Raw genomic sequence first — 55,381 nt, forward strand, 5'->3', positions numbered from 1 at the left:
CCCGCAGCGGCTCCGCCGGCTCGGCCGACTCCCGCGCCTGCGCCCACGGCAACACCGCCTGCTCCGACAGCCGCGCCCCCGGCCCGCCCCGGCGCGCCTGCGCCGGCAGTCACGCCGGCTCCAACGGCGACCCCGGCACCGACGACGCCACCTGCGCCAACCGCAACGCCGGCTCCCGGCAGCACGCCCGGCGCAGCGCCGGCTGGTCGCCCCGGCGCACCTCCGCCCGGCGTACGTCCTGGCGCGCCGCCGCCCCCGGCGGGATCACCCGCACCCGGCGCCACGCCCGCTCCAACGGCAACGCCCGCGCCCGGCAGCACGCCGCCACCCCCGCCGCCCGGACGTCCGGGGTCGGCAACGCCCGCGCCCGGCGCAACCCCGGCCCCGACAGCGACGCCAGCCCCGGGGCAGCAGGGTGGAACGCCTCCTGCCGGCGCGCCCGCCGCCGGGACTCCGGCTGCGCCGCCGCAGGCTGGTGCGCCCGCCCGGCCGCCGGCACCTCCGGCCGGCGCCGCGGCTCCGACCGTGGTGCCCGGCACGCCGGCCGCAGCGCCGCCGCCCGACCGGGCACAATACAGACCGCCGACGGTCGCGCCGGCTTTCCGCGCCGCGCCGACAGTCGCCGCGCCCCTGCCGCCGCCGCCGCGTCCGCAGCAGCGTGACCTGACGCCGCTCGCGATCGGCGCGGGCGTGGTGGCCGGCGCCGTGATCGGCGCCACCATCGCCGATATCCATAACCAGCGGCGCGAGGTCGTCGAAGGCGGCCGCACCGTCTACACCGAGCCGGACCGCATCATCATCCGCGATCCGGGCGGGCAGGCTTACGTCCGCGGCAACGATCTCTATCGCTTCCGCTATGGCGCCCGCGACATCCGCACCGACACCGTCGGCGGCGAAACCCGCACCGTCGTGATCCGTCCCGACGGCAGCGAGGTGATCACCGTGGTCGGGCCGGACGGCTCGCTGCTGCGTCGTATCCGCCGGGACCCGCGCGGACGCGAGATCGTGATCATCGACAACACCTACCGCGATCCGCGGGCGGTCGGCGGCTTCTACGTCGACGTGCCGCCGCCGGTGGTCAACATTCCCTACGATCGCTACATCGTCGACGCCCAGGAGGCGCCGCCGCAGGTGATCTACGAAACGATGCGGGCTCCGCCGGTGCAGCGGATCGACCGGCGCTACTCGCTCGACGAGATCCGCTACAGCCCGAATGTTCGCATGCAGATGCCGAGCATCGACGTCAACACGATCAACTTCGAGACCGGATCGTGGACCATTCCGCCGGATCAGGCGGCGCGGCTGCAAGTGATCGCCGACGGCATCAACCAGGCGCTCCAGGCCAACCCGCAGGAGGTGTTCCTGATCGAGGGCCACACCGATGCGGTCGGCAACGAGGTTGACAATCTGTCGCTGTCGGATCGCCGCGCGCAGGCCGCAGCCGAATTGCTGACGCAGCAATTCAGTGTGCCCGCGGAGAACCTGACGTCGCAGGGCTATGGCGAGCAGTATCTGAAGGAGCAGACGCAAGGCGCGAGCCTGATCAACCGGCGCGTCACCGTCCGTCGCATCACGCCGTTGCTCAACGGCGACCAGGCCAACGCGGCGCCTCCGCCGCGCCAGTAAGACCTTCGCAAGAAGACAATGGCCGGGAGCGATCCCGGCCATTTTTCTTGTCACGCCGTCATTGCTTCCGACGGCAGGCATGCCTCGCAAACGGCGGCAACATGCCGGTGATCGGTGCCGCAACAGCCGCCGAGAATGCGCATGCCGGGGAATGCGCGCCTGAGCAAATGGTAGCGGCGGCCGAGATCTTGGGGATCACCACTGTCCAGCGCCTCCGATTCGTCGAGCTCGGCATGGCTCTTGACCGATGCATTGGCTCTGATGCCGTGGATGCGCTGCACCCACGCCTCGCCTGCGGCGAGTGCACTCTCGAAGTGAGTTGGGTGCGCGCAATTGATCAGGAAGTATTCGCAGGCACGTTCAGTTGCGTCGTCGACCGCCTCGATCGCCTCGCGCAGCGACTCTCCCCGGACGAGGCGGCCATCGGTTTCGACCGTGAAAGAGATGGCGACCGGAATGTCCTGCCTCTTGGCTGCACGGACCACGCCCACCGCTTCGTTGATGCTGTTCAGCGTGAATGCAGTCACCATGTCGGCGCCCGCCTCGGCGAAGGCCGCGATCTGGCCTGAGTGGTAGGCTTCCGCCTCCGCCGCGTCCATGTTGCCGGCCTTGTAGCCGTCGCCTCGCGGACCGATCGCGCCGTTGATGACGCAAGGCATGCCGGGCAACTCCCAAGCGCCGCGCAATTCGTCGAGGAAGCGGATGGCGCGCATGTTGATGGCCGCGAGCCTGGCCGCATCATAGCCGAGCTTGGCGCCCCAATCAGGGTTGGCGCGCCAGGTCGGACTGTCGAGGACAAAGCCGAGCCCATGCTGCCGCGCGATACGCAGGTAGGCTTCGTAGTACTGCCTCAAATGCGCGCGGCCATCCGCGCTGTCGAGCAGCACGAATGCCGCAAAGTGGGGCAGCTCCAGCCCGTGCTGAAAGATGAGAGTTGTTTCCATGCCGCCATCGGTCAGGAAAATGCCGCCGCCGCGCTGCGGCAGACCATGTCTGTATCTGGCCATTGATCGCTCCATCATTTGGACGTGCCGCTCTCTTCACTCGGTCGCGCTACGCCCGCGTTCGGTCGCGGCATTTGGTGCCGCATAATGTCGCGTCGCTCTAGAAGCCCCGTGGTGCGGCTGAACTTCCACCCGCAAGCGGAGACAAATCAATGATTTGCACGAGTCACGCGGAGTGGGCCTTGGCCCCGAGGGTCAATTTCCGCACCGTCGGTACAGTTCTGGAGACATCAATGGGAAAGGGCGAAGCGACGCGCGAGCGCATTCTCGAGATCGCGGAAGCGGCGGTGCTCGCAAAGGGCTTCGGCGCCACCTCGATCGAGGAGGTCATTGCCGAGGCCGGACTGACCAAGAGCGGGTTCTTCTATCACTTCAGGGACAAGAACGCGCTCGCACGGGAGATGCTGCGTCGCTACGTGGATACGAATGACCGCCTGTTCGACGAGATCTTCAGGCGCGGACGCGAGCTCTCCGACGACCCGCTGCAGTCGTTCCTGATCTCGCTGAAACTACTCGCCGAAGTCATGGCCGATCTGCCGAACGGCCATCCCGGCTGCCTGATCGCAAGCATCTGCTATCAGGAGCGCCTGTTCGACCGCGATGTTCGCGATCTAACCGCGCAATCGGTCCGGAGCTGGAATGCGCACTTCCGCGAGATTCTCGACGGCATCGCCGCCATCTATCCGCCCCGCGAGCCGATCGATCTCGACGATCTCGCGGAGATGATCTCGTGCGTGGTCGACGGCGCAATCATCATGTCGAAGACGCTCAACGACCCGAAGCGGCTGGAGCGACAGATCCTGCTCTTCCGCAGCTGCGTGAAGCTGGTCTTCACGCCGCCTCACTCGTCGTGAATTGATGGAACGTGAGCGGACCAGGGCGGCCCGGCCTGCCGCGCTCGCCTGCGGCAGGAATGTGATTGGGCCCAGGTTGGCAGTCGCCCCATCATTCTCGCGCAGCCAATCCCAGCGCATCGGCCATGACACGGAACACTTCGGTATTGTCCATCGAGCCGTGCACGCGCTCGCTCCCCGGGCCCGCCGCCGTGACAATGACGTCCTCGCCCGAATGCACGCTGGCGCCGACCAGCGACGACAGATTGCCGGGGCGCAGCACCGCGCCCGGGACCTCCTTGTATTTGTCGTTGGCCTTGAAGGTGCCGTCGTCGCCGGCCTTGACGGTCGGCTCGTTGGGATTGTCGAGCTTCGGACGGAACGTCTCGTAATGATCGGGCAGGCTCGCCGAGAAGATGGCAAGCCGGCGGCTCACGTCGATGCGTGACGGGTAGCCTTCCGCGTCTGGGGCCGGATAGTTCGGAAATCCGGCCTTGTCGTAAACCCCGACGCGCTCGCGTAAGGGAACGTTGGGCACGGTGGCCATGTCGTCATTCACTGTGCCGACCAGGCTGTTGGGGTGATTGTGATCGGCCAGCACCAGGATGAGGGTGTCGTCGCCGCGTGCGCGCGCCCATTCGCGCGTCTGACGCACCGCGTTGTCGAGCATGATCGTGTCGTAGACCGCGCGCTCCATGTCGAGCAAATGCGCGTATTTGTCGATCATTCCGGATTCGACCATCAGGAAGAAGCCGGCTTCGTTCTTCGAGAGGATTTTCAACGCTGCCTGCACCTGTTCGGTCAGATCAGGCTGCTCGGGGAATTTCTTGACGCCGCCGCCCTTGAGGAATTTGCGGTCGAGCGCGCCGTCCATGTTGCCGGTGGCGAACAGGCCGAGCAGCTTGCTCGTCTCCTGCTTGGCGGCAGAGGCGCTGAGCTCGCCCGCGGTGGTCGCCACCTGATAGCCGGCATCGCGAAACTTCGCGATGTAGTCGGTCTCGTCCTTGCGCTTGGAGCCGGCAGCCGACTTCGGCAGAAAATTTGCGCTGCCGCCGCCCAGCATCACATCCGGCTTTGCCGCGAAGAACTGCTCGACGATGTCGTCATAGGCGGCGCGCCGGCGGGTGTGCGCGACCATCGCCGCCGGCGTCGCGTCTTCGATCTCGGTATTGGTGACGACACCGATCGCCATACCGAGCCGCCTTTTGGCAAGGCTGGTGATGGTTTCGACCTTGGGATCGTCGAGCGGGCTTGCGCTGCGGTCAGCGTAGACGCCGAGGGCATTGACGGCGCTCTTGTGCCCGGTCGCATAGGCGCTCGCCGAGTTCGCGGAATCCGTGATGATCGAGTCCGAGCCGGCGGTTGCCACCAGGGCCATATGGGGCATGTCGTCGATGGCGAGCTTGCCGCGGCTCTTGCCTTCCGAAATGCCCTTGGACAGGATTCGCGCGGCGACCCGATGCGCCGGCGACATGCCATCGCCGATGAACAGGATGACGTTCTTCGCCTTGCGCGGGCCGGTGTCGTAGACCGTCCAGGTGACGCTGCGCTGGCGCGTGCCGTCGCTCACCTCCACGGCGACGCTACCCGGCTTGGTCAGCGTGACGTCGCGCAGGACCAGGGCCGACTGCTCCTTGCCGTCCTCGCGCTCGACGAAGGTTCCGGAGCGGCCGAACGCGGCCGCGTAATCCGCGCCGTTCACCGTCACCTTCAACTTGGCGGGATCGACCAGCCCCGGGAGCTCGACCTTGAAGTCGAACTTGGCTCCCGCCAGGATCTCGGCGCGGTCGATCGGATAGATCGTCTGCGCCGACGATGATGATGCCCAACAGAGAACAATGAGAGAGGCGAGTGCCGATCCCCTGACCATGTGCGATGCTCCGCAATCCCGTTTCCAACAGTGGAAGCGTAGCGGTCGAGAATGACAGCGTCATTAAGCTCGGAGCGCGGATGGAGCGAAGCGCAATCCGGGCTCCGGAAAGCCTCAGCCCTTATCGCTCTCGAGCCGGAAGATCTGCGAGCCTTCGCTGCCCGACAACAGGCCGGTCTTCGAATAGAGACCGAGCTTGGTGCGGGTGTCGGCGATGTCGAGGTTGCGCATGGTGAGCTGGCCGATGCGGTCGGCCGGCGTGAAGGCAGCGTCCTCCACCTTCTCCATGCTCAGCCGCTCCGGCGCATAGGTAAGGTTGGGGCTCTCGGTGTTGAGGATCGAATAATCGTTGCCGCGGCGCAGCTCGAGCGTGACTTCGCCGGTGACGGCGCGGGCGACCCAGCGCTGTGCGGTCTCGCGGAGCATCAACGCCTGCGAATCGAACCAGCGGCCCTGATAGAGCAGGCGTCCCAAGCGCATGCCGCTGATCCGGTACTGTTCGATCGTGTCCTCGTTGTGGATGCCGGTGACGAGGCGCTCATAGGCGATGTGCAGCAGCGCCATGCCGGGCGCCTCATAGATGCCCCGGCTCTTGGCCTCGATGATGCGGTTCTCGATCTGGTCGCTCATGCCGAGGCCATGACGGCCGCCGATCGCGTTGGCCTCGAGGAACAGCGAGACCGGATCGGAGAAGGTCTGGCCGTTCAGCGCGGTCGGCTGCCCTTCCTCGAAACGCACCACGACCTTCTCGGCCTTGACGGCGCAGTCGTCGCGCCAGAACGGCACGCCCATGATCGGGGTGACGATCTTGATGCCGCTGTCGAGGCTCTCGAGATCCTTTGCCTCATGGGTGGCGCCGAGCAGATTGCTGTCGGTCGAATACGCCTTCTCCGCGCTCATCTTGTAGGCGAAGCCTTGCGCGGTCATGAATGCCGACATCTCGGCGCGGCCGCCGAGCTCGTCGATGAACTGCTGGTCGAGCCAGGGCTTGTAGATCTTCAAGCCGGGATTGGTGAGCAGGCCGTAGCGGTAGAAGCGCTCGATGTCGTTGCCCTTGAAGGTCGAGCCGTCGCCCCAGATGTTGACACCGTCTTCCTTCATCGCTGCGACCAGCATCGTGCCGGTGACGGCGCGCCCGAGCGGCGTGGTGTTGAAATAGGTGATGCCGCCGGTCGAGATATGGAAGGCGCCCGACTGGATCGCGGCGATGCCCTCGTGGACCAGCTGCGTGCGGCAATCGACGAGGCGCGCGTTCTCGGCGCCGAACTCCATCGCCTTGCGCGGGATCTCATTGTAGTCGGCTTCATCCGGCTGGCCGAGATTGGCGGTGTAGGCGTAGCAGCGCGCCCCCTTCTGCTTCATCCAGAGCAGCGCCGCAGAGGTGTCGAGGCCGCCCGAAAAAGCGATGCCGACTTTCTCACCCTTGGGCAGGCTTTTCAGGATCGTGGTCATGGGGCTTCCAATCGGGTCTAAGCTGATGTGATGGGTGCGTTCGACCGCGCGAATATCAAATTTCGCGGGGCTCGGCACCCCTTTAATGGCTCAAACCGAGGGCTCGGGGCCGGTCTTGCGGCCGAACAGGCGCTGGCGGAGCCGGTAGGCGGGCATGTTCAACCGGGTCAGGGCGGCATCCACCGCTTCGTCCGAGAACCGCGTCCGCGGCCAGCGGTAAATCAGCGCGTAGGCGAACCAGATCACGACGAAGGTGACGAGGCCGGCGATCGACACGTCCGTGAAAAAGTGCCCGCCGAAGGCCATGCGCAGGGCGCTGGTCAAGGCGCCGAACACCACGGCGGCGGCATAGGCGAGCGGCCGCCACGCCGGCGGCGCCAGCGCGGCCGGCGCCAGCGTCCAGAACGCCGTCGCGCCTTCGCCGGAGAAGAACGAGCAATTGCGCCCGCAAGTGCCGCGCGGATCCCACCACGGCACGAATTGCTGATCGCCGGCAAACTCGGTCACCACCACCGGACGCGGACGGCCCCAATAATTCTTGAACGTCAGGTTGGTCAAAATACCGGCCGACATGGTCATCGTCACCAGCAGGAAGATGACCGTACGCCCCGGCACCATCAGCGGCCGGTCGGGCCGGATCATCTTGACCACGAGCGCGACGATCGAGGGAAGGGCGAAGGCCCAGGCGATCCACATCGCCGCATCGCGCGCAAAGCCGGCCCACCCGTTCAGCTTGAGCGGAAACGTCTTGGTCTCCGCGTCGAAGAACAGCGATGCGAGCTTGAGGTCGAGCTCGGGATAGAGGCCGAAGACGACGCCGATCACGAGCCACAGCGCCAGGGCAATGAAGAGTCCGGTACGGTTCATGGCGCGCGGTTTAGCGGAGTGGGATGGAGATGGAAACCCCAGGGGAGGGTAGGAAACTCACCGCGGGCCCGGCCTTGAATTCGCCGGCAATGGCGGCGGTGGTTTCCGCGGGGACGGCGGTTCGCGCCAGACGCCGGCGTTGCGGCCGGCGATCAGCCAGTAGACGAAGCCGGCAACGATGCCCGCGCCGGTCATGATCTCCAGGTGACGCCGGACGATGCCCTCGAACTGCAACGTGTCGGAATGGAACGGGACGAGGCCGAGATAGCAGGCGAGCCCGACAAGGCCGCCGCCGACGGCATAGGCGATCGCACTGCGGATGTAGAGCGCTTCGGTGATCGCGACGATCACCGCCGCCGGCACCAGCGCAAAGCCGGACACGAAGATGAAGCCGAAGCCGAGCAGGATGTCGATCGTGCCCTGGTCGACCGGACCGGCGCCGAGATCGGCGAATTCCGGAAACAGCAGCGCGACGACGACGATCATGCCGCCGACAAAGCAGGCGGCGAGGAAGCCGATGAAGATGACGACGAGGCGGCCGATCAGGGACATGACGTCAAAATCACCTCGCCGTCATTGCAAGGAGCTCGCGACAAAATTGCGCAGCAATTTTGCGCTGATGCGACGAAGCAATCCAGACTGAGGCCGCGGAGATATTCTGGATTGCTTCGCTGCGCTCGCAATGACGAGGAGGCGAGAGCACGGGCATGACACACTAATCCGTCATCGCCATGGCGCGCAGCGCCTGGCGCTCGCGCGCTGAGAGCTTTTCCGTCTCCGACTTGAGCTGGCCGCAGGCGGCGAGGATGTCGCGGCCGCGCGGGGTGCGCACCGGCGAGGAATAGCCGGCGTTGAAGATGTATTCGGAGAACTTTTCGATCTGGTCCCAGTCCGAGCATTCATAAGCGGTGCCGGGCCAGGGATTGAACGGGATCAGGTTGATCTTGGCCGGAATGCCCTTGAGCATCTTTACCAGCAGCTTGGCGTCGTCGAGCGAATCGTTGACGCCCTTGAGCATCACATATTCGAAGGTGATGCGGCGCGCGTTGGAGGCACCGGGATAGTCGCGGCAGGCCTGCAGCAGCTCCTTGATCGGATATTTGCGGTTGAGCGGCACCAGCTCGTTGCGCAGCTCGTCGCGCACCGCGTGCAGCGAAATCGCGAGCATGACGCCGATCTCCTCGCCGGCGCGCACGATGTTCGGCACCACGCCCGAGGTCGACAACGTGATACGGCGGCGGGAGATGCCGATGCCTTCGTTGTCGCCGACGATCAGAAGCGCATCGCGCACCGCGTCGAAATTGTAGAGCGGCTCGCCCATGCCCATCATCACGATGTTGGTGACGCGGCGCGTGCCGTCCTCGCGATCGGCCCAGTCGTTGAGACGGTCGCGCGCGACCATCACCTGGCCGACGATCTCGCCGGCGGTGAGGTTGCGCACTAGGCGCTGGGTGCCGGTGTGGCAGAAGGCGCAATTGAGCGTGCAGCCGACCTGCGAGGAAACGCAGAGCGTGCCGCGGTCGGTCTCGGGGATGTAGACGCATTCGACTTCATGCGCCTTCTGAACATTGTCGCCGCTCGGCAGGCGCAACAGCCATTTGCGAGTGCCGTCGTTGGAGATCTGCTCGGCCACGACTTCCGGCCGGTCCACGGTGAAATGCTGCGCGAGCTCGGCGCGGATGCCCTTCGAGATCGAGCTCATCTCGTCAAAACTCTGGGCGCCGCGGAAATAGAGCCAGTGCCACAGCTGCTGCACCCGCATCTTGCGCTGCGCCGGTGCGACGCCGATCTCGCCGAGCCGATCGGCAAGCTCGGTGCGCGACAGGCCGATCAGCGACGGCTTGGCCGGCGGCACATAGGTTTCGAGCGGGGTCTTCTCCACCAGGAGGCCGTTGTGCGGCTCGGTCGTCGGTTGCATTGAATGGACCTAATGGCTTGGTCGTTCCGGGATGGTCCGAAGAGATCGCGAAGCGACCCTGAGGACCAGACCCGGAACCTCGGAGATTCCGGGTTCGTGCTGTGCGCGCCCCGGAATGACGAAGAAATCTGGAACGGCCCCTATATAACAACCGGAACCGCCGATTGCGACCTTATCGCCCGCAGTCTTAACGCCGGCAATCCTGCGCGATCTTGTCGAGCGCCTGGGCGAGGCCCTTCAGCGAGAAGGTGTCGGTCGTCTCGGTCCCCTTGGCCGAGACGCCTTTGACGACGAGATCGGCGGATTTGCGCATGGCTTCGACCATCCGCTCCTCCTCGGCCGCGTTCTTGATCCAGAGCCCGTCCCCCTGCGTGTACATGGCGAAGGAGGCGCCGCCGACCTCGGCGGTCGATTCCGAGCCCGGCTTCAGCGCATAGCCGATCATGACCGAGACTTCGTTGTTGACCTTCTCGGCCGGCCGGGTCGAGACGAAGGCATAGGCGGGATCGCGCGGCCGGTTCGGCGGATTGGTCTTCGACGATGACGGCTTGGCCAGCGCGAAGCAGACCTTCTTGCCGTTCGGCGTCGCCGAATAGGCACCCCAGGTGCCGAACTGCCCGATCAGGGTCGGCTCCGCGCCCCCCGCAACGGCCGCAGCCGGGGCCGCCGGCTTGCTCTCGGGCTTCGGGGCCGCCTTTGCGTTGGTGTTGGCCGGCGGCGCCGCCGGCTTCGGTGCCGCCTCTTTTGGAGCTGGACTGGACTTGGGCGTCGGTTGCGCCGTCTGCGCCCGCGCAGACACGGCGATTCCCCCGGCCGCCACGCCAGTCATCAAAGCTAAAATCAGCACCCGCCACATGCCGCGTTGGTTCCCTCAATATTGTGACTGGAAGATGGCCCGAGCGCGCTTTGTCCCCGGGCAGGGATAGCCGGGAAAGTTCAATTTGGGAAGGCAGTTAGCGGTATCTTCGGCGGCTAGGCCCTGGATCGGGCGGCGCGTTGCGCGGCCCATTGCGCCTCGGTCCAGCCGAGCAAATCCTCGGCGCCGGAACTGCGCAGATGCGCGCCACCGTCGATCACCACCATCTCGCCATTGATGTAGGCGGCATGATCCGAGACCAGGAAGCTGGCGAGATCGGCGAGCTCGCCGTGCTCGCCGGTGCGGCCGAGCGGATTGCGCGAGGTCCAGCCTTCGTCGCGGCCTTCGGGACGGAGCTGCCCGGTGGCCCCTGCGGTCGGAAACGGGCCCGGCGCGATCGCCACGGTCCGGATGCCCTTCGGGCCCCATTCCACCGCAAGACTCCTGGTCATCGCCAGCAGTGCGGATTTCGCCATCGCCGAGGGAACGGTGAAGGCGCGGCCGGTAATGGTGGAGGTCGAGAGGATCGACAGCACGACGCCGCGATGGTTAGCCTCGATCCAGCGCCTGCCGGCGGCGAGCGTGCAATACATCGCGCCATGCAGTGTCGGCGCCAAGATCGCGTCCGCGGCGCGGAAGGAGAGATGCTCGCTCTGTGCGATGAAGGTGGCAGCGGCATTGTTGACGAGGATGTCGAGCGGCGCCTCGCGCCAGATCGCATCCATCATGCCGTCGACCGCCGCACCGTCGCGGATATCGCAGGCGATGGTGATGACCGTGCCGCCGGTCTCGTCGCGCATCTCGCGCGCCGTCGCCTCGAGCCGCTCGAGCTTGCGGCCGCAGATCACGAGCTCGGCGCCGAGCGCGAGGAAGCGACGCCCCATCGCAGCGCCGAGACCCGAACCACCCCCGGTAATGAGGGTGCGCTTGTTCTTCAGCAGGCTTGTTTCAAACATCGTTTGATCCTTTCTCCGCGGATTTCGTCATTGCGAGCCACCGGGTCCGCGCGAAGCGCGGCCCGATGACGGGCTTCGCGAAGCAATTCAGACTATTCCGCAGGACGGACTCTGGATTGCTTCGCTGCGCTCGCAACGACGGAGGATAGGCCGTCGCTGACCCCAGACAAAGAATCCGGATTGTCGCCACTGCCTAAATCCGGCAGAAACGGCCAAACTATAATTCCACCCGAAACGCCCTCAAGGTGCCGCCATGAAAGCCATCCTCTGCTCGCAATATTGCCAGCCCGACGACCTCGTCCTGACTGAGGTGCCCGATCCGGTGGCGGGGCCCGGCGAAGCCGTGATCGCGATCAAGGCGGCGGCGCTGAATTTCTTCGACATCCTGATGATCCAGGGCAAGTACCAGATCAAGCCGCCGTTCCCGTTCTCGCCGGCCGCGGAAGTTGCGGGCGTGATCGAGAGCATCGGCGCTGGTGTCACTGATCTCAAGGTCGGCGATCGCGTGGTCGCCTCCTGCGGCCACAACGGCGCACGCGAGAAGATCGCGCTGCCGGCGGCATCGATCGTGAAGATCCCCGACAATCTCGACTACGACCGCGCGGCCGGCATCATCATCATCTACGGCACCGCGCTGCATGCGCTGGAAGATCGCGCCAGCCCCAAGCCGGGCGAGACGCTCGCTGTGCTGGGCGCGGCCGGCGGCACCGGCCTTGCGGCCTGCGAGCTCGGCAAGCTGATGGGCTTGAAGGTCATCGCCTGCGCCTCGTCGGACGAGAAGCTCGAATTCGCCAAGGCGCACGGCGCCGAGCTGACGCTGAACTATGCCAAGGAAGATCTGAAGGAAGGCCTGCGCAAGCTCACCGGCGGCAAGGGCGTCGACATCATCTTCGATCCCGTTGGTGGTGCTTACGCCGAACAGGCGCTGCGCTCGATCGCATGGGAAGGCCGCTTCCTCGTCATCGGCTTTGCCGCCGGCGACATTCCCAAGATGCCGCTGAACCTCGCGCTCCTGAAGGGCTGCGACATCCGCGGCGTGTTCTGGGGCGCCTGGACCCGGCTCAACCCGGCCAAGAACCGCGCCAATCTGGAGAAGCTGGTGAAGTGGACCGCGGAAGGCAAGATCTCATCGCATGTCGACCGCACCTTCCCGCTGGCGCAGACGGCCGATGCGTTGAAGGTGTTGGCGGGACGTCAGGCCATGGGCAAGGTGATCTTGCATCCGTGAGGATGCGAGACGGAAACGCGTTTGTCGCGACCTGCACACCACACACTCACTGTCATCGCCCGCGAAGGCGGGCGATCCATTACTCCGTGACGTCAGCGATTGAACCGGGAGGCCGCGGCGTACTGGATTCCCCGCCTTCGCGGGGAATGACAGCGGAAGGCGTGGCGAAACTGTTACGCTGCCTCGACGTCCGCCTCCTCCACCCCACGCTTCAGCGCGGCGCGGGCGGCCTCGCGATGCTCGTTCGTGATGTGGCCGGCAACCATGCGGATGGCAGTGGCGAGCACGGCGGCGTCATCGGCGAAGCCGAGCATGGGCATCACGTCCGCGACGAAATCGAACGGCAGGACGAAATAGGCGATTGCACCGAGCAGCGAAGCCTGGACGTGACGCGGCGTCTGCCGGTCGAACGCGCAGTAATAGGCGGCAAGTAGATCCTCCGCGAACGGCAGATGCGCAGCGACCCGCTTCAGCTTGCGCCAGAAGCGGCGGCGCACGCTCTCGCGATCTTCCGCGAGCCGATCGGCCGGCTCGAAGCCAACGCTGTGCTCGGCAGCCATGCTCAAATGCTCCCCGTTCTGCGGGAGGCGGAGGACCGCCCGATCCCGGCTGATCACAAGATGGGGATGCAGCCGGTCCCTGCAAGACGTCTGCTTCAAGACGTCTGCTTGGTGTCAGCCTGCGATGGCGTTCATCGCCTTGGCTAGCGCCATGTCGCGCGCGGTGACGCCGCCGGCATCGTGGGTCGACAGCACCACCTCCACCGTCTTGTAGACGTTGCGCCATTCGGGGTGGTGATCCATCTTCTCGGCGACCAGCGCGGCGCGGGTCATGAAGCCGAACGCCTCGTTGAAATCCTTGAAGACAAAGGTCTTCCCGATGGCGTCGCGGCCTTGGACGTCAGTCCAGCCGGATAGTCCGCCCAGCGCTTGCCTGCGCGCCTCCGCCGAGAGCCGTTCTGCCATGGTCGTCTCCGTCCTCTAGGGGGAACTTTACTCTAACACCGCCCCGGCGCCCCGGTTCATACGGGATTTCCTGCATCCGCTAACCATGACGGAGATGTAACCCCGCCGGACAAGAAATTTGCTACAATTGCGGGCGTAAATCGCCGGCCAAGATGAAACTGAGCCTGAAGCGCCTGTTTGGGAGACCGATGACCGGGGGATTGGACCTGGCCGAAACGCCCCCTCCGCCTTCGCCGCGATCCGCGGCGCGGAAGACGGCGCTCGTGTCTCTGGCGTTCCTGCTTGCGATCGTTGGCGTGGTCGCAGGCGGCTATTACTTCGCGATGCGTCCCGTGACGCTCAGAATCGCGGTCGGCCCCGCCAACAGCGACGACGTCAAGGTCGTGCAGGCGCTGACGCAAGGCTTCGCGCAGCACAAGAGCTATGTGCGGCTGCGCCCGATCCAGACCGACGGCGCAACCGCCAGCGCCAATGCGCTCGCCGAAGGCAAGGTCGATCTCGCCATCGTGCGTGGCGATCTCGACGTGCCGAAGAACGCACAGGCGGTCGCGACCCTGCGCAAGAACGTCGTGGTGCTGTGGTCCGTGCCCGCCAAAGGAAAGAAGAAGGGCGCGAAGATCACCAAGATCGCGCAGCTCGCCGGCCATCGCGTCGGGGTCGTCGGCCGCACCCAGGCCAACGTCAATCTGCTCAAGGTGATCCTGCACCAATACGGCGTCGACCCGGCCAAGGTCGAGATCGTGCAATTTCCCGTCAATGAAGTTGCCGAGGCGATCAAGGCGCAGAAGGCCGACGTCTACCTCGCGGCAGGCCCGGTCAACAGCAAGATCACGGCGGACGCGATCTCGGCATCGGTCAGGGAGGGCGGCACGCCAACCTTCCTCGCCATCGATTCCGCCGATGCGATCGCGCAAAATCATCCAGTCTATGAAGCGGGCGAGATCCCCGCCGGCACCTACGGCGGCTCGCCCGACCGGCCCGAGGACGAGGTCAAGACCATCAGCTTCGCGCACCACATCGTAGCGCGCAAAGGCGTGTCCGAGGCCGACATCGCAGCGTTCACGCGCCAGCTCTTCGCCGTGCGCCAGCAACTGGTGACGGAATTCCCGCTGGCGGCGAAGATCGAGACGCCCGACACCGACAAGGATGCAGTGATCCCGGTGCATCCGGGTGCGGCCGCCTTCGTCGATGGCGAGGAGAAGACCTTCCTCGACAAATACAGTGACTATATCTGGTGGAGCCTGATGGCGCTCTCGGCCATGGGCTCGGTCGGCGCCTGGTTCGCCGGTTATCTGAAGAAGGACGAGCGCGACAACAACAATCACCAGCGCGAACGCCTGCTCGACATGATCGCCGCGGCACGCAAGTGCGAGACGACCGAAGAGCTGGACCAGATGCAGACCGAGGCCGACGAGATCCTGCGCGACACGCTGCGCTGCTTCGATCACGGCGCGATCGAGGAAGCCGCGCTCACCGCCTTCAACATCGCACTCGACCAATTCCACGCCGCCGTCGCCGACCGCAAGGCTGTGCTGTTCAGCCTGCCGCCGAACCTGCAACGTGCCAGCGCGCAGTTCCGGGCCGCCGGCAACGCGTGAGCGCCCGCGCGCGTTATTGCTGCGTCACATTGTCTCAATATAGCTCCCAACGTCATTCCGGGGCGATGCGAAGCATCGAACCCGGAATCCATTGCGCAGCATTCGCGGGGAGACATGGATTCCGGGTTCGCGCTACGCGCGCCCCGGAATGACGGACTCCCCCGCAAGCCCCGGGGTCGGAGCCTCATGACCATCACATTCTCCCGCCGCCGCTTCCTCGCCAGCAGCGCCGGTGCGCTCGGCACGCTGGCGATGCCGTATCTTTCGCGCGCGGCCGACCGGCCGGCAGTCACCCACGGCGTGCAAGCGGGCGACATCACCGTCGACGGCGGCGTGGTGTGGGCGCGAACCGACCGGCCCGCGCAGATGCTGGTCGAGGTCGCCACGAGCGAGTCCTTTAGGGACGCCCGCGCATTGCCGCCGATCGCGGCGCTGCCCGAGAGCGACTTCACCGCCAAGATGCTGGTCGAAAATCTACCCGCCGGCCAAGACATCTTCTACCGCGTCCGCTTCCGCGATCTCTCCCACAGCGCGATCGAGGGCGAGGCGGTGACCGGCCGCTTCCGCACCGCGCCGGCCGACCGCCGCGACGTCAGCTTCGTCTGGGGCGGCGACGTCGCAGGGCAGGGCTGGGGCATCAATTCCGACGACGGCGGCATGGTCACCTTCTCGACCATGCGCAAGCACCGGCCGGATTTCTTCCTGCACTCGGGCGACACGATCTATGCCGACGGTCCCATCCAATCCGAGGTGAAGCTCGCCGACGGCAAGATCTGGAAGAATCTGACCATCCCGGAGAAGGCCAAGGTCGCCGAGACGCTGGACGAGTTTCGCGCCGCGTACAAATACAATCTTACCGACGACAATCTCCGCGCCTTCAATGCCGAGGTGCCGGTCTTCGTGCAGTGGGACGATCACGAGGTCACCAACAACTGGTCGCTGTCGAAAGACTTGCCGGCCGCCTACAAGGTGCGCGACATCTCACTGCTCGCAGCCCGCGCGGGCCGGGCCTTCCACGAGATGTACCCGATGCGGGAGAGCATCACTGAACCCGGCCGCGTCTATCGCCAGATCTCCTACGGCCCGCATCTCGACGTATTCGTGCTCGACGAGCGCAGCTATCGCGGGCCGAACGGTGCCAATCTCGAAACCGCCTATGGCCCCGCCAGCTATTTCCTTGGCCCGGAGCAGATCGCCTGGCTCAAGCGCGGCCTGCTGAATTCGCGCGCGACATGGAAGGTGATCGCGTCCGACATGCCGATCAGCCTGATCGTCTCCGACACGCCGAAGGGCGGCTCGGAAGCCGTTGCGCAGGGCGACGGCCCGGTGCGTGGCCGCGAGTTCGAGATCGCCGACATCCTACGCTTCATCAAGTTGGCGCCGATCAGCAACACGGTGTGGCTGACAGCGGACGTGCACTACGCCGCCGCGCATTATTACGATCCGAACAAGGCGCAATTCCAGGAGTTCGAGCCGTTCTGGGAGTTCGTCTCGGGCCCGCTGCACGCGGGCACGTTCGGCCCGAACGCGCTCGACAATACCTTTGGCCCCGAGGTGCGCTTCGTCAAGGCGCCGGGCAAGGATAGCCAGAACCTGCCGCCGTCCGCCGGCATGCAGTTCTTTGGTCACGTCAAGATCGACGGCGCGTCCGGCCGGATGACGGTGACCCTGCGCGATCGCGCCGACGTCGCGCTGTGGTCGACCACGCTCGATCCGAAGCTTGCGTGACGGCCAATTCGAAGCCGGATGAACCCTCCGGCCGGCCCGGACGACAATTGCGAGCGCCAGCGCATTTTCGAGGGCGTGATGCCGTCCGAGCCATGTTCGAGTTGATACCGTGCCGTTCAGCCGCCCAACGATCGTTATCGCGCTGCTGCTGAGCGCAGCATCCCCCACATGCGCGCAAACCCAGGACAGAGCGACGCTGGTGCGCGAGGCCCTCGCTTCGCCTTACGGCAAGGCGCTGACCGCCGAGCTCGGCAAGTCACTGCGCGCAAGCTCCGACCCGGCATGTCTGACGGATAAGGGGTTGGCTGCCGACCAGCTCGAACCGCGCGGCCGCGATATCGTCATCAGATGGGGCACGCGCATGTTGGAAGGCGCATCGGCGTTCATCGACCGGCAGATCTCCGACAATCCATTTGCCGGCGCAGCCGAATTGGAAAGCCTGAAGAGCAATCCGGATGTGAAGCGCTATCTCGCGATGGAAGAGCCGATACGTCAGGCGAAGATCCTGGATTTGATCTTCGAGCATTTCGACCGCTACAACGTGATCGCCCGCGTGAAACTTGGAGGGGTCTATCCATTGCAGACAGGCAACGAAGCTCTGCTCCGTCTCAATCCGACCGATGCAACGGAAGAGCGGTTGGAGACGTTCGCCAGGAAGAGTCGCTCGAAGGCGCTGAAACGTTTCCTGCAATTGTCCGATCAAGAGGCGATTGCGCAGAGTGCGGCGATCAGGAAGGCCTCATCGCCGGCGCCGTTTCCGCACACCTTCTTCAAGGGCGTCGAGACCGACCTCGCCGAGCTCTGCATTCGCTCCGGCAAATAGGCGATCAGGTGTCCCGTGCCTGCAGCGCCGCCTCCAGCGCCTCGCTCGAGCACGGCTTCTGCAGCCGGGGCCGGCCCGCCAATTCGGGCGGAATGCGCACCTCGGCGCCGTACCCGGTGACGAACACGAACGGAACCTTCAGCGCGATCAGCCGCTCGGCGATCGCAAAGCTCGTCTCGCGGATCAGCTCGACATCGAGCAGCGCGAAATCGGGTCTCCGTTTCGCAATGGCGTTCAACGCCTGCGTCACCGAACCCACGGTCCGCACGGCGGCGACACCAAATCCGAGCAGGCGATCCTCGAAATCGATCGCGATGATCGGATCGTCCTCGACGATCAGAACATCGGCCGGCCAGCCTGTGCCATTGGAGTGTGCAGGTACCATGATCGCATCTTGGTTTGGGGGTTTTTGGATCAGGACTGCCGCGACACGATGCCTGCGCGCAGCGCATCGGAGGGTTCCCGGAACGAAACTCACCACATCATCGTTCTCTGGTCTGTCCACTTGTGCACACAGGAAACGGATGGAACTCGCTAAGGTGAAAGGAAGGGTGGGAGTTCAGAATGGATGCGCGTATCGGCAAGATCACCGAGGTCGAGAGCCGGCCGGCCAACAATCTGCTGCGGCGTTTGAGTCAGGTCGACTACGGCCTCGTGGCGCCGCACGTGACCGTCGAGGACTCTGCAGCCGGGCACTTGCTCTACAATCCCGGCGATGACGTGCAGGTCGTCCACTTCCCCTGCGGCCCGTCGCTCGCGACTTTCCTCGTCCCCAACGAGGATGGCCGCGACGTCGAGACCATTCTGGTCGGCCGCGAAGGCGCCGTGGGCGGCATCGTCAGCGAGGGATTTCTGCCGGCCTATACCCGGATCTGCGTCAAATTCGGTGGACCGTTTGCGCGCATTCACGTTGCCAAGCTGGAAGCAGCCAAGCTGCGCTCGGCGTCGCTGCGCAACGTCTTTGCCCGCTATGCCGATTGCATGCTGGCCCAGATCTTCCAGTCGACCGCCTGCAACGCGATCCATTCGATCGAGCAGCGCACCGCCAAATGGATCCTGGCGGCGATGGAGCGGACCGGCGACGAGACCAGTGTGCCGCTGACCCACGAACAGCTCGCGACTTTGCTCGGCGTTGGCCGCTCCTATGCCAGCCGCGTGCTTCAGTCGTTCAAGGCCGAAGGCGTGCTCGACACGCGGCGCGGCTCGATCCTCGTCCGCAACCGCGACGGCCTGAGGCTGCGCGCCTGCCTGTGCAACGATGCGGTGAAGATGCATTTCGAGGAGGTGCTGCGCGGGGTCTATCCGACCGAGGAGCGGGAGGCCGGGTAAGCGGTTCTTGCTTTCTTCCTTCTCCCCCTGTGGGAGAAGGTGGCGCGAAGCGCCGGATGAGGGGTTCTCTCCGCGCTCACACTTGCAAATGAGTATGCGGAGAGATACCCCTCACCCCAGTGAGCCTGTGTCTGCGAGCGGTGATGCCCTCTCCCACAAGGGGAGAGGGCGCAATCATGCGCATCGCGCTGTTTGAACGTAGCCGTGCTATACTGGCCCCGCATGAGCGGGGCTTTCCTTCACACTCTCTTCGACATTCTGGCCTGGCTGGCGGCGGCGGCCGCCGTCTATTGGCTGTCGCGACGGGGCTTGCAGTTTCCCTCGCAATCCTTCGCGCTGCCCTATATCGCCGCGCTGGTGTTTGGCGCAGGCCTTGGCGCCTATCTATTCGGCTCCGCCAATCTGTGGCTGTCCGGGCAAAGCGGCATTGCGCGCTCGGTCGAGGGCGGGCTGGCGGGCGGCATCGTGGCGATCGAGCTCTACAAATGGTCCGCAGGCGTCACGGTGCGAACCGGCGCGCGCTTCGCGCTGCCGCTGGCGCTCGGCATCGCGATCGGCCGGATCGGCTGTTACTTCGCAGGGCTCGACGATTTCACCTATGGCACGCCGACGGCGCTGCCCTTCGGCCATGATTTCGGCGACGGCGTTCGCCGCCATCCCGTGCAGCTCTACGAGAGCGCGGCCATGGCCCTGTTCGCGCTCGCCTATGTGGTGGCGGTCTTGAACCGGAACGCGTTCACGATCACCAATGGTTTCTACCTGGTGCTCGCCTATTACGGAATGCAGCGCTTCCTATGGGAATTCCTCAAGCCTTATGGCACGCTGGTCGGGCCCCTGACCCTGTTTCACCTACTGTCGCTGTCCGTCCTGCTCTACGCCGCATTCATGCTCGCGACGGCACCCCAAGCGAGACGCTTACAAAACGAGTCACTTGCATGAACGCGCCGTTGCGTAAGTCGCGCCCCTACATCTTCTGGGGCCAGACCCAATCTCTTTGCGAGATCTGCCTGAAGCTGGTTCCGACCAAGATCCAGATTCTCGGCAACGAGGTCTGGTACGAAAAGCGTTGCAGGGAGCACGGCGTGCAATCGACGTTGGTGTCGACCGATGCCGCCTATTGGCGGCTGTGCAAGGATTTCATCAAGCCGGGCGACCGGCCGCTGCAATTCCAGGAACGAACCCAATTCGGCTGCCCCTATGATTGCGGTCTCTGTCCCGACCACGAGCAGCATTCCTGCCTGGCGCTGATCGAGATCACCGAGCATTGCAACCTCACCTGCCCGGTCTGCTTTGCGGAGTCCTCGCCGGCACGAACCAAATTCACGCCGCTCGCGACGGTGGAGAAGATGCTCGACGCGCTGGTCGCGAGCGAGGGCGAGCCCGATCTCGTGCAGATTTCCGGTGGCGAGCCAACGCTGCATCCCGACTTCTTCGCGATCCTGGACGCGGTGCGCGCCCGGCCGATCCGCCACGTCATGATCAACACCAACGGCCTGCGCATCGCCCGCGAAAAGGATTTCGTGGCGCGGCTCGCCAAAAACAGGCGCGGGCTGGAGATCTATCTCCAGTTCGATTCGCTGCATCGCGATGCGCTGATCAACCTGCGCGGCGCGGACTTACGGAAAATCCGCCAGCAGGCGCTGGAAAATCTCGAGCATTACGGCATCTCGACCACGCTGGTCGCGACCATCAAGCGCGGCGTCAACGATTCCGAGATCGGCGACATCGTGCGCCACGCGCTGACCTGGACGTGCGTGCGCGGGGTGACATTGCAGCCGGTCCAGGATGCCGGCCGCAACGAGAGCTTCGACAAGAATACCGACCGCATCATGCTGTCGGAGATCCGCAAGCGCGTGATCGAAACCGGCGTGTTCGGCGACAAGGACATGATCCCGCTGCCCTGCAACCCCGAGAGCATCTCGATCGGCTATGGCCTGCGCAACGGCGAGAAGGTGCTGCCGCTGACCTCGTTGATTCCGCAAGAGCAGCTGGTTGCGGTGATGCCAAACACGATCAGCCCGGAAAAGTATCCGATGCTGCGGGAAAAGTTCATCGACCTGTTCTCGCTCTCCTCAGGGCCCCTCAACACGTCCGAGCGCGTCTGCGAATTGTTGTGCTGCCTGCCGAGCTTTCAGGTGCCGGACGGGCTCACCTACGAAAACGTCTTCCGCGTCACCATCGTGCAGTTTCTCGACCGCTTCAATTTCTGCGTCGGCAACGTCAAGCGCAGCTGCATCCATTTCGTGACCGAGCAGGGGGCGATCATCCCGTTCGACACCTACAATCTGTTCTATCGGAATGGCGCCATCTCCCGGATTCGCGCCGGGCTCGAGGGGCAAACCTATCACGAGGCGAGGCAAACCGAGGAGGCACCACGATGAGCGACACGCCACCGCCGGTTCTACCGCCACCCGCACCAACGCCCGGCCCAGCTCGCAGCGGTTGCCTCACCGCGCTGATGGCGATCGCCGGGATCTTCATGCTGGTGCCAGGTCTCTGCGCACTCCTGTTCGGCGGAGTGTCGATGTTCGAGGACGGCAAGATCACTGGCGACATCGCGCCGTTCGTCCTTCTGGGACTGGTCGTGGGCATCGGCGGGGTCGCCATGATCTGGGCGGCCATCAAGGGGCGCAGGGTCCCCGCTCACCCCCCGACCCAGCCCTAAGCCCCGGGGATTCCCGGACAAAATTCAGTCAACCAACGGTCAAAGAACACATTGTTTTTTGGCCGTTTTTGCATATATTGCGCCGCAACGCGCAGGGCGCCCGGTCTGATATGGCCGGGCTTCCTTTTTGGGCGGAAAGCGCCCCGTTTCCAGTCTTCCAGCGTTGTTTCGAGAAGAGGTCCCGGTCCGACCGGCGAGATCGCGCTTAACCCATTGTTCGACCGCAAAGAAGCTCACTCATGAATCTTCGTAACGTCGCCATCATCGCCCACGTCGACCACGGCAAGACGACCCTGGTCGACAAACTCCTGCAGCAGTCCGGCACGTTCCGCGAGAACCAGAAGGTGACCGATCGCGCCATGGACTCCAACGATCTGGAGCGCGAGCGCGGCATCACCATCCTGGCCAAGGCAGCCTCGGTGCAGTGGAAGGACACCCGCGTCAACATTGTCGACACCCCCGGCCACGCCGATTTCGGCGGTGAGGTCGAGCGCATCCTCAACATGGTGGACGGCGCCCTGGTGCTGGTCGACGCCGCCGAAGGCCCGCTGCCGCAGACCAAATTCGTGGTCTCCAAGGCGCTTAAGGTCGGCCTCAAGCCGATCGTCGTCATCAACAAGGTCGACCGCCCTGACGCGCGCCCGACCGAAGTCATCAACGAGGTGTTCGACCTGTTCGCGGCGCTCGATGCCAGCGAGGAGCAGCTCGATTTCCCGATCCTCTACGGGTCGGCCAAGCAGGGCTGGATGGCGGATAGCCCCGAAGGTCCGCAGGACAAGGGCATGGAGCCGCTGTTCGACCTGATCCTGCGCCACGTCGCCCCGCCGAAGGTCGAGGAAGGTCCGTTCCGCATGATCGGTACCATCCTCGAAGCCAACCCCTATCTCGGCCGCATCATCACCGGCCGCATCTCTTCCGGCACGCTGAAGCCGAACCAGCAGGTCAAGGTGCTGAACGCCGACGGCAAGCTGGTCGAGTCCGGGCGCATCACCAAGATCCTGGCATTCCGCGGCCTCGAGCGCACCCCGCTCGATGAAGCCGAAGCCGGCGACATCGTCGCGATCGCGGGCCTCACCAAGGGCACCGTCGCCGATACCTTCTGCGACCCGACCGTCGAGGTGCCGCTGCCGGCGCAGCCGATCGATCCGCCGACCGTGTCGATGTCGTTCATCGTCAACAATTCCCCGCTCGCCGGCACCGAAGGCGACAAGGTGACGAGCCGCATGATCCGCGACCGTCTCCTGCGCGAAGCCGAGGGCAACGTCGCGCTGCGCGTCGTCGAATCCGCCGACAAGGACGCGATGGAAGTGTCGGGCCGCGGCGAACTCCAGCTCGCGATCCTGATCGAGACCATGCGCCGCGAGGGCTTCGAGCTCTCGGTGTCGCGTCCGCGCGTCGTCTACCAGAAGGACGAAGCGACCGGCGCCACCATGGAGCCGATCGAGGAGGTCGTGATCGACGTCGACGAGGAGCATTCCGGCGTCGTCGTGCAGAAGATGAGCGAGCGCAAATCCGAGCTGATCGAGATGAAGCCCTCGGGCGGCAACCGTCAGCGCCTGGTGTTCTACGCGCCGACCCGCGGCCTGATCGGCTACCAGGGCGAATTGCTCACCGACACCCGCGGCACCGCGATCATGAACCGCCTGTTCCACGGCTATGCCCCTTATAAGGGCGAGATCCAGGGCCGCCGCAACGGCGTCTTGATCTCCAACGACCAGGGCGAAGCGGTGGCTTACGCCATGTTCAAGCTGGAAGACCGCGGCCCGATGATGATCGAGCCGGGCTGGAAGGTCTATCGCGGCATGATCGTCGGCGAGCACACCCGCGACAACGATCTCGAGATCAACGTGCTCAAGGGCAAGCAGCTCACCAACATCCGCACGACCTCGAAGGACGAAGCGGTGCGCCTGACCCCGCCGATCCGCATGACGCTGGAAAAGGCGCTCGCCTATATCGAGGACGACGAGCTGGTCGAGGTCACCCCGAAGTCGATCCGCCTGCGCAAGAAGCACCTCGACCCGAACGAGCGCAAGCGCGCGGAAAAGGCCAAGGAAGCGGTGGCGTAGGAGTTACCCGGGTTCGCCCGGCGCATTCTCGCCGCGACTGATGAAGCCGATCGTCGTTGTCTCGTCGGAGAGATTGATCGCGTCCCGCAGAGCCGCAAGATGCGGTGCCTTCCAGGTATCGGGTTTCCGGTCGACATTCCAATAGGCGGTGTGGGTGAAGAAGTCCGCACCGCCGGCCAATCTCGTCGAGACCGGGAGGTCAACGATGTGCCGGCCGAAGATCGGGGCTAACGGTCCACCGATCACGTCGCCCCAGAAGATCTGTTCGATCGGGAAATAGATATTGGTCCAGCGCGTTAACCCGAACAGCGCACCGTGGTGGATCTGCCGAATCTTCTTCCTCGGATTGTCGAAGGCCAACAAGCCATCCTGCTGGAGCCGCTTCGGCGGACAGGTCGGAAACTCGCGCTCTTCGACACGACGCCTGAAATCTGCGCGCAATCTCTCGTGTCCATCCTTCTCGGCGGTATCGGGATCCTTTGCCTCTTCGCACATCAAGAAATAAGCGTGGGATAGTGCGCTTCCGAGCGTGACGAAGTCGGTCACCAGCCAGCTCTTGAACTCCCGCTGTTCGACAGGCCGCCTGACGGTCACGTCGGCGATGTTTGCGATCAACTGCCGTGCCTTGCGGCGAAGCTCCACTTTCTCCTCATGGGTGGCCACTTTCTCGGGCTGCCACGGCGCACCATCGACGTCCAAAAACTCCTGGCCGAGCAACGTGACAGGCGGCAACTCGTCGCAAATCCTGCTGAAATAGGCCCGCAGCATATCGTAGGCGACGACAGTGCCTAGGCTGTGAGCGACAACGACAATGCGGTCGTATCGGCCGCTTTCATGCAGACGCGCCAGCGTGTCTACGGCCTCTTTCCGGATGGCCCGACGAACGGCGACATTGGCCGGTGAGCCGCGGAAATAACGCGCGGCATCGCCGAGATAGGGCTGGAGGAACGCACCGTTGGCGGCGAGATAGATGCCGATCACACCAAATGCGATCGGAGCGCTCCAGGGCGAATTCAATCCCCAGGGCCAAGCCTTGAGCACCGTTTCGGCCAGTGATCTGTCGTACCAGTACTGATCGGCCCAGATGAAGGCAAGGGACATGAGTAGCGAGACCGCGAGTGTACGCCAGAACGCGCGCAATCCTTGCTGTCCCATCACAAGGTACGTCGTCAGCAACGCATACAAGGTCGGAAGACCAATCAGCGTCAAGATCTCGGCGCCGTCGAGGAATCCGTTTCCGCCGGGGAAAGTACCCTCAAGCCAAAGATAGCCGAGGCCAGCGGCGAAACCCGCGACGCAGAAGGCAGCCAGCCACGGGACGAGACGAAGAGCCTGCCATTTGAGTGCGACGCAAAGGCCGAACACAAGACTGCATAGAATTAGAAGCAAGGGCGCAATCAGGATATTTTGCGCGCTGGTTTCCGAGAACAGCAACACGCCCCTGATTGCCAGCACGGCAAACGAGAGGTTCATCAGGCACAGAAAGATGGACGCGGTCCACCAGAGCGCATTGAGTCCGGTTCTCATGACCGGCCCCTTGCGGCACAACTCGTAGAGCCAGAGCAGCACGGCGACCGCCTTGGTTTCGCTCATGAGATGAGCCCAGTAGAGCTCGTGAAAATCGGCCACGCGCTTGTCCGCCGATCCCGGCACCTCGCTGGTCGTCATCACCGTCAGATCGATGTCGACGCCGCTCTTCTCCGGATGCGTCCAGAGCTTGTTGGCTTTGTCGTCGGGATTGCCTTCGTTGTGCCAAACGCCGCGGATGACGCCGCGTACAGTTTCCAGCGCGCGCTGGCTGCCGATACCGTGAACTACCAGAATTGCGGTTCGCTTGTGCTCTACACCCGGGTCGATGTTCGGCATGGGGAAATTCCTCGAAGAATGGATCAAAGAGAATGCGAAATTTGAATACAACCTTGGCACGAAAAACAAGGCGGTTCGGATCCGATGACTTAGCGATCTTCGTCACAAAAGTCGCGCAACCGGCGACAAGGTGGCATCCGGAATCCGCGTGCGCTGCGGAAGGTATGCGCCGGCCCGGCTTCAGCACTCTTCGCGAACGTGCTAGAGCCCGCCCATGACCTCCCTCCCCTCCTCCGTCGACGTCGCGATCATCGGCGCCGGTGCCGCCGGCCTCGGCGCAGCCCATGCGCTGCAAGGCTCCGGCCTTTCCGTCATCGTGCTGGAGGCGCGTGACCGGCTCGGCGGCCGGGCTTGGACCGTGCAGGCCTCACCCGAGGTGACGTTCGACGTCGGCTGCGGCTGGCTGCATTCGGCCGACAAGAACTCTTTCGTGCCGATCGCGCGACAGCTCGGTTTCGAGCTCAACAAGGACCTGCCGCCCTGGCGCGAGCGGGCCTACGGCAATGCCTTTCCGGAAAGCGAGCGCGACGATTTCATGCGCGCAATGGACGCGTTCTATGAGCGTCTGTGGGAAGCGGCGCAAACAGGTAAGGACGAGGCCGCGAGCTCGCATTTGGAGCCCGGTAATCGCTGGAATCCGATGATCGACGCGATCTCGACCTATATCAACGGCTGCGAGCTGAAGGATATGTCGACGCTGGACTGGGAAGCCTATGAGGACACCAACTTCAATTGGCGCGTCCGCCGCGGCTATGGCGCGCTGATTGCGGCCTATGGTGCGCCCTGCCCGGTGGCGCTGAATTGCAATGTCGCGCTGATCGATCATTCGGACAAACGCGTCCACATCGAGACGTCGCGGGGCGCGCTGACCGCGGACAAGGCGATCGTCACCGTGCCGACCAATCTCATCGCGGAAGAAGCCATCCGCTTCTCGCCGCCGCTCCCCGCAAAGGTGAACGCAGCGGCGGGCCTGCCGCTCGGCGTCGACGATAAGGTGACGCTGGCCCTCGATGACGCCGAGACCTTTCCGACAGAAGGCAATCTACGCGGCGCCACCATGCGCACGGAGATGGGCACCTATCACATCCGCCCGTTCGGCCAGCCCTGCATCGAGGGCTTTTTCGGCGGCAGCTTTGCCCGCGCGCTGGAAGATGCCGGCGACGGTGCCGTCGCCGCCCAAGCCATCAGCGAGATCGCGGGTTTTCTCGGCAACGATATCCGCCGCAAGCTGAAGCCGCTGTATGAATCGCGTTGGGCCCGCGATCCCTTTGCGCGGGGGTCGTATTCGCATGCGCTGCCCGGCCATGCCGGCGACCGTGCCGTGCTGGCTGCGCCGGTGGATGGACGTCTGTTCTTCGCGGGCGAGGCGACGTCGCCGACCTTCTTCACGACCGCGCATGGTGCACGGGACAGCGGCGAGCGGGCGGCGAAGGAAGTGCTGGCGGCTCTGGGCAAGCCATAACCCGGAAGCTCCGTCATTGCGAGCGCAGCGAAGCAATCCAGAATCTTTCAGCAGTGACAGCCTGGATTGCTTCGCTGCGCTCGCAATGACGAGTCACTCGATCACTCGCGCTCGCAAATCCGCATCTGGCACGAAGCAGGCGTCATACTTTCCGAAGATGCGATAGCGGTTGCGCGCGACGAGGCTGTAGACCGCATCCCGCAGCGGCTTCGGCAACACGAATAATGCGCGCACCCAGCGCCAGCCTGGGAGTTGCGACAGCACCGTCAGCACAGCATCCGACTTTATGAACACCTCGCCGCCGTGTACAACCGCGTTGGTGTCGGGATCATCGGGGTCGATGCCGAACGTGCGCGCGAGCCGGGCGCCATAATCCGACTGGATCGGCGTGAACCGAAACTGCCTCGCCGTGTCGCGCTTGGCGACGAAGCGGACCCAGCGTGAGCAGAAGATGCAGACGCCGTCGAACAGAATGACGTCGTCCTCAGGCCATTTGGGCATCAGACTCTCTTTTTGACGCGTTTTCTTCACGCGAACCGGAATCCACTTCGCTCGAAAACGCTATCGGTTATCCAGCATCAGGAGCGCGACGACCATCAAGACGATCGCCGGCCCGGTCTTCACCAGCGCGCCAAGCGGCTCGATCCAGAGGTCGGGCGTCAGGATCGCCGCGCCCAGCATATAGCCGAGCGAAGCGAAAATACCCGCGACCAAGCCGATCGCAGCCGTTCGGCGGAAGGCGATCAAGACACCGATGCTCATGTCCATCAGGCTGGTGCCGATGGTGATGGGATCAACCAGCGCGGGCGGAAAGTTGTGCGCGGTCAAAATGCCGGCGGCGGCACCGTAGGACACGAACAAGGCGATGAAACCGGAGACGACCCAGAACGCGACCAGGCTTGCGAAAATCAGCGCCTTGACCAGGAACAGGCGCGCGAACCATTTGTCCTGGATGCTGGCAGGATGGCGTCCGATCGCCTCAGCCAGATGCTTCGGCGCGATACCCGTCGCGGCGCTCCACGCTGACGGATCGCCAGTCACGCCGCGACGCAGCTCGGCAATGGCGGTCGAGCGCATCGGCGGCGTCCAGCCGAGATAGCAGGCGACATCGCCGAGTTTCACGCCGAGATCGAGCAGGAAGCGGGGCATCGCGATGCGCGGCCAGCCGTCCGTGCCGAACGCATGGCGAAACGGCTTGATGACGCCGGCCATGGTGATCGGTTCGGCCTGCATCAGGTCCCAGCTCACCGCCCTCAACGAGGCATCGTCGATGTCGCGCGCGGCGAGCCAGGCGATGGTCGCCGTAATATCCTCGATCGCCACGGGCTGAAATGGCGTTGCCATGTCCTTGGCCGGCAAATCGATCGGAAAGGCTGCAAGCGCGCGGAGCATGGCGCTACCGCCATAGGCTGACGGTGCGACCACGAAGCCGGGCCGCAGGATGGCATGAGGAATGCCGCTAGCCCCGATCAGGCGCTCGGCCTCGCGTTTGGTCGTAGCGAAGGCGGTGCGGTCCGCCTCCGCGGAGCCGGGGATCGAGATGTGCACCAGCCGGATTGCGCGGCCGCTGCCGCCGATCGCCCGAAGCAGTCGCGCGACGAAATCGCGATGCACCGCGCTCGTGTTGCTGCCGGGGCCATCCTGGAGCACGCCGAGACAGTTCACGACGACGTCTACCGCGTGCTCGCTGAGGAGACGCGTCAGCGCGGCCGTGTCGAGGATGAGGATCGGCAGCTCGATGTCCAGCGCGCTCATCCTCTGCGCCGGCGACAGGCTCCGCGCCACGCCGACGACGCGAAAGCCCCGCGTGCGCAGATCGTCGGTGACGAAGCGGCCGATCAGGCCGGAGGCGCCGAGCACCAAAACGGTTCGCTCACTCATCGCTTCTCTCAAAACGGTTTCGCGATCATCAGCCACAGGATGGCCATCGTCGCGCCGAAGCCGGGGAAGCCGAACGCGAACCAGCGGCGGAATAGCACGAAATAGCGCTGTGGGAGCGCACTGCGCTGCGCAGCAGCCTTGCGCGCGAGGTCGCGCATTTCGATCTGCATGAACACGACCGGCACCCAGAACAAGCCGGCAATCGCGTAGAGCGCGAGTGAGGCCAGCAGCCAGCGCTCCGTGATCGAGGTCGCCGACAGCATCATCAGCACGCCGCCGCTGACCGGCTGGAGGATCACGGCCGACAGCGTGAAGATCGCATCCGCGATGACCACGACTGAAGCGGTGCGGGCGATGAACTCCGGGTCCTGCGTGCGATGCGCCATCAGCATGAAGAAGGCGATGCCGGTCCCGGTGCCGAGAATGACGATGGCGCCGAGGACGTGTACAAATTTGAACAGGAAATACAGCGTCATGGCTTCTTGGTCGCCATAGGCTTGGGCGGGTTCAGCGCCCGCGCGAGCTCGCCGCTGGCGGCTTTGACGCCGGCTTCGGTTTCGATCATCCAATGGCCTTCGCTGTCGACGGCCGGCAGCGGGCGAAACTCAGCCTTGCCGCCCGTGCCGCGAAACGCATCGACGAGTTTCTGCGAGAATGCCGGCGCGAAATAGCTGTCATTGGGCGCAACGAGCCAGGTGACGGGAATGCGCGCGGTCTTGCCGAATTCCGCTGCGGCGGCGAGCAGGGTGTGCGGCGCGCAGATTCGGTTCGGCTCATCATTGGCATGGCCGCCGCGTCCCGGTGCAAACACGGTGATGGCGGAGATCACCTTCGGATCGGCACCGGCGAGCGCCAGCGCACCCCACCCGCCGGCGGAATGGCCGATCACGATCGCGCCATCCTTGCGGATGAAATCCTGCTTTTGCAGCTGGACCAGCGCCAGTTTGATTGCGTCGGCCGTTGCGCGGCCCGAGCGCGTGTAGTCGGGCTCGCCGCAGCCGCCCTGATCCTCGAGGTAGCGGCCGCCGGTGGCACCATGGCCTGGCCGCTCCGGCACCAGCACGGCAAAGCCGCGCGCGACGAGATAGCCGGCGAGCGGGCGGTATTCCGGCTGCGGCATTTGCACCCGACGTAGCGTGTTCTGCGTCGAGGCGTGTGCGATCACCGCGAGCCGGAACGGACCTGGGCCCGAGGGGCGAAACAGCAGGGCATGCGCAGCAAGATCGGTATCCGGCGTTGGCACGCGCCATTCCTGCCGACGAAACGGTTCGCCCTCCTCTCCCGATGGACCGAACCTGACCTCTGCGGACAGAGGCGGCGCGGTCAGCAAGGCCAGCAGAGGCAGGAGCGCGATGGTATTGAGGAGCCGCATGAATTTGCCGAGGGCGAACAAGAACAGCGACAGGCACACTAGTAGGAACGAATCACAATGAGCGGACTTTCTGCGGTGCCCATTGCCGTTCCTTCGTTGCCGCAAGCAACAGGAGTTTTGCACCGACGGCACGCACGCAGGTGCCCTCGGAGTTGCCGTCCTGTCTTTTTTCGGCACAACTCGGTTGAAATACTGATGCAGAAAGTCCACAGGTTAACCGATAATTAACGATAGGTCTTGCCGCCGGCGCGGCGACTTGGTTTGATCGCGTCCATGAGCACAACCCTGATCGAGGTCCGGCCGGCCAAAGCCGCAGATGCAACTGCGGTGGCGTCGACCCATGACGAAGCCTGGCGTTCGGCCTATCAGGGCATCATTCCCGGCGCCGAGCTGGAGAAGCTGATCAACCGCCGCGGTCCGCAGTGGTGGGACAGCGCGATCCGCAAGGGCAGCCGTGTCAGCGTGCTGGTGTTCGGTGACAAGATCGCCGGCTATGCCAATTACGGCCGCAACCGGGCCCGCAGCCTGCATTTCGACGGCGAGATCTACGAGCTTTATCTGCGGCCCGAGTTTCAGGGCCTCGGCTTCGGCCGCCGCCTGTTTGCCGCCGCCCGCCGCGACCTGATGCAGAGCGGGCTGAAGAGCATGGTGGTGTGGGCGCTCTCGGACAACGATCCCGCTACCGAGTTCTACCGCGCCCTGGGTGGTCGCATGGTGGCGCGCTCGTCGGAGCGTTTCGGACCGAAGGCGCTCGACAAGGTTGCCTTCGCTTGGACCAATTGAGCTGCTGAAACCCTAGCCGGGCAGCGTTCCCATCCGTCGATACCGCAGGCCGCTTGCGCCGGTGATCGCCGGATTCATTATTTCACAAAAACGCGATGGATCAGCGGGCCAAGCCCGCGTATGACAGCGCCAAAATCGCTGCCGGGCGCGATTTATCCTCGGCAACAACGGAGCCTTGAATGCGTATCGATGCGGTCTCGATCGGAAAGAACGTCCCCCACGACGTCAATGTCATCATCGAGGTCCCCGTGGGCGGCGAACCGATCAAGTACGAGATGGACAAGGAGGCCGGCACGCTGGTGGTCGACCGCTTCCTCTACACGCCGATGCGTTACCCCGGCAATTACGGCTTCATCCCGCATACGCTGTCGGATGACGGTGACCCCTGCGACGTGCTGATCATCAACACCCGCGCCATCATCCCCGGCGCCGTCATGAGCGTGCGTCCGGTCGGGGTGCTGTTCATGGAGGACGAAGCCGGCGGCGACGAGAAGATCCTGGCGGTGCCGTCGTCCAAGCTGACGCAGCGCTACGACAAGGTGAAGTCGTATTCCGATTTGCCTGACATCACGCTGCAGCAGATCCAGCACTTCTTCGAGCACTACAAGGATCTCGAAAAAGGCAAGTGGGTGAAGATCCTGCGCTGGGGCGGCCCGGAGGAAGCGCACCAGCTGATCCAAGAAGGCATCGAGCGCGAGAAGAAGAAGAAGGGCTGATCCGCACGGTCATTCCGGGGCACGCGTCAGCGCGAACCCGGAATCCAGAGGTCGGGGCGCGAGATTCCGGGTTTGGCTCTGCGAGCCGCCTCGGAATGACGCTCAACTACACCGCCGGCTTCGGCAGGCCGGCGATCGCGCAGGCCGCGCGGAGCGTGTTCACCAACAGGCACGCCACCGTCATCTGGCCGACACCGCCCGGCACCGGCGTGATCGCGCCGGCAACGGCAAGCGCTTCCTGATAGGCGACATCGCCGACGAGGCGCGTCTTGCCGTCCTCCTTCGGGATGCGATTGATGCCCACATCGATCACGGTCGCACCCGGCTTCAGCCAGTCGCCGCGCACCATCTCTGGCCGGCCCACCGCCGCATAGACAAGATCCGCTTTCTTCACGAGGCCAGGCAGGTCGCGCGAGCGCGAATGCGCGATCGTCACCGTGGCGTTCTCGTTCAGCAGCAATTGCACGAGCGGGCGGCCGACCAGGTTGGAGCGGCCGATGACGATGGCGTTCATGCCTTCGAGCGAGGCGTGCACGCTTTTGGTCAGGATGATGCAGCCGAGCGGGGTGCAGGGCGACAGCGCCTCGAAGCCGCCGGCGAGCCGGCCGGCATTGTTCGGATGCAGCCCGTCGACATCCTTGGCGGGGTCGATGGCGTTGATGACCGCTTCGGTGTTCAGCCCCTTCGGCAACGGCAATTGCACGAGAATGCCGTGCACGGCGGGATCGCGGTTGAGCTTTGCCACCAGCGCAAGCAGGTCTGCCTGGGAGACGTCGGCCGGCAGCTTGTGCTCGAACGAGGCCATGCCCGCGGCCTGGGTCTGGGTGTGTTTTGAACGGACATAGACTTCGCTGGCGGGGTCGTTGCCGACCAGGACCACTGCAAGGCCCGGCACCAGATTGTGCTCGCGCTTGACGCGGGCGACCTCCTCGGCGACGCGGCCACGGAGCTCCGCCGCAATGACTTTTCCATCGATGATATCAGCGGTCATGTCCGTTCTCTCAATCTGTCGGTTTGGCCGATGTGAGCTGGCGCAGGGTTTCGCCGAGACGCGCCGGATCGCCGTCGACCGCGATCTGCTTCAGCCGCGACGTGGCTCCGGATAGCAATTTTACATTGCTCTTGGGCACGCCGAGCGATTTCGCCAGCAGCGCCAGCACGGCCTTGTTGGCCTCGCCGCCATCGGCAATGGCGCGCACCCGCACCTTGAGCACGCTGCGGCCATCCGAAAGCTGCTCGATCCCGTCGATGTCGTCGCGGCCGCCGCGCGGCGTCACCCGCAGCGCGATGCTGATTCCTGCGGCCGAGTAGCGCCAAGGGTCCTTAGGGCAAGGCTCCTGACAACAAGGCTCCTTGTTGGCAACCAAGGCGCTCCCGCCCGCTTAGACCACGTTCGGGTAGATGTAGTACAGGATCACCCGCTCGATGAACATGATGATCAGGATCAGGATGATCGGCGAGATGTCGAGACCGCCGAGGCTGGGCAGGAAATTGCGAATCGGCGCCAGCAGAGGCTCGGTGATCCGGTAGAGGAACTCCGCCACCGCCGACACGAACTGGTTACGCGTGTTCACCACGTTGAAGGCGATCAGCCAGGACAGGATCGCGGAGGCGATCAGCAGCCAGACGTAGAGGTCGAGCACGATGATGACGATGTCGAGAACGGCACGCATGGCTTATGAGGCCTCTGGCTTTTGGAAACTCTGGCTCGGTCGGGATTGACGCCCCGTTTGCTAGATATCGGTTCCGTCAGGCCCAAACAAGGGAAGTCGGCACCCTGAGAGCTAAAACCGGGTTACGCCCGTCCTTGACTTGACCTTGGCGGGGACTTAAATGGCGCCCGGTTGTCGGCCGCGTTCACCAGAGCGGCCAGCAAAGGGGCCATAGCTCAGCTGGGAGAGCGCGTCGTTCGCAATGACGAGGTCGGCGGTTCGATCCCGCCTGGCTCCACCAGCCTTCGCTCGCTTCGCGAGCTACGGCTAGGCAAGCCAGCCGTGCTCTCTCGTAGCGAAGTGAGCGAAGGCTGTCCCGCCATAGCCCGAAGGGCGACGGCGGACCCTCTCCGTGAACTCCCCCTACCTCCCCGTAAACCTTGGCGGCCGCTTCTCCATGAAGCTCGCCACGCCCTCCCTGAAATCACTCCCGTTCAGCGCCACCATCATCTCCCTGTTGGCCTCGATCGTCGCCTCGGCCAGCGTCTGGAACGGCACCTCGTAGAGCTGGCGCTTGATCACGGCCATCGCGCTCGGCGAGACGAAATCGGCGAGATCGCGCGCGTAAGTATACGTCTCTTCACGCAGCTTCTCCGGCGGACAGAGCCGGTTGACCAGCCCGATCCGCAGTGCCTCCTCGCTCGACACGCGCCGCGCCGAGAGCAGCAGATCCAGCGCATTGGCGTGGCCGACGATGCGCGGCAGCATCCAGCTGATGCCGTGCTCGGCGATCAGGCCGCGCCGCGCGAAGGCGGTGGTGAACACGGTGTTGTCGGCGGCAAAGCGAAGGTCGCAATAGAGTGCATGCACCAGTCCAATGCCTGCCGTCGCGCCGTTCAGCATGGCGATCACAGGCTTCTTGATGGAAGGATAATAGCCGTACCGCGTCTGCCAGTCTGGCCGGCGATTCATGTCGAACGGCGGCAGGTTCGAGGCGCGCCTGACGTCGTTGGGATCGAGGCCCTTCAGCGCATCCATGTCGGCGCCGGCGCAGAAGGCGCGGCCCGCGCCGGTGAGGACGATGACGCGGACATTGTCGTCGGCGCTCGATGCCTCCATCGCGTTGCGCACGTCGCGCTCCATGACCGGCGTCCATGCATTCATGCGATCGGGGCGGTTGAGCGTGATGGTCGCGATCTTGTCGCTCACCTCATAGAGAATGTGTTCGTAGGCCATGACGCTCTCCCTTGTTTGCCGGCACGCGTTCGCACGCGCTCGTTAGAAGCGAGCCTAGCATACCCCGGGATGGGAGAAGGACTTGCGCCAAGGACCTGCGCCAAGGACTTGCGCGAAGCCGCGATTACTCGGCGGCTTGCGCCAGCATCGGCCGGCGCTCCAACCAGCCGTCGAGGAAATGATCGAGCCAGGCGCGTTCGGCGACATCGTAGACGGCGCGATCCGCGAAATGATGATGCCGCTGCCGTGCACCGGGCGCGCTGAATCCGTCATAGCCGCGCGTGGTCCAGCGGCACATCATCGCATAGGTCACATCGGGGTGGAACTGCACGCCGAAAGCATTGCCCGTGCGGAACGCCTGCACCGGGAAATCATCGCCTTCGGCGAGCAAGTCGGCGCCTCCAGGCAGCTCAAAGCCCTCGCGATGCCAGTGATAGACCTGCGCCGGCCAGTGCGGGCAGAGCGCGCGGCCCGCGGCGGTCGGCCTGATCGGGTAGTACCCGATCTGCGTCAGCGCCTGCGCATGCGGCGCGACACGGGCCCCGAGCTGCATCGCCAGCATCTGCGCCCCTAAGCAGATGCCGAGCAACGGGCGCTGCTCGCGGAGCGGAATTTCGATCCAGTCGATCTCACGGCGAATGTAGTCGTCGGAATCATTGGCGCTCATCGGCCCGCCGAAGATCACGGCCCCGGCATGCTGATCGAGCGTCTCGGGCAGGGGATCGCCGAAGCGAGGACGGCGGATGTCGAGGCGGTGGCCGAGCGCGCGCAACGCATTGCCGACGCGGCCGGGTGTCGAGCATTCCTGATGCAGGACGATCAGAACCGGCAGCCGGGTTTCAGCGGCGGCGACGCTCGCCGCCCTCTGTGGGAAGGCGACCACCTCTGCGCCACCAAACCTGTCCGTCCGGAACGACATGGCCTCTGCGAGTGCTATCGGTTCAGACCGCCAGCATAGCTAAGCGATGGTTAACATCGTGTGAGTTTGCGCACACACGCGCACGTCTGGAAGCAAGCTCCGGGCCACTACGGACGCGGGCGGCGGCGTTCAGCGCCGCTGCCGCTGGAACCGGCTAGTGGCCGCCAGGATGAAGCCGCGTGGGAAGAAGCGCAGCGCGAACGGCACAATCTTGTTGCCGAGGCCGGGCAGCACTGCCCGTTTGTTGGCCATCAGAGCGCGATACGCCTCCCGCGCAACCTCGGCAGCTGAGACGTTGAGAAAGGCCGTGTCATGTTGCGAGCCGACGCCGGCGCGGGCCTGGAATTCCGTGGGGACCGGGCCCGGGCAAAGCACGGTGACACGGACGCCGCGGGGAGCGAGCTCCGCCCGCAATGCTTCGGTGAAGGAAATCACATAGGCCTTGGATGCGTAGTACACGGCCATGCCGGGGCCGGGCAGGAAGCCTGCAACCGAGCCGACATTGAGAAGACCGCCCTTGTTCCGGATGAGCTGATCGGCGAAGCGCAGCGACAGATCCGTCAGGGCGCGGACGTTGACATCGACGATACCGAGCTGCGCGACGCGATCGCGCTCGATGGCATCGCCGAATACGCCGAAGCCGGCATTGTTGACGAGATGATCGAGCTCGACGCCTTCGGCGGCAAGTGTCGCGGCGATCCTCTCACCGGCATGCGGGTCCTCGAGATCGCAGGCGATCACGATCGGCTTCTTGCCACCCTTGGCGGCGATCTCGTTCGCGAGCGCTTCGAGCCGATCCACCCGTCTCGCCGTCAATGCGAGGCGATGTCCATTGGCGGCAAACACACGCGCCAGCTCCATCCCGATGCCCGCCGAGGCACCGGTGATCAACGTTACCCGCTCATTCACGATCGAAGTCTCTTGAAGTGAAGTCTGTGGTCCCGGCAATACCAGAACGAGAGCATAAGCCGTGCGCGCCAGGCAAGCGGCGCTGGCAGCATGGCTGCTTGTGAGAGCGACAGTGGAAGCAGGAAAGACCGGTATTTGCAGTCGAATCCGCAGAAGCGGGGGACCGCCGGGCTTATATTAAAGTTTCGTCATGTGGCTCGCAGGCCAGGCAATCCGCCGGGGACCGGTCCGACGGCGCGATCCCTGACCTGGCCACCGGCACGCTCCGCAATGGCGTGCTTCAGCTCGATCCGGTCACGCTGGGAGATGCCGAGCAGGTCGGACGCGCGCCAGACCACATTGTCCTCGAACTCGCTGACCTCTCCGTCGGCATAGACCAGCTCCCACATCATCTGCACGATCCGCTTGCGACCCGCTTCGTCGAGCGAGCGCATGATGACGCTGGTGAAGTGATAGAGGTCGACGGCCTCGCCTTCGACCTGGGTGGCGTCGGCGATGAGACGGTCAGCGGTGCCGCGGTCGAGCCCGAAATGGCTTTCGATCAGGCTGTGCAGCTTGCGCTGCTCGGCCGCGCTCGGCTGGCCGTCCAGCGAGACCACATGGACCAGCAGCGCGGTCGCGGCCAGCCGGTAATCGCTGTCGCCAAATGCGCGGTCCTGGGCTTGGGGACCGACAATGTCGGCGATGAATTGGCGCAAGCCGTCGAGCATAGGTCCTACCGAGATTGATGACGCCGCAAGGAGCGCGGCCGTTACCAGCATTATATGAGCAAGAAACCCAACCGGCGCAACGTGCGTCAGTTCCGCGCGCGTATTACGTTTCGGCAATCTGTTCAGCGTCATTCCGGGGCGATGCGCCAGCATCGAACCCGGAATGACGAATGATGCCTCACGGTATCTCGTACACCACCATCTTGTCGGCGATGCCACGGAGCGCGGCCTGCTTCTGGATCGGCTTGATGGCGCGCTGCTCGAGCACCTCGGCGACTGCGGGAGCGTCCAGCACCGGGCCGGTGATGTGGATCTCCTGCGCGGTCGACAGGCTCTGCACGCGGGCGGCGATGTTGACGGTCTGGCCGAAATAATCCTGCCGCTCGTTGAGCATGACTGCGAGGCAGGGGCCTTCGTGGATCCCGATCTTGAGAATGAGGTCGTTGGCGCCGCGCTGCTTGTTCAATTCGTCCATCGCCGCGCGCATGCGCAGTCCCGCGGTGATGGCGTGCTCGGGCCTGACGAAGGTCGCCATCACGGCATCGCCGATCGTCTTCACGACCGCACCCTTCTCGGCGGCGATGATCTCCAGCAGCGCGCGAAAATGCGCCCGCACGAGGTCGAAGGCATTGAGGTCGCCGACCCGCTCATACAGCGCCGTCGAACCCTTCAGGTCGGTGAACAGGAACGTCAGGGACGTGATCTTCAGTCGCTGGTCGACATTGAGGTTGTCGGCCTTGAAGACGTCGCGGAACGTCTGGTTGGACAGCATGCGCTTGGCGGTCAGGATCGGCTTGCGCTTGCCGATCATCTCGTGCAACGCGTGGTCGGCAATCCAGACCGAGGGCAATACGCGACTGTCCGATTGGTTCTCGAGCATGAGACGCAACGGTCCGGGGCGCATCACGGTGGTCCCCGTCGGCGCCTCCAGCTTGTTGAACATGATCGACAGCTGCTGACGCTCGCTGGTCGGCTCACCCTGAACGTCCAGGAAATGGGCGGAATGGGTGACCGGCTCGAACACGATGATGAACTGGCTCGGCAGATTGAGTGAGAGGATCGCCTTCTCGCCGGCGGGCAATTCGAGGGCTTCGAGCGTTACCTGGTTGATCAGGCGGGAAAAGGATTCGTCGTTGATGTCGACGCCTGAGCTCCAGAACATCTGCCGCACATACTCCCAGATCGGCAACGTGTCGGGATCATGAGCACCGATGCGGCGGACCCGCGGGCTGACGGTGAAGGCCACTTCGACCATCTCGTCGACGGAGGCCTCGTATCCGGCGGCGCAGAGCGCGCAATTGTAGTCGTCGTGCTTCAACGACTTCAGTGTGGCGTGCGCGCCCAGCACGCCTCCGCAGCCGGGACACAGCACGTTCCAGCTCATGTCGAACAGGCCGAGCCGCGAGGCGTGCAGGAAGCCGGAAATGACCTTCTCCTGGTCGAGCCCGGTCCGGTCGGCAAAATCCAGCGCATTGATCCGGTTGAGATCGCGATCATGACCGTTGGCGATCAGCTGCGCGATGGCCTCCACCACAACGGAATCGGCGGTCTGCTTCAGAACGGAGAACTGGGCCTGGATGTCGCTCATGGCGGAACTCTATGTAGGCCGGGTCACGCCAGCGGCCAGACGCGAGCCTGTCACCGACGCGTGATGCGGAACAGGGGTGAATGGTCCGGCTGGGTGGTGACGACGCCGAGCGGAATTACGGGGGTCGCGGGGTCGGCAAGCTCGATTCGGTACGCTCCGATCAGCCGCGCCAGCGCCAGCACGGATTCGGCTTGGGCAAACGGTGCGCCGATGCAGACGCGCGGACCTGCGCCGAACGGCAGGTAGGCAAAACGGTCCGGCGCCTCCTGCGACATGAAGCGCTTTGGAATGAATGCGTTCGGCTGATCCCACAGCTTCTCGTGCCGGTGCAAGAGCCAGGGCGCGATCATGATGATGTCGCCCTTGCCGATCTCGACGCCCGCCGCATTGTCCCTATCGCGCGCGGCACGCGCGACCAGGAAGGCCGGCGGATAGAGCCGCATGGTTTCGTCGATCACCGCGCGGGTGAATTTCTGGCGATCGATGTCGGCCATGCTGTCGAGATGCTCGCCGCGGGTCTCGGACGCCACCTCCTCCTGCGTATCGGGATCGAGCGCGAGCAGGTAGAGCGCCCAGAACAGCGCCGTCGCCGTGGTCTCATGACCGGCGAGGATCATGGTCGCGACCTCGTCGACCAGCTGCTCGTCGGAGAAGCCCTGGCCCGTCTCGGGATCGCGTGCCTCGTCCATGAGATCGAACAAATCGCGCGGCGGCGCACCGTCCTTCTTGCCCGCCTTACGCCGCTCGGCGATCAGCATGGCCACGAACTCGGTCCAGCGCTTGCGGAAACGGGCGCGGGCAAAATCCATCGGGCTCGGCCAGGACACCGGCAGCACCATGTCGAGGAAGTACGGACGCCCCAACCGCGCGGCATATTCCATGATGAAGTTGCGCAGGGTTGCGCCGTGCTGGTCCATGCCGAACGAGAACATCGTGCGACCGGCGATCTCAAGCGTCATGCGCTGCATGATCGCGCGCAGGTCGACCGGCTCACCGGTTTGCGCGTCCAGCTTGGCGATGGTTTCGTCGAGCACGGCCGTCATGTGCGGAACGAGGTTTGCGGTCGCGCGCGGCGTGAAGGCCGGCGCCAGCGTGCGGCGCTGAAACGTCCAGGAATGACCTTCCGCGATCAGAAGGCCGTCGCCGAGCACGGGGCGCAGCATGCGGATGCCGGCCGGCGTGCGCGTGTAGTTCTCGTAATTGCTGAGCAGCACGTGCCGGATCGCGTCCGGCTGGTTCAGGATGAAGCTATTGCGGAAGAAGAAGCGGCCAGAAATGACCTCTTCCTCGTAGGCGCGTTGACCCCAGGTCGCGATCATATTCTGCCTGATGACCGCGAGCCGGCCGAAGAACGACATATCGTCGGGCGCTCGCGGAGGAGCCGGAGGGGTGATGGGCCGACGCACGCTGGCGATATTCATGGCTCTCTCCCGCAAGGTGGGACGAAGGTAAATAGCTAGTAAGTCAGCTCGGCGATGGCAATCCGGTTCTCGGACGCAGGCCAGGCGCGTGCCACAATCCGTTCTTCGCCGAATTGGGCCACGATGTTACGGCCAACCTCGGTGGCGGGAAGCCGCAGGGTGGCTGCCGCATCCGTGGGCACGCCCGGCTTGACGTCGGCCGGCTCCTTGCCGTCGAGCAGCACCACGTCGCGCGGCAGGCCGAAATAGCCGCGCGGGCGCGACATGATCACGACGGCGCCGGCGGCCTTGTCGGCCGGCCCGAGCGGCCGCGCGGGCCGCAGATGCACAACCTCGGACGAGCGCGGGAAGGGCGAGCGGTAGATGTGCGTCGTCGGCGCATCCGGCGAGGTCAGCACGAATTCGAGCGACCAGGCGGGATCGACCTGCGCCGGCCCCCAACGGCCATTTGAGCCTGTTGTCGAGCTGTACAGCGCACCTTCTTTGCGCTCCCCGGTATCAGGATCGACACGGAAGACATCGACGATTGCACCCGCGACCGGACGATTGGTCGGCACGCCGCCGGGCGTACCCGTGACGAGGCCGCTCAATCTCACGCTGGTCTCCGGCACGATCGCGATGCGCGCAGGTTCGCGCCCCGCGATGAACTTGTAAATCTCGCGGAACGCGCGCGGGTGAAACGCCACCTCGCGATGGTCGAGCGCGCCGAGCACGAGATTGGTGGCGCCCTTCAGCTCCGGCCCTTCGGCGGTGACATTGGTCGGCATGCCGGGCTTGCCGATAAAGCGGCCGTCGGGTTGCGCGAATTTGTCCAGACCGTCGCTGCGCAGCGTGAGGAAAGCGACTCCCGGCGTCACCTCACTCTCGCCCTCGTTCAGTCCGCGCAGGAACGTGCCGCGGCCATTGAATTCGTTGTTCGGCTGGTCGTCTGTTGCGAACACGCCGTGATTGGGCGTACCGCACAGCACCGCATGGCTGACATCACCGGCGCCGCCGTTCTTGATGACGTTACGGATCGCGTAGCCGCCGCGCGAGCTGCCGACCAGCGCCACGCGGGCTGCGCCGGTGCGGCGCTTCAGCTCAGCAACCGCAGCAGCGAGCTCGCGGCGCTGGTCCTCGGTCGAGGAGCGACCCGCCTGCTCGACCTTGTCGTCGGTGCGCGCCAGCGGGTCGGTGAAATTGATCGCCATCATGCGATCGCGCGCGATACCGTTGGACTCCATCCGCCAAAGCGTCGTCATCCAGAGCGCGCCGTAATCGCCATTGCCGTGGACGAACAGAATCGGCGGCAGCTCCGTGGCGGGCGCGGTCTGCGCCAGCGCGCCCGTCCGCAAGCTCGCAAGTGCGAAAGGCACGCTCGCAGCCCCTCGCAAAATCGTCCGTCGCGACAGCTTCATCAGTTCCTCCCGGCAAGCCTAGCTCTTTGCACTGCTTATACCGGCCTAAGCACTGGACAGCGAAGGACTTTCGCGGGCATCACTGAATTGGCCGGAATCACCACGACCACTTCTGCCATCCGACATGGAAGGGGATATGACCGAGCAGCCGAACCGCCCGAAAATGGCCGCCGACGGCATCACAGCGCCCCTGCGGTACACCGTGTTCCGGCGGATCTGGCTCGCCAGCCTGCTCTCCAATCTCGGCCTCCTGATCCAGGGCGTGGGTGCGGCCTGGGCGATGACGCAGATGGCGGCCTCGGCAGACAAGGTGGCCCTGGTGCAGACCGCGCTCATGCTGCCGATCATGCTGATCTCGATGCCGGCCGGCGCCATCGCCGACATGTATGACCGCCGCATCGTCAGTGTGATTTCGCTGTCGATCGCGCTGATCGGCGCGAGCGTGCTCACCGTGCTGGCCGGCTTCAACCTGATCACCCCGGAATTGCTGCTCGCCTTCTGCTTCATCGTCGGCAGCGGCAATGCGCTGTTCGGTCCGGCCTGGCAGTCCTCGGTCAGCGAACAAGTGCCGCCCGAGGCATTGGCGTCCGCGGTGGCGCTGAACGGCATCAGCTACAACATCGCGCGCAGCTTCGGTCCGGCGGTCGGCGGCGTCATCGTCGCTGCGCTCGGTGCGGTGGCCGCATTCGCCTGCAATGCGATCCTCTATCTGCCGCTGCTGGTGGTGCTGCTGCTCTGGCGCCGCAACACCGAGGTGTCGCGCCTGCCGCGGGAAAAGCTCAACCGCGCCATGGTCTCGGGCGTGCGCTACATCACCAATTCGCCGCCGATCAAGATCGTGCTGTTGCGCACGCTGGTGATGGGCCTGATCGGCGGCGCGGTGATGGCGCTGATGCCGCTGGTCGCGCGCGACCTCCTGCATGGCGGCGCGCAGATGTATGGCATCATGCTCGGCGCCTTCGGCATGGGCGCGGTGATCGGCGCGCTCAACATCCACGAATTGCGCAAGCGCATGAGCGGCGAGGCCGCGATCCGCGCCTGCACCATCACGATGGCCTTCACCATGGCCGCCCTCGCTTTGAGCACGGAGCCGGTGCTGACGGCGGCCGCGCTGGTGCTAGGCGGCGCAGTCTGGATGGCGGCGATCGCGCTGTTCAATATCGGCGTGCAGCTCTCGGCCCCGCGCTGGGTCGCCGGTCGCTCGCTCGCAGCCTTCCAGGCCGCGATCGCCGGGGGCATCGCGATCGGCGCCTGGGGCTGGGGCCATCTCACCGACTATGCCGGCGTCGAGATCGCATTGCTGACCTCGGCCGGCCTGATGCTGATCTCGCCGCTGCTCGGCATCTGGCTCACAATGCCGCGTGTCGGCGCCCGCAACGAGGATGCGGACATGCTGGCCGATCCCGAGGTGAGGCTGTCGCTGACAGGGCGCAGCGGCCCGCTCGTGGTCGAGATCGAATATCGGGTTGCGCAAGAGAATGCGCGCGCGTTCCACAACGTGATGCAGGACGTGCAGCTCTCGCGCCAGCGCAACGGTGCCTATGGCTGGTCGATCGCGCGCGACATCGCCGACCCCGAGCTGTGGACCGAGCGCTATCACTGCCCGACCTGGCTCGACTATTTGCGTCAGCGCAACCGTGCGACCCAGTCCGAACGCGCGCTGCATCAGCAGGCGATCGATTTCCACATCGGTCCCGAGCCGGTGCGAATCCGCCGCATGCTGGAGCGCCCCTTCGGTTCGGTGCGCTGGAAGGACGACACGCCGGACCGCGCCAACAGCGAGGTGCTGCCGGTGGTCGCGACCGCGGCGGGAAGCAGTACGTAGGCCTCTCGTCATTCCGGGGCGCGCCGTAAGGTGCGAACCCGGAATCCATTTATCGCAGGAGTTGGTCGCGCGATGGATTCTCAGGTGCGCAGTTGCGCACCATAGTTCGCGCTTCGCGCGCCCCGGAATGACGATCACTGCCCGTGCTGGGTCAGCACCTTGTCGCAGGCCTTGCTCAGCTTGGTGCGGTTCTGCTTCAGGCAGGCCAGCACGGCACCGTCGCCATTGTCCATTACGGGACGGCAGAAGCGCGTGACGTCGCGCGCGCAGGCATCATGGCCGGGCTGCTGTTGCGCGGAGGCGCTCGATGCGCACAGGAGCAAGGAAATAACGAAAAGCAGTCTGGTCATCGCGCAATTGCCTCTTACCCGGAAAGACGTGCGGGCGAAGCTAGTGCGACGATCCCGCACCTGCAACGGCTTTGTTGACTAGCTGCAGGGCGCCGCCGCATCACCCCGGCTTCATGCCGGGGGCATGACGAGGGGAGCTGCAGCGTCTTGGTTACTGTGTGTCCTGAGCGTCAGCGACCTTGCGCGAGGCGCCCTTGGCGAGGGTCTTGTCCATCACCGCGCGGCATCCGGCGCTGAGGTCCGAGCGATGCTTGATCATGCACGCGGTGATCTTCGGGATATTGGGGATCTCGGCCGAGCAGAGACGGAAGGCATCGCCCGTGCACATCTGCTGCGCCTCGGCCGAGAAGGCGAAGCTCGCGCCCGTCGAAGCGATCGAGACGATGGCGGCAAAGCCCAGGGCCAGGCTGGTGTCGCGGATCTTGCCGGTAAACGACTTGGTCATTTGAAGCTCCCGTTGGCGCCGCCTCAGCGGGCCCGTTGTCGATGGGAGCTACGATGCTCCGGCAAAACCGTTTCCACTGTGATGACGCTCACGGGAGACCCGTCCTCTGTGATCTCAGTCACTCAGACGCAGCCCACTGAAATTCCTTCGCAACCGCTGTCGTGTTGGTGTCACGTTAACTCTTACTTCGCATTAATGGCTCGTCGCGCGGGAAATTCCGCCGGTTTGGTTGCGTAATTGGAAAGAGTAACGATGCGTAATGCGTTGGGCCTGATGCTGGCCAGTGTAGTTGCGGCGGTCGTGATCGCCGCCGGCGGTTGGTTTTATTATTCCGCGCGCGCCGACCAGGGCGCTCCCAAGACAGTTGCTGCCCGTGCCGCCGACCCATTGCCGGCACAGGCGAAGCTCGCCGCCAAGGACGACGTCGAGACCACCGCGGCCGTCGCGGCCAAGCCGGCCGCAGCAGCTCCAGCACCTGCCCCCGTGCCGGTCATGCCGATGCAGCCGAAGCAGGCCTGCGCCAATCCGAACGCGCTGGGCGTGTCCCGCGTCGTCGAGATCGACACGACGGGCGGCCCCGGCTTCGGCTTCGAGCATTTCAAGCAGTTCGACTTCCTGACCGAGAAGGAGGTCGTGCTGACCTTCGACGACGGTCCGTGGCCGGTCAACACGCCCACGGTGCTGAAGGCGCTCGCGGACGAATGCACCAAGGGCCTGTTCTTCTCGGTCGGCAAGCACGCGACCTACCATCCGGAGATCCTGAAGCAGGTGCTGGCCCAGGGCCACACGGTGGGCACGCACACCTGGTCGCATGTCAATCTGAACAGCAAGAAGTTGACCGAGCAGCAGGTTAAGGACGAGGTCGAGAAGGGCTTCAGCGCGGTGAAATTCGCGCTCGGCACCAACCCGGCGCCGTTCTTCCGCTTCCCGCAGCTTCAGCACAATCCGGCGATGGTGAGCTATTTCGGCACCCGCAACGTCGCGATGTTCTCGACCGAAATCGACTCCTTCGACTTCAGGAAGGGCGCGACGCCGGAGAAGATCGTCGAGACCGTGATGACGAGGCTGGACAAGCTCGGCAAGGGCATCATCCTGATGCACGACTTCCAGAAGAACACGGGCCTCGCCCTGCCGACGCTGCTCGCGCGGCTGAAGGCCGGCGGTTACAAGGTCGTGCAGATGAAGGCCAAGACGAGCCTCCAGACGCTGCCGGAATATGACGAGGCGCTGATGAAGGACATGAAGGTGCCGACCGCAGGCACGAACTCCCGTCCGATCGCGAGCGTCGTGCAAACGATCTCGCAATAAGCGCCAAATCCAAAACTCTTGCGTCATGGCCGGGCTTGTCCCGGCCATCCACGTTTTAGGATCAGGCGCGAAGACGTGGATGCCCGGGTCAAGCCCGGGCATGACGGCGAGATCAGGGTACAGGTCGGCGCCTCACCAATAGATGCCGTGGCGATGCAGCTCGCTGATGATGCGGCGCTCGGTCCAGCTGCGCTTGGGCTTCGGCTTGTCCGCCTTTGCCGTCGTCTTGGTGGCAGGCTTGGTCGTCGTGACCGGCGCGGAGGCCGTCGCCGGTGTGGTGACCGTCGGAGTGGTCGCCACTGTCGGCGCGGAGAGCGACACCGCCGGCGGACGATCATGATATTTCTGAACCTCGGTGGCCGGCGCGGCTTCGCTCACCTGCGCCGTCACGGTGCTCGCCGATGTCGTGGTTTGCGGAGTGGAGGTCTGTTCGCCTGCCGCCGCCAGCGACAGACCCCGGGAGCCGCCTGCCTGGGCGGAGGCCGAAGCCAGCAGCATGGCGGCAATCAGAATGATCTTGCGCATGTGAAGTCTCCCCGTGTTGGCGTGACAGGACGTTAGGGGAGCCATGTCTGCGATTATGTGATCGCGATCACGCAGCCGAGCGAGCCCTGATGCAGGCTGATGCCTGGTCATCGGAGCGCTTGGGGATCGGATGAACCGGGGCGCTGGTGCCGCAAGAGGGATTCGAACCCCCGACCCCGTCATTACGAATGACGTGCTCTACCGACTGAGCTATTGCGGCGAACCTGCCGGGACCAAAGCAATGTCGGCCCCGATACGCGCGCCCCTGATATCGGGCATGGCCCGAATTGGCAAGGACAAGCGGGAGGCGAAATACCGCTCACGCGCCCCAGCGGGACCAGAATCCGCGCCAGCCGCCCGCCTGGGCTTTGGGCGTGCCGATTTGTTCCGTAAATTCGTCGCTTGGACCGTCGTCGTCGATCCCGGGATCGTCGGGTGCGCGGACGATCGGGATGACGGTCTGGGTCGGCGCCGAGGCGGGCTTGCTGAGGTCGGCGCGGGTTCGGAAGACCGGCGTCGGCGCCGGCGGCGATGATTCGGCGGGCGCCGGAGCCGGATTCGCCGGCTCGGCGGGCGTGACGACCGGCTCGTCGACCTTCGCAGTTTGCTCCCCAGTCTCCTTGGCCACTTCCTTGGTAGCCTCCTTCGCGGCGTCCTTGGCCTGAGGGGGTGAATTGTCCTGCGCGGCCGGTGCCGGCAGCGGGGCCACCTCCGGCGGTTCCACCGCGGCTTCGCTGGGAGCGGCGGTCACCCGCTTCGGCGGCGGAGCGGCCAGCATGGCTTCCTCGAAGGCCGAGGATTCGAGCGTGGGGCCCTTGTCCGAGGGCAGGCTCGCGACCGGCGCCTGCCACTGGAACGCATCGAGGCGGCCGGTGACCGGGGAGACCGGACGCCAGCGGTCGCTGACATAGCCGTCCGCGGTCCAGGCGGGATCGAGCCGGGCGCGCACCGCGCGCAAGGTCCAGGCGCGGGCGCGGCCGCCGTCACCATGCTCTGTGCGCTCGATCTCGGCCATCAGCAGCGCGACGCGCTGGGTCGGATCCTTGAGATAAGGCGCGAGCACCTCGCGCGCGCGGGCGAACTCCGAGGCCTCGATCGCAGCGCGCGCGATTGCGAGCTGCCCTTCGACATAACCGGGCTTGTCGGCGGGGGTCTTCGCGGCGAGATTTTCTACCCGCTGCAAGCGGTGCCATGCGGAATCGCCGAGCTTCACATGCGCACAGGCATCCGCGAGATCGGGATGCGGATTGGCGAGCCAGGCAGCTTCGACCAGCTTCATGGCGCGGCGCACCTGATGCGCCTCGCTCTCGAATTTTGCCGCGAGCACGGCCGCCGGCACCAGGGTCGGCGCGAGCTTGACCGCCTCCATCACGCTCTCGCGCGCGACGTCGCGGTCCGTCGTTTCCAGCTCCAGCGCACGCGCGGCGAGCAGCACACCGCGCTGCCGGCGATAGGTCTGCTTGTCGATCAGGCCCGCGGACAGATTCGAATCGAGGATCGCGAGCGCGCCGCTCCAGTCGCCGCGCGCGCAGCGGAAGCCGAGCACCGCGTGCGAGGCCCAGGTCGCGGACGGCGACAGCTTGATCGCTTCCTCCGCGATCATCACGGCGCCGACCGCATCATCGGCGCGCTGCGCCTCGATGAAGAGACCGCGCAGGCCGAGCAGCCGCGTGTCCTCGCGTTCGGCCATGGCGCGGAAGACGCGTTGCGCCTCGTCGCGATTGCCTTCGAGCTGCGCCGACTGCGCGTGCAAAAGCAGTGCGAGCGGATCGTTCGGTGCATGCCGCCGCGCCGCCTCGGCGTGCCGGCGCGCGAGCGCGGAATCGCCGTGGCCGATCGCGAGCAGGCCATGGGTGATGGCGTGACGGCCGCGGGCCTGGCGCTTGTCATGACGGCGTCGGCGCAAGCGCCCCGGCATGCGCCAGATCATCGTCAGGATGCTCCAGACCAGCACGACGGAAGCGGCGAAGAGGCCGAGCAAGAACACGAACCTCGGCAGCGTCGTCGAGATGCGGAAGCTGCCCGCGGTCAGGACGAGATCACCGGACTGGTCGGCGACCCAGGCCGCGCCGGCCGCCGCCAGTGCGATCAAGACGAGAAAGAGGACGATGCGAAGCATGGCGATCCCTATACGCGCCGATTGTTGCGCGAATCTTATTGAGTAGATTTGGCGAGATCCGCCATGGCATCGTCGGCGAATTTGCGGGACGCGGCGAGCGCGGCGTCGCGGGCGTCGGCTTTGTCGAGCCAGGCCTGCGCCGGAGCACGATCAGCCTCGGGCAGCGTCTTCAGCTCGCGCCGCGCTTCGGCGAAATCGCTACGGAGCGCCGCCGCCGTGACGCGCGTCACGATGGCGCCGCGATCGTTGCCGACGCCATCGGTGCGCTCGATCCGCACGAGCTTTGACGCGCCGGCCTGGAGCCGCTCGACAATGCCGGCCTCGCTCGACGGAGCTTCAGCCGGCGGCGACAGCTTCGGCACGATATTGAGGAGCTCGCGGCTCAGCGCCGCCGATGTCGGGATGCCGGACGATGCAAACGCCTCGAGCGGCTTGAGCATATCGGGCTTGGTCGCCAGCGACCGCGCCGCCGCCAATTGCGATTGATAGGGATCGCCGTGGCGAACGGCAACGTCGAGCAGGGACGCCGCGACCACATAGCGGAGCGGCTTGTCGTCCATCGTCTTGGCCTCGGCGATCTTCTCGCCCTGCTGCGCAAGCTCGGCCCGCTCGGTCTTGCTCGCGCGCTCGAGCTGGGCGATGCGGTCGGTGAGCGCGGCAAGATCGGGCGCGGCACTCGGCGGCGCGGATTTCGCATCGTTCAGCGCGCTCGCCGTCTTATCGAACTGTGCGCGCAAATTGGCGATGTCGCCGCGCAGTGCGCTCGCCGCTTTCTCCAACGCGTCGATCCGCGCGACTTGGGCCGGATCGGCCGCCGGCCTCGCGGCCCTGGCTTCGACCGCGGCAACGCGTCCGCTCAGCGCATCGACGGTCGCACTGGTGACCTGCGGCGCGGCCGGCGGGGCCTGCACCGCGGGCCAGCCCAGCATCCAGCCGACTGCGATCACGACCGCAGCCGCGGCAACGCCGGAGAACGGCGCGATGACCCAGGGCGAAATCGGCGCCGATACAGGCACCGCCGCGGAGGCCTGCTGCTCTGCAGATTCGGACTGAGGCTCGGCCTTGACCTGTTCCGAGCCGGGCTCTTCCACCCTGGCCTGCTCCTGCGCGACATGCTCGGATGCCTCGGGCTCGCCCGCGACCTGCTGCGGCTGGGTCGAGACTTCCGTCGCCTCGAGGTCGATGGTGGGCGGGGTGCGCTTGGCACGACCCGGATCGGGCGCCAATCCAGCGTCTTCAGGCTTGTCGTCGGCCATCGTGACGGTTCCTCACACTTCCATACCAGGGTGGATTAGATTGCGTCGGATTCGGCCCGACCTTTACGCCAAACGGGTCCGCAACGCACGCTCCAAGGTGTCGAATAAGGCAGTTTCGTCCGGCGTTGCGGCCACCAGAACCTGTGACGCGCCGGCATCGCGCAGCACGCCCGCAACGGTCTCGGACAGGCAGCAATGCGGGATCGCCAGCGCCGAAATTTCGACACCTTCGTCCCGCGCCGCATCGAGGAACGCACGTGCGCTGCGCCGGGAGTAGTGCAGCACCGCCTCGATCCCGTGGGCGGCAAAGCCCTCGCACACCTCGCGCGGCAGATGCTTGACAGGCGCCATGCGGTAGGTCGTCTGCGTCACCACGCGGAAACCTTCCGCCCCGAGCTCGCCGCCGAGATCGCGCGACAGATCCGCGCCGGCGAGATACAGCAGCGTGCTGTTTTTCTTCAGCACCTTGTCGCGCGCGCTCTGCATCACCTTGTCGCGCAAGGACGCGGCGTCGCCCCCGGCGACGATCACCTCGGCAAAACCAGCCTCTCGCGCCGCTGCAGCCGTATGTTCGCCGACCGCGAACAATGGCAGCTCCAGCAGACCGAGGTCCGGCAATTGCGGCGCTATGGCGCGAATCGCGTTGGCCGAGGTGACGAGAACGGCATCATAAGAAACTTCGCTCTCGCCTTGGAAGGCGACCGGCTCGAGCTTGAGCGCCGGCGCAAGCAGTACCGTATGCCCGCGCGTGCGCAGATTGTCCGCCGTCGCCGCATTGTCGGGATGCGGCCGTGTGACAAGAATGGACATCGCTGCTGTTCCCGGACCATGTGGCGGTGACGCATTGACCAGAACGACTGCGCGTGACGATTGCGCAAGCCGACCCCGGGATGCTACCGGACGTACCAGAACTCTGCTTTATGGATGAGCGCAAGGGCGCAAATTGGATAACAATTCGCCAATGCTGGTGCTGGGCATCGAAACCACCTGCGACGAGACCGCCGCGGCCGTGATCGAACGCGTGGCCGACGGCAAGGGCAAGATCCTGTCCAACATCGTGCGGTCGCAGATCGAGGAGCATGCACGCTTCGGCGGCGTGGTGCCGGAGATCGCCGCGCGCGCGCATGTCGACGTACTCGATGGGATCATTGACCGCGCCATGAACGAGGCCGGCATCGATTATGCTCAGCTCGACGGCGTCGCGGCGGCCGCGGGGCCCGGGCTGATCGGCGGCGTCATCGTCGGGCTCACCACCGCGAAGGCGATCGCGATGGTGCACGACACGCCGCTGGTCGCGGTGAACCATCTCGAAGCGCATGCGCTGACGCCGCGTCTCACCGACGGCATCGAATTTCCCTATTGCCTCTTCCTCGCCTCCGGCGGCCACACCCAGATCGTCGCGGTCACCGGTGTCGGCCAGTATGTGCGGCTCGGCACCACGGTCGACGACGCCATCGGCGAGGCCTTCGACAAGGTCGCGAAGATGCTGGGCCTGCCCTATCCCGGCGGCCCGCAGGTCGAGCGCGCGGCGGCAGGCGGCGATGCCACGCGCTTTGCGTTTCCCCGGCCGATGCAGGGGCGCCCCGATGCCAACTTCTCGCTGTCGGGACTGAAGACGGCGGTGCGCACCGAAGCGAGCCGGCTGGCCGAGCTCATGCCGCAGGACATCAGCGATCTCTGCGCGAGCTTCCAGGCCGCCGTGCTCGACTCAACCGCCGACCGGCTGAGCGTCGGCCTCAGGCTTTTCCGCGAGCAGTTCGGCGCACCGCGCGCGCTGGTCGCCGCCGGCGGCGTTGCCGCCAATCAGGCGATCCGCGGCGCGCTTGACGATGTCGCGAGGCAGGCCGGGACGCAGCTGATCATGCCACCGCCCGCGCTGTGCACCGACAACGGCGCCATGATCGCCTGGGCCGGCGCCGAGCGCCTGGCGCTTGGCCTGACCGACACGATGGACGCGCAGCCGCGCGCACGCTGGCTGCTCGATGCCAACGCGACGGCGCCCGCGGGCTACGGCAAGACTCGGGCGGGATTCTAGGGATGACCGCGTTCCAATCCGTCGCAGTGATCGGCGCGGGCGCCTGGGGTACGGCGCTGGCGACGGTGGCGGCGCGAGCAGGGCGAAACGTGACGCTGTGGGCACGCAATGCCGAGCACGCCGCGCGGATCGCATCGACGCGCGACAATCCGCGGCTGCCCGGGATTCGGATCGTGCCTGAGCTCGTCGTGACGAGCGATCTGGCGCTCGCCGCGCGTGCCGACATGCTGCTGATTGCGACGCCGGCGCAACATTTGCGCGGCGCGGTCAACATGCTGGCCTCGCACATCACGAAGGCGGTGCCGATCGTCGCCTGCGCCAAGGGTATCGAGCACGGCACCCATAAGTTCATGACCGACGTGATCGCCGAGGCCGCGCCGCACGCGCAGCCGGCGATCCTGTCGGGGCCGAGCTTTGCCGACGATGTCGCACGCGGCCTGCCGACGGCAGTGACCCTGGCGGCAAGCGATGAGGCGCTCGCCAGCAGCCTGGTGCAGGCGCTGGGCTCGCCGACATTCCGCCCCTATCACTCCACCGACATTCGCGGCGTCGAGATCGGCGGCGCCGCCAAGAATGTGCTGGCGATCGCGGTCGGCATTGCGGTCGGGCGCAAGCTCGGCGCCTCCGCGCAGGCGGCGCTCACGACCCGCGGCTTTGCCGAGCTGACGCGCCTCGGCCGTGCGCTCGGCGCACGCAGCGAGACGCTCACCGGCCTGTCGGGCCTCGGTGATCTCATTCTGACCTGCTCGAGCCCGCAATCGCGCAACTTCGCGCTCGGCCTCGCGCTCGGCCGCGGCGAGCAGCCTCCCGCCGGCAAGCTCGCCGAGGGCGAGTTCACCGCCCCCGTGCTGATCGAGCTCGCCGCTTCGCAAAACATCGAGTTGCCGGTATCTGAGGCGGTCGCATCGATCCTGAGCGGCAAAAGCACGATCGATGCCGCGATCTCGGCGCTGATGACGCGCCCCTTCAAGGCAGAGGAATAAGCATGGCGTACTGGCTCGTGAAATCCGAACCGTCGGTGTGGTCCTGGGACCAGCAGGTTGCGAAGGGCGCCAAGGGCGAGGCCTGGACCGGCGTGCGCAATTTCACCGCCCGTCAGAACCTCGTGAGCATGAAGAAGGGCGACAAGGCGTTCTTCTATCATTCCAACGAGGGCAAGGAGATCGTCGGCATCGCCGAGATCATCAAGGAGGCCTATCCCGATCCAACCGACAAGACCGGCAAATTCGTCTGCGTCGACATCAAGGCCGACAAGCCCCTGAAGACGCCGGTGACGATGGCCGCGATAAAGGCGGAGAAGAAGCTCGCGGATATGGCGCTGGTGAAATATTCGCGCCTCTCCGTGCAGCCGGTGACGGCAGAGGAGTGGAAGCTCGTCTGCAAGATGGGCGGGATGTAGTTACGTCGTTTCGTAGCCCGGATGGAGCGCAGCGCAATCCGGGAAAGTCTCGATTGAAGCCCGATCCCGGATTACGGTTCGCTCCATCCGGGCTACGATATCCGGGCTTGCGACTCCTCCAGCGCAAACACCTCGCACGGCGCGGCAATGCCGCGCAGCTCATGCGTCCCAAGCGCAACCAGCGGCATCTCTGTCTCGGCGGCGAGCGCGCCCGACACCAGCACCGTCCGGCCCAGCGGCTTGCACAATCCCTCCAGACGGCTGGCGAGGTTGACGGCGGGGCCGATCGCGGTGAAGTCGAGCCGGTTCGCGGCGCCAATATTGCCCCAGAGCATCTCGCCGAGATGGAGCGCGGCGCCAAACGACAAAGGCGGCAGCCCTTGCGCGCGGCGCTCCTTGTTGAGATACGCCATCCCGGCTTCGGCTGCGCTTGCCGCGCGCAAAGCAGCGTCACAGGCGCGGCGCGGGGACGCCTCGAGCACCGGAAAGATCGCGAGCACGCCGTCGCCGATGAATTTCAGCACCTCGCCGCCGAAGGCGTGAACCGCGCCGGCGATGCGATCGAACCAGGCATCGAGCGCCGCAATGACATCGGCCGGCGGTGTCGTCTCCGACAGGGTCGTGAAATTGCGCAAATCCGCATAGAGCAGTGCGGCCTGGATGGTCTCGCCGAGATCGCGGCGCAGAGGCGCCGCCAGTACCCGCTCCGCGCTGCGCGTGCCAAGGTATGCATCGAGCGTTGCCCGCAAGGTGGCGCGCGCGGCGAGCACGGCCAGCGGCGTTGCGGCGAAACGCGCGGCCTGACGCAATTGCTCGATCTCATCCGCCGTGAACGGACGCGGCCCGATCCAGCCGAGCAGCGGGCCATCGGGCCGTCCGGCGACATCTTCATGCACATCGCCGCCGGCGATATCGCGCAGCCAACGGCGGCCGGCGTCGTCGGGTGGATCGGGCGCGAGGCCGCCCGGCGCGAAGCCGAGCGCTTCGATCACCTGGCCGCTGTCGGCACGCCACAGCCAGGTCCGCTTCGCGATCAGCGGATGCGGCACCTCCAGCGTCAGGGCGCCTGCCGCGAGCGGCACGCCATCGGCGGCCAGATGCGCGCCGAGCTCCGCGAGCAGGTGGTCGGCCCCGCGACAATCCGAGGCCGCGTCGAGGAGCCAGGCGAGGGTCGGGGAGAGCTGCATGAGGCGATCATGGCGAAACAGGGCCGTCTTTGCCACGGGCAATCCTTGACGGAGCGCAGGGCCGCCGCCATGTCCCATCGTCAGACCAGGGATGATTGCCGATGCCCGAACCCTTCATAGTGCGACGCGAGACCCAGATCGCGGCCCCGCGCGCCACTGTCTTCGCCTACCTCACCGACCCCGAAAAGATCCTGAGCTGGATGGGCTCCGACGCAACCACGGAGCCTTATCCCGGCGGGCTCTACCTGCTCAAGGGCGTCAGCCCGGACGGCGCCGCCGCCCGCGGCGCGTTCCGCGAGGTCGTGCCGGTGCATCGTCTGGCCTATACGTTCGGGTGGGAGGGCGGTCAGGAAGTGCCGCCCGGCTCGAGCCTGATCGAGATCGACCTGATCGAGCAGGACGGCGGCACGCTGCTGCGCATGACCCATAGCGGCCTGCCGAACGAAGCGCAGGCGGCCGCTCATGCAACGGGTTGGGCGCACTACCTTAAGCGGCTCACGATCGCAGCCGCAGGCGGCGATCCCGGTCCTGACATAGGTGTGTCAGATAATAAGTAGCTCTCGTAGGGTGGAGAAAGGCGCGCTCTTCGCGCCGTGCCCACCACCCGTCACCATGGGCAAATGGTGGGCACGCTTCGCTTTGCCCACCTTACGAGAGCGGCGCTTCGTTACACTGCCGCGGTCGCCACCACCTGCGCCAGCAGCTGCTCGCGCCTGGCCTGCGAGCGCTGACCCGTCATGGTCGCGGCGAAGCGCTCGAGGATGCCCTCCTCGAAGGCGGTGACGATGGTGTCGTGGACGTAGCTCTTGCGGCAGATCGCCGGCGTGTTGGAGAGCTGGTCGGCGGCGGCGCGGATCGCATCCAGCACCTGCTTCTTGCGGCCGCGCTGGCTGCTCGCCGGCGTGATCCGCGACAGCGATTCCACCACGACGGCGGACGCCATCAGCGTGCGGAAATCCTTCAGGGAAATCTTGATGCCGGCGATCTCGCGCAGAAACGCGTTCACCTGGGTGGTGCTGACCGCGCGCACGATGCCGGAGGCATCGCGATACTGGAACATGCGCTTGCCGGGAACGCTCTGCAAAATGCCGATGGCGCGCACCAGCTTGGCGGCGTCGCACTCCTTGCGCACCGCCTTGCCGCCCTTGGCCTTGAAGGTCAGCACGAAACAATCGTCTTCCAGCGTGACGTTTGACTTCAGCAGCGTGGTCGCGCCGCGGGTGCCGTTGAGGCGGG

At 65.3% G+C, this 55,381-nt stretch carries 54 protein-coding genes and 2 tRNA genes (1 of these 56 cut by a window edge); 21 read left to right on the forward strand and 35 right to left on the reverse strand.

All coding sequences use genetic code 11. The features are described 5' to 3' along the window. A partial coding sequence (locus tag I6F31_RS27760; protein WP_225186432.1) for an OmpA family protein occupies window positions 1-1,626 on the forward strand: 1,626 nt, incomplete at its 5' end. Window positions 1,627-1,676: 50 nt separating this feature from the next. Here the strand turns inward: I6F31_RS27760 and I6F31_RS27765 are convergent. Next, entirely contained in the window at window positions 1,677-2,633 is a 957-nt protein-coding gene (locus I6F31_RS27765) for a homocysteine S-methyltransferase family protein (protein ID WP_225175167.1), read from the reverse strand. A 230-nt stretch (window positions 2,634-2,863) separates the two neighbouring features. Between I6F31_RS27765 and I6F31_RS27770 the strand changes: the two genes are divergently transcribed. Beyond that, complete coding sequence (locus I6F31_RS27770; protein ID WP_036002793.1) at window positions 2,864-3,484, forward strand: TetR/AcrR family transcriptional regulator; 621 nt, start codon at window positions 2,864-2,866, stop codon at window positions 3,482-3,484. Between the two features lie 91 nt (window positions 3,485-3,575). On the opposite strand, the gene I6F31_RS27775 is transcribed toward I6F31_RS27770, so the two are convergent. From I6F31_RS27775 to I6F31_RS27805, 7 genes are all read right to left on the reverse strand, one after another. Further along, window positions 3,576-5,333 carry an alkaline phosphatase gene (locus tag I6F31_RS27775; protein WP_225148245.1) on the reverse strand — a complete coding sequence of 586 codons (1,758 nt, stop codon included), beginning with the start codon at window positions 5,331-5,333 and terminating at the stop codon, window positions 3,576-3,578. 114 nt (window positions 5,334-5,447) lie between these two features. Next, window positions 5,448-6,785 carry an argininosuccinate synthase gene (gene argG, locus I6F31_RS27780; protein ID WP_036002800.1) on the reverse strand — a complete coding sequence of 446 codons (1,338 nt, stop codon included), beginning with the start codon at window positions 6,783-6,785 and terminating at the stop codon, window positions 5,448-5,450. A gap of 90 nt (window positions 6,786-6,875) precedes the next feature. Next, window positions 6,876-7,652 carry a phosphatase PAP2 family protein gene (locus tag I6F31_RS27785; protein ID WP_036002803.1) on the reverse strand — a complete coding sequence of 259 codons (777 nt, stop codon included), beginning with the start codon at window positions 7,650-7,652 and terminating at the stop codon, window positions 6,876-6,878. Window positions 7,653-7,709: 57 nt separating this feature from the next. Continuing rightward, window positions 7,710-8,204 carry a hypothetical protein gene (locus tag I6F31_RS27790; protein ID WP_036024186.1) on the reverse strand — a complete coding sequence of 165 codons (495 nt, stop codon included), beginning with the start codon at window positions 8,202-8,204 and terminating at the stop codon, window positions 7,710-7,712. A gap of 163 nt (window positions 8,205-8,367) precedes the next feature. Continuing rightward, window positions 8,368-9,570: a 23S rRNA (adenine(2503)-C(2))-methyltransferase RlmN gene (gene rlmN, locus I6F31_RS27795; RefSeq protein ID WP_036002808.1), complete on the reverse strand. Its 1,203-nt coding sequence runs from the start codon at window positions 9,568-9,570 to the stop codon at window positions 8,368-8,370. A gap of 187 nt (window positions 9,571-9,757) precedes the next feature. After that, entirely contained in the window at window positions 9,758-10,426 is a 669-nt protein-coding gene (locus I6F31_RS27800) for an invasion associated locus B family protein (protein WP_036002810.1), read from the reverse strand. Between the two features lie 116 nt (window positions 10,427-10,542). Continuing rightward, window positions 10,543-11,382 (reverse strand): SDR family oxidoreductase, encoded by an 840-nt coding sequence (locus tag I6F31_RS27805; protein ID WP_225148242.1) that lies wholly within the window; start codon window positions 11,380-11,382, stop codon window positions 10,543-10,545. A gap of 253 nt (window positions 11,383-11,635) precedes the next feature. Between I6F31_RS27805 and I6F31_RS27810 the strand changes: the two genes are divergently transcribed. Next, window positions 11,636-12,610 (forward strand): NADPH:quinone oxidoreductase family protein, encoded by a 975-nt coding sequence (locus I6F31_RS27810; RefSeq protein ID WP_036002812.1) that lies wholly within the window; start codon window positions 11,636-11,638, stop codon window positions 12,608-12,610. Window positions 12,611-12,783: 173 nt separating this feature from the next. On the opposite strand, the gene I6F31_RS27815 is transcribed toward I6F31_RS27810, so the two are convergent. Then, window positions 12,784-13,170, reverse strand: a complete 387-nt coding sequence (locus I6F31_RS27815) for a YkvA family protein (protein WP_036038785.1) — start codon at window positions 13,168-13,170, stop codon at window positions 12,784-12,786. Window positions 13,171-13,284: 114 nt separating this feature from the next. Further along, window positions 13,285-13,575, reverse strand: a complete 291-nt coding sequence (locus I6F31_RS27820) for a 4a-hydroxytetrahydrobiopterin dehydratase (protein WP_036002826.1) — start codon at window positions 13,573-13,575, stop codon at window positions 13,285-13,287. A gap of 152 nt (window positions 13,576-13,727) precedes the next feature. On the opposite strand from I6F31_RS27820, the gene I6F31_RS27825 reads away from it, so the two are divergent. The 3 genes from I6F31_RS27825 to I6F31_RS27835 all read left to right on the forward strand — a co-directional run bounded on the left by I6F31_RS27825 (window position 13,728) and on the right by I6F31_RS27835 (window position 17,724). After that, on the forward strand, window positions 13,728-15,173 hold the full coding sequence (locus I6F31_RS27825) for a TAXI family TRAP transporter solute-binding subunit (protein WP_225148241.1): 1,446 nt from the start codon (window positions 13,728-13,730) through the stop codon (window positions 15,171-15,173). 186 nt (window positions 15,174-15,359) lie between these two features. Continuing rightward, window positions 15,360-16,901, forward strand: a complete 1,542-nt coding sequence (locus I6F31_RS27830) for an alkaline phosphatase D family protein (protein WP_225186433.1) — start codon at window positions 15,360-15,362, stop codon at window positions 16,899-16,901. Between the two features lie 199 nt (window positions 16,902-17,100). Next, entirely contained in the window at window positions 17,101-17,724 is a 624-nt protein-coding gene (locus tag I6F31_RS27835) for a hypothetical protein (protein WP_225186434.1), read from the forward strand. Window positions 17,725-17,728: 4 nt separating this feature from the next. Here the strand turns inward: I6F31_RS27835 and I6F31_RS27840 are convergent, their stop codons facing one another. Next, window positions 17,729-18,109 (reverse strand): response regulator, encoded by a 381-nt coding sequence (locus I6F31_RS27840; RefSeq protein WP_225186435.1) that lies wholly within the window; start codon window positions 18,107-18,109, stop codon window positions 17,729-17,731. 179 nt (window positions 18,110-18,288) lie between these two features. Between I6F31_RS27840 and I6F31_RS27845 the strand changes: the two genes are divergently transcribed. From I6F31_RS27845 to typA, 5 genes are all read left to right on the forward strand, one after another. Continuing rightward, a complete protein-coding gene (locus I6F31_RS27845; RefSeq protein WP_036002835.1) occupies window positions 18,289-19,053 on the forward strand; it encodes a helix-turn-helix domain-containing protein in 765 nt (254 codons plus the stop codon). Window positions 19,054-19,275: 222 nt separating this feature from the next. Next, the gene (locus I6F31_RS27850) at window positions 19,276-19,992 is read left to right on the forward strand and encodes a prolipoprotein diacylglyceryl transferase family protein (RefSeq protein ID WP_225144202.1); all 717 of its coding nucleotides are present in this window, start codon (window positions 19,276-19,278) and stop codon (window positions 19,990-19,992) included. Then, window positions 19,989-21,434, forward strand: coding sequence for a radical SAM protein (locus tag I6F31_RS27855; RefSeq protein ID WP_036024195.1), 1,446 nt, complete (start codon window positions 19,989-19,991; stop codon window positions 21,432-21,434). The genes I6F31_RS27850 and I6F31_RS27855 overlap by 4 nt, the downstream gene beginning before the upstream one ends. Then, complete coding sequence (locus I6F31_RS27860; RefSeq protein WP_225186436.1) at window positions 21,431-21,718, forward strand: hypothetical protein; 288 nt, start codon at window positions 21,431-21,433, stop codon at window positions 21,716-21,718. The genes I6F31_RS27855 and I6F31_RS27860 overlap by 4 nt, the downstream gene beginning before the upstream one ends. A gap of 239 nt (window positions 21,719-21,957) precedes the next feature. Beyond that, on the forward strand, window positions 21,958-23,784 hold the full coding sequence (gene typA / locus I6F31_RS27865; protein WP_036002847.1) for a translational GTPase TypA: 1,827 nt from the start codon (window positions 21,958-21,960) through the stop codon (window positions 23,782-23,784). A 3-nt stretch (window positions 23,785-23,787) separates the two neighbouring features. Here typA and I6F31_RS27870 read toward each other — a convergent pair whose 3' ends face one another. Next, on the reverse strand, window positions 23,788-25,650 hold the full coding sequence (locus I6F31_RS27870) for an exosortase/archaeosortase family protein (protein WP_225186437.1): 1,863 nt from the start codon (window positions 25,648-25,650) through the stop codon (window positions 23,788-23,790). Window positions 25,651-25,864: 214 nt separating this feature from the next. Here I6F31_RS27870 and I6F31_RS27875 point away from each other — a divergent pair, with 214 nt between their 5' ends. Further along, a complete protein-coding gene (locus tag I6F31_RS27875) occupies window positions 25,865-27,112 on the forward strand; it encodes an NAD(P)/FAD-dependent oxidoreductase (RefSeq protein ID WP_225186438.1) in 1,248 nt (415 codons plus the stop codon). Between the two features lie 93 nt (window positions 27,113-27,205). On the opposite strand, the gene I6F31_RS27880 is transcribed toward I6F31_RS27875, so the two are convergent. From I6F31_RS27880 to I6F31_RS27895, 4 genes are read right to left on the reverse strand one after another with little or no spacing between them, the layout of a single operon-like run. Then, window positions 27,206-27,613 (reverse strand): thiol-disulfide oxidoreductase DCC family protein, encoded by a 408-nt coding sequence (locus I6F31_RS27880; RefSeq protein ID WP_225186439.1) that lies wholly within the window; start codon window positions 27,611-27,613, stop codon window positions 27,206-27,208. Window positions 27,614-27,673: 60 nt separating this feature from the next. Beyond that, the gene (locus I6F31_RS27885; RefSeq protein WP_036002855.1) at window positions 27,674-28,993 is read right to left on the reverse strand and encodes an SDR family oxidoreductase; all 1,320 of its coding nucleotides are present in this window, start codon (window positions 28,991-28,993) and stop codon (window positions 27,674-27,676) included. An 8-nt stretch (window positions 28,994-29,001) separates the two neighbouring features. Beyond that, window positions 29,002-29,469 carry a DUF2269 domain-containing protein gene (locus I6F31_RS27890; RefSeq protein ID WP_057025834.1) on the reverse strand — a complete coding sequence of 156 codons (468 nt, stop codon included), beginning with the start codon at window positions 29,467-29,469 and terminating at the stop codon, window positions 29,002-29,004. Then, window positions 29,466-30,365 (reverse strand): alpha/beta fold hydrolase, encoded by a 900-nt coding sequence (locus I6F31_RS27895; RefSeq protein ID WP_225142340.1) that lies wholly within the window; start codon window positions 30,363-30,365, stop codon window positions 29,466-29,468. Before I6F31_RS27895 ends, I6F31_RS27890 begins: the two co-directional genes overlap by 4 nt. Before the next feature lie 273 nt (window positions 30,366-30,638). On the opposite strand from I6F31_RS27895, the gene I6F31_RS27900 reads away from it, so the two are divergent. Then, window positions 30,639-31,148 (forward strand): GNAT family N-acetyltransferase, encoded by a 510-nt coding sequence (locus I6F31_RS27900; RefSeq protein ID WP_024338772.1) that lies wholly within the window; start codon window positions 30,639-30,641, stop codon window positions 31,146-31,148. Window positions 31,149-31,327: 179 nt separating this feature from the next. Then, on the forward strand, window positions 31,328-31,864 hold the full coding sequence (ppa, locus tag I6F31_RS27905; RefSeq protein WP_036002867.1) for an inorganic diphosphatase: 537 nt from the start codon (window positions 31,328-31,330) through the stop codon (window positions 31,862-31,864). Between the two features lie 106 nt (window positions 31,865-31,970). Here ppa and folD read toward each other — a convergent pair whose 3' ends face one another. From folD to I6F31_RS27920, 3 genes are read right to left on the reverse strand one after another with little or no spacing between them, the layout of a single operon-like run. Then, window positions 31,971-32,855 carry a bifunctional methylenetetrahydrofolate dehydrogenase/methenyltetrahydrofolate cyclohydrolase FolD gene (gene folD, locus I6F31_RS27910; RefSeq protein WP_036002869.1) on the reverse strand — a complete coding sequence of 295 codons (885 nt, stop codon included), beginning with the start codon at window positions 32,853-32,855 and terminating at the stop codon, window positions 31,971-31,973. Window positions 32,856-32,865: 10 nt separating this feature from the next. After that, a complete protein-coding gene (locus I6F31_RS27915; RefSeq protein ID WP_051056859.1) occupies window positions 32,866-33,231 on the reverse strand; it encodes a DUF167 domain-containing protein in 366 nt (121 codons plus the stop codon). 15 nt (window positions 33,232-33,246) lie between these two features. Then, complete coding sequence (locus tag I6F31_RS27920; RefSeq protein WP_036002872.1) at window positions 33,247-33,537, reverse strand: YggT family protein; 291 nt, start codon at window positions 33,535-33,537, stop codon at window positions 33,247-33,249. Window positions 33,538-33,741: 204 nt separating this feature from the next. On the opposite strand from I6F31_RS27920, the gene I6F31_RS27925 reads away from it, so the two are divergent. Further along, window positions 33,742-33,817: transfer RNA gene (locus tag I6F31_RS27925), tRNA-Ala, on the forward strand. A gap of 122 nt (window positions 33,818-33,939) precedes the next feature. Here the strand turns inward: I6F31_RS27925 and I6F31_RS27930 are convergent. The 7 genes from I6F31_RS27930 to I6F31_RS27960 all read right to left on the reverse strand — a co-directional run bounded on the left by I6F31_RS27930 (window position 33,940) and on the right by I6F31_RS27960 (window position 41,696). Continuing rightward, window positions 33,940-34,752 carry an enoyl-CoA hydratase gene (locus tag I6F31_RS27930; protein WP_036002884.1) on the reverse strand — a complete coding sequence of 271 codons (813 nt, stop codon included), beginning with the start codon at window positions 34,750-34,752 and terminating at the stop codon, window positions 33,940-33,942. 124 nt (window positions 34,753-34,876) lie between these two features. Then, the gene (locus tag I6F31_RS27935; protein ID WP_109142003.1) at window positions 34,877-35,671 is read right to left on the reverse strand and encodes a glutamine amidotransferase; all 795 of its coding nucleotides are present in this window, start codon (window positions 35,669-35,671) and stop codon (window positions 34,877-34,879) included. Between the two features lie 129 nt (window positions 35,672-35,800). Continuing rightward, the gene (locus I6F31_RS27940; protein ID WP_109142002.1) at window positions 35,801-36,580 is read right to left on the reverse strand and encodes an SDR family oxidoreductase; all 780 of its coding nucleotides are present in this window, start codon (window positions 36,578-36,580) and stop codon (window positions 35,801-35,803) included. A gap of 188 nt (window positions 36,581-36,768) precedes the next feature. Continuing rightward, window positions 36,769-37,290 carry a TerB family tellurite resistance protein gene (locus tag I6F31_RS27945; RefSeq protein ID WP_225142336.1) on the reverse strand — a complete coding sequence of 174 codons (522 nt, stop codon included), beginning with the start codon at window positions 37,288-37,290 and terminating at the stop codon, window positions 36,769-36,771. A 178-nt stretch (window positions 37,291-37,468) separates the two neighbouring features. Then, a complete protein-coding gene (locus tag I6F31_RS27950; protein WP_036002893.1) occupies window positions 37,469-38,878 on the reverse strand; it encodes an adenylate/guanylate cyclase domain-containing protein in 1,410 nt (469 codons plus the stop codon). 50 nt (window positions 38,879-38,928) lie between these two features. Then, window positions 38,929-40,299: a cytochrome P450 gene (locus I6F31_RS27955; protein ID WP_036002897.1), complete on the reverse strand. Its 1,371-nt coding sequence runs from the start codon at window positions 40,297-40,299 to the stop codon at window positions 38,929-38,931. A 35-nt stretch (window positions 40,300-40,334) separates the two neighbouring features. After that, a complete protein-coding gene (locus I6F31_RS27960; RefSeq protein ID WP_225186440.1) occupies window positions 40,335-41,696 on the reverse strand; it encodes a hydrolase in 1,362 nt (453 codons plus the stop codon). A gap of 136 nt (window positions 41,697-41,832) precedes the next feature. On the opposite strand from I6F31_RS27960, the gene I6F31_RS27965 reads away from it, so the two are divergent. Beyond that, a complete protein-coding gene (locus I6F31_RS27965) occupies window positions 41,833-43,521 on the forward strand; it encodes an MFS transporter (RefSeq protein ID WP_036002980.1) in 1,689 nt (562 codons plus the stop codon). Between the two features lie 134 nt (window positions 43,522-43,655). Here the strand turns inward: I6F31_RS27965 and I6F31_RS27970 are convergent, their stop codons facing one another. Continuing rightward, window positions 43,656-43,871, reverse strand: a complete 216-nt coding sequence (locus I6F31_RS27970) for a hypothetical protein (protein WP_036002903.1) — start codon at window positions 43,869-43,871, stop codon at window positions 43,656-43,658. A 151-nt stretch (window positions 43,872-44,022) separates the two neighbouring features. Further along, window positions 44,023-44,316: a hypothetical protein gene (locus I6F31_RS27975; RefSeq protein ID WP_036038816.1), complete on the reverse strand. Its 294-nt coding sequence runs from the start codon at window positions 44,314-44,316 to the stop codon at window positions 44,023-44,025. Window positions 44,317-44,568: 252 nt separating this feature from the next. On the opposite strand from I6F31_RS27975, the gene I6F31_RS27980 reads away from it, so the two are divergent. Beyond that, window positions 44,569-45,624, forward strand: a complete 1,056-nt coding sequence (locus tag I6F31_RS27980; protein WP_036002909.1) for a polysaccharide deacetylase family protein — start codon at window positions 44,569-44,571, stop codon at window positions 45,622-45,624. 132 nt (window positions 45,625-45,756) lie between these two features. On the opposite strand, the gene I6F31_RS27985 is transcribed toward I6F31_RS27980, so the two are convergent. The 5 genes from I6F31_RS27985 to I6F31_RS28005 form a co-directional block, all read right to left on the reverse strand. Beyond that, window positions 45,757-46,149 (reverse strand): hypothetical protein, encoded by a 393-nt coding sequence (locus tag I6F31_RS27985; RefSeq protein ID WP_225186441.1) that lies wholly within the window; start codon window positions 46,147-46,149, stop codon window positions 45,757-45,759. Between the two features lie 144 nt (window positions 46,150-46,293). Further along, window positions 46,294-46,369 (reverse strand) — tRNA-Thr (locus tag I6F31_RS27990). Window positions 46,370-46,468: 99 nt separating this feature from the next. Beyond that, on the reverse strand, window positions 46,469-48,268 hold the full coding sequence (locus I6F31_RS27995) for a heme biosynthesis HemY N-terminal domain-containing protein (protein WP_225186442.1): 1,800 nt from the start codon (window positions 48,266-48,268) through the stop codon (window positions 46,469-46,471). A 35-nt stretch (window positions 48,269-48,303) separates the two neighbouring features. Next, window positions 48,304-49,524, reverse strand: coding sequence for a hypothetical protein (locus I6F31_RS28000; RefSeq protein ID WP_036002917.1), 1,221 nt, complete (start codon window positions 49,522-49,524; stop codon window positions 48,304-48,306). Window positions 49,525-49,587: 63 nt separating this feature from the next. Further along, window positions 49,588-50,334 (reverse strand): uroporphyrinogen-III synthase, encoded by a 747-nt coding sequence (locus I6F31_RS28005; RefSeq protein WP_225186443.1) that lies wholly within the window; start codon window positions 50,332-50,334, stop codon window positions 49,588-49,590. Window positions 50,335-50,491: 157 nt separating this feature from the next. Between I6F31_RS28005 and tsaD the strand changes: the two genes are divergently transcribed. Genes tsaD through I6F31_RS28020 form a run of 3 tightly spaced genes read left to right on the forward strand, consistent with a single transcriptional unit; the run spans window position 50,492 to window position 52,958 of the window. Then, entirely contained in the window at window positions 50,492-51,559 is a 1,068-nt protein-coding gene (tsaD, locus tag I6F31_RS28010) for a tRNA (adenosine(37)-N6)-threonylcarbamoyltransferase complex transferase subunit TsaD (protein ID WP_225186468.1), read from the forward strand. Between the two features lie 2 nt (window positions 51,560-51,561). Further along, a complete protein-coding gene (locus tag I6F31_RS28015; protein ID WP_225148225.1) occupies window positions 51,562-52,542 on the forward strand; it encodes an NAD(P)H-dependent glycerol-3-phosphate dehydrogenase in 981 nt (326 codons plus the stop codon). Window positions 52,543-52,544: 2 nt separating this feature from the next. Then, the gene (locus I6F31_RS28020; protein WP_036002930.1) at window positions 52,545-52,958 is read left to right on the forward strand and encodes an EVE domain-containing protein; all 414 of its coding nucleotides are present in this window, start codon (window positions 52,545-52,547) and stop codon (window positions 52,956-52,958) included. A gap of 92 nt (window positions 52,959-53,050) precedes the next feature. On the opposite strand, the gene I6F31_RS28025 is transcribed toward I6F31_RS28020, so the two are convergent. After that, window positions 53,051-54,145 (reverse strand): adenylate/guanylate cyclase domain-containing protein, encoded by a 1,095-nt coding sequence (locus I6F31_RS28025; RefSeq protein ID WP_036002982.1) that lies wholly within the window; start codon window positions 54,143-54,145, stop codon window positions 53,051-53,053. A gap of 101 nt (window positions 54,146-54,246) precedes the next feature. Between I6F31_RS28025 and I6F31_RS28030 the strand changes: the two genes are divergently transcribed. Continuing rightward, complete coding sequence (locus I6F31_RS28030) at window positions 54,247-54,702, forward strand: SRPBCC domain-containing protein (protein WP_036024228.1); 456 nt, start codon at window positions 54,247-54,249, stop codon at window positions 54,700-54,702. Between the two features lie 110 nt (window positions 54,703-54,812). On the opposite strand, the gene I6F31_RS28035 is transcribed toward I6F31_RS28030, so the two are convergent. Beyond that, on the reverse strand, window positions 54,813-55,381 hold the 3' end of the coding sequence (locus I6F31_RS28035) for a DNA topoisomerase IB (RefSeq protein WP_225144193.1). It continues 601 nt past the right edge of the window; only the last 569 of its 1,170 coding nucleotides appear in the window; the start codon falls outside the window, past its right edge; its stop codon occupies window positions 54,813-54,815.

The organism is Bradyrhizobium sp. NBAIM01 (assembly GCF_020194115.1).
GTDB lineage: Bacteria > Pseudomonadota > Alphaproteobacteria > Rhizobiales > Xanthobacteraceae > Bradyrhizobium > Bradyrhizobium yuanmingense.

What these genes read in the sequence shown, in the direction of transcription:
- rlmN (WP_036002808.1), bottom strand. Translation starts at nt 9,570, where the DNA reads ATGCAACCGACGACCGAGCCGCACAACGGCCTCCTGGTGGAGAAGACC.
- I6F31_RS27935 (WP_109142003.1), bottom strand. Translation starts at nt 35,671, where the DNA reads ATGTCGTTCCGGACGGACAGGTTTGGTGGCGCAGAGGTGGTCGCCTTC.
- I6F31_RS27870 (WP_225186437.1), bottom strand. Translation starts at nt 25,650, where the DNA reads ATGCCGAACATCGACCCGGGTGTAGAGCACAAGCGAACCGCAATTCTG.
- I6F31_RS27785 (WP_036002803.1), bottom strand. Translation starts at nt 7,652, where the DNA reads ATGAACCGTACCGGACTCTTCATTGCCCTGGCGCTGTGGCTCGTGATC.
- I6F31_RS28015 (WP_225148225.1), top strand. Translation starts at nt 51,562, where the DNA reads ATGACCGCGTTCCAATCCGTCGCAGTGATCGGCGCGGGCGCCTGGGGT.
- I6F31_RS27895 (WP_225142340.1), bottom strand. Translation starts at nt 30,365, where the DNA reads ATGCGGCTCCTCAATACCATCGCGCTCCTGCCTCTGCTGGCCTTGCTG.
- I6F31_RS27790 (WP_036024186.1), bottom strand. Translation starts at nt 8,204, where the DNA reads ATGTCCCTGATCGGCCGCCTCGTCGTCATCTTCATCGGCTTCCTCGCC.
- I6F31_RS27980 (WP_036002909.1), top strand. Translation starts at nt 44,569, where the DNA reads ATGCGTAATGCGTTGGGCCTGATGCTGGCCAGTGTAGTTGCGGCGGTC.
- I6F31_RS27770 (WP_036002793.1), top strand. Translation starts at nt 2,864, where the DNA reads ATGGGAAAGGGCGAAGCGACGCGCGAGCGCATTCTCGAGATCGCGGAA.
- I6F31_RS28025 (WP_036002982.1), bottom strand. Translation starts at nt 54,145, where the DNA reads ATGCAGCTCTCCCCGACCCTCGCCTGGCTCCTCGACGCGGCCTCGGAT.
- I6F31_RS27765 (WP_225175167.1), bottom strand. Translation starts at nt 2,633, where the DNA reads ATGGCCAGATACAGACATGGTCTGCCGCAGCGCGGCGGCGGCATTTTC.
- I6F31_RS27985 (WP_225186441.1), bottom strand. Translation starts at nt 46,149, where the DNA reads ATGCGCAAGATCATTCTGATTGCCGCCATGCTGCTGGCTTCGGCCTCC.
- I6F31_RS27800 (WP_036002810.1), bottom strand. Translation starts at nt 10,426, where the DNA reads ATGTGGCGGGTGCTGATTTTAGCTTTGATGACTGGCGTGGCGGCCGGG.
- I6F31_RS28000 (WP_036002917.1), bottom strand. Translation starts at nt 49,524, where the DNA reads ATGGCCGACGACAAGCCTGAAGACGCTGGATTGGCGCCCGATCCGGGT.
- ppa (WP_036002867.1), top strand. Translation starts at nt 31,328, where the DNA reads ATGCGTATCGATGCGGTCTCGATCGGAAAGAACGTCCCCCACGACGTC.
- I6F31_RS27970 (WP_036002903.1), bottom strand. Translation starts at nt 43,871, where the DNA reads ATGACCAGACTGCTTTTCGTTATTTCCTTGCTCCTGTGCGCATCGAGC.
- I6F31_RS27855 (WP_036024195.1), top strand. Translation starts at nt 19,989, where the DNA reads ATGAACGCGCCGTTGCGTAAGTCGCGCCCCTACATCTTCTGGGGCCAG.
- folD (WP_036002869.1), bottom strand. Translation starts at nt 32,855, where the DNA reads ATGACCGCTGATATCATCGATGGAAAAGTCATTGCGGCGGAGCTCCGT.
- I6F31_RS27945 (WP_225142336.1), bottom strand. Translation starts at nt 37,290, where the DNA reads ATGCTCGACGGCTTGCGCCAATTCATCGCCGACATTGTCGGTCCCCAA.
- I6F31_RS27950 (WP_036002893.1), bottom strand. Translation starts at nt 38,878, where the DNA reads ATGAGCGACATCCAGGCCCAGTTCTCCGTTCTGAAGCAGACCGCCGAT.
- I6F31_RS27965 (WP_036002980.1), top strand. Translation starts at nt 41,833, where the DNA reads ATGACCGAGCAGCCGAACCGCCCGAAAATGGCCGCCGACGGCATCACA.
- argG (WP_036002800.1), bottom strand. Translation starts at nt 6,785, where the DNA reads ATGACCACGATCCTGAAAAGCCTGCCCAAGGGTGAGAAAGTCGGCATC.
- I6F31_RS27875 (WP_225186438.1), top strand. Translation starts at nt 25,865, where the DNA reads ATGACCTCCCTCCCCTCCTCCGTCGACGTCGCGATCATCGGCGCCGGT.
- I6F31_RS27890 (WP_057025834.1), bottom strand. Translation starts at nt 29,469, where the DNA reads ATGACGCTGTATTTCCTGTTCAAATTTGTACACGTCCTCGGCGCCATC.
- I6F31_RS27845 (WP_036002835.1), top strand. Translation starts at nt 18,289, where the DNA reads ATGGATGCGCGTATCGGCAAGATCACCGAGGTCGAGAGCCGGCCGGCC.
- I6F31_RS27955 (WP_036002897.1), bottom strand. Translation starts at nt 40,299, where the DNA reads ATGAATATCGCCAGCGTGCGTCGGCCCATCACCCCTCCGGCTCCTCCG.
- I6F31_RS27975 (WP_036038816.1), bottom strand. Translation starts at nt 44,316, where the DNA reads ATGACCAAGTCGTTTACCGGCAAGATCCGCGACACCAGCCTGGCCCTG.
- typA (WP_036002847.1), top strand. Translation starts at nt 21,958, where the DNA reads ATGAATCTTCGTAACGTCGCCATCATCGCCCACGTCGACCACGGCAAG.
- I6F31_RS27815 (WP_036038785.1), bottom strand. Translation starts at nt 13,170, where the DNA reads ATGGCTGCCGAGCACAGCGTTGGCTTCGAGCCGGCCGATCGGCTCGCG.
- I6F31_RS27830 (WP_225186433.1), top strand. Translation starts at nt 15,360, where the DNA reads ATGACCATCACATTCTCCCGCCGCCGCTTCCTCGCCAGCAGCGCCGGT.
- I6F31_RS27960 (WP_225186440.1), bottom strand. Translation starts at nt 41,696, where the DNA reads ATGAAGCTGTCGCGACGGACGATTTTGCGAGGGGCTGCGAGCGTGCCT.
- I6F31_RS27850 (WP_225144202.1), top strand. Translation starts at nt 19,276, where the DNA reads ATGAGCGGGGCTTTCCTTCACACTCTCTTCGACATTCTGGCCTGGCTG.
- I6F31_RS28005 (WP_225186443.1), bottom strand. Translation starts at nt 50,334, where the DNA reads ATGTCCATTCTTGTCACACGGCCGCATCCCGACAATGCGGCGACGGCG.
- I6F31_RS27805 (WP_225148242.1), bottom strand. Translation starts at nt 11,382, where the DNA reads ATGTTTGAAACAAGCCTGCTGAAGAACAAGCGCACCCTCATTACCGGG.
- I6F31_RS27825 (WP_225148241.1), top strand. Translation starts at nt 13,728, where the DNA reads ATGAAACTGAGCCTGAAGCGCCTGTTTGGGAGACCGATGACCGGGGGA.
- I6F31_RS27820 (WP_036002826.1), bottom strand. Translation starts at nt 13,575, where the DNA reads ATGGCAGAACGGCTCTCGGCGGAGGCGCGCAGGCAAGCGCTGGGCGGA.
- I6F31_RS27810 (WP_036002812.1), top strand. Translation starts at nt 11,636, where the DNA reads ATGAAAGCCATCCTCTGCTCGCAATATTGCCAGCCCGACGACCTCGTC.
- I6F31_RS27920 (WP_036002872.1), bottom strand. Translation starts at nt 33,537, where the DNA reads ATGCGTGCCGTTCTCGACATCGTCATCATCGTGCTCGACCTCTACGTC.
- I6F31_RS27860 (WP_225186436.1), top strand. Translation starts at nt 21,431, where the DNA reads ATGAGCGACACGCCACCGCCGGTTCTACCGCCACCCGCACCAACGCCC.
- I6F31_RS28020 (WP_036002930.1), top strand. Translation starts at nt 52,545, where the DNA reads ATGGCGTACTGGCTCGTGAAATCCGAACCGTCGGTGTGGTCCTGGGAC.
- I6F31_RS27840 (WP_225186435.1), bottom strand. Translation starts at nt 18,109, where the DNA reads ATGGTACCTGCACACTCCAATGGCACAGGCTGGCCGGCCGATGTTCTG.
- I6F31_RS27900 (WP_024338772.1), top strand. Translation starts at nt 30,639, where the DNA reads ATGAGCACAACCCTGATCGAGGTCCGGCCGGCCAAAGCCGCAGATGCA.
- I6F31_RS27880 (WP_225186439.1), bottom strand. Translation starts at nt 27,613, where the DNA reads ATGCCCAAATGGCCTGAGGACGACGTCATTCTGTTCGACGGCGTCTGC.
- I6F31_RS27995 (WP_225186442.1), bottom strand. Translation starts at nt 48,268, where the DNA reads ATGCTTCGCATCGTCCTCTTTCTCGTCTTGATCGCACTGGCGGCGGCC.
- I6F31_RS28030 (WP_036024228.1), top strand. Translation starts at nt 54,247, where the DNA reads ATGCCCGAACCCTTCATAGTGCGACGCGAGACCCAGATCGCGGCCCCG.
- I6F31_RS27775 (WP_225148245.1), bottom strand. Translation starts at nt 5,333, where the DNA reads ATGGTCAGGGGATCGGCACTCGCCTCTCTCATTGTTCTCTGTTGGGCA.
- I6F31_RS27930 (WP_036002884.1), bottom strand. Translation starts at nt 34,752, where the DNA reads ATGGCCTACGAACACATTCTCTATGAGGTGAGCGACAAGATCGCGACC.
- I6F31_RS27885 (WP_036002855.1), bottom strand. Translation starts at nt 28,993, where the DNA reads ATGAGTGAGCGAACCGTTTTGGTGCTCGGCGCCTCCGGCCTGATCGGC.